Annotated in this window: 53 protein-coding genes and 2 tRNA genes (2 of these 55 cut by a window edge); 18 read left to right on the top strand and 37 right to left on the bottom strand. The window is 59.3% G+C overall.

The features are described from left to right. Positions 1-209, top strand: the end of a protein-coding gene (locus tag QMK54_RS06185; RefSeq protein ID WP_223591611.1) for a proline--tRNA ligase. The gene continues 1,507 nt to the left of window position 1, outside the view; 209 of the gene's 1,716 nt are visible here — the last part of the coding sequence; its start codon lies off the left edge, out of view; it ends in the stop codon at positions 207-209. A gap of 17 nt (positions 210-226) precedes the next feature. Then, positions 227-1,180, top strand: coding sequence for a hypothetical protein (locus tag QMK54_RS06180; protein WP_110663115.1), 954 nt, complete (start codon positions 227-229; stop codon positions 1,178-1,180). A 116-nt stretch (positions 1,181-1,296) separates the two neighbouring features. Here the strand turns inward: QMK54_RS06180 and dinB are convergent, their stop codons facing one another. Next, on the bottom strand, positions 1,297-2,358 hold the full coding sequence (gene dinB / locus QMK54_RS06175; RefSeq protein WP_320402223.1) for a DNA polymerase IV: 1,062 nt from the start codon (positions 2,356-2,358) through the stop codon (positions 1,297-1,299). Positions 2,359-2,658: 300 nt separating this feature from the next. Between dinB and QMK54_RS06170 the strand changes: the two genes are divergently transcribed. The 4 genes from QMK54_RS06170 (at position 2,659) to QMK54_RS06155 (ending at position 7,260) form a co-directional block, all read left to right on the top strand. Further along, a tRNA-Met gene (locus tag QMK54_RS06170) sits at positions 2,659-2,735 on the top strand. Positions 2,736-2,967: 232 nt separating this feature from the next. Then, positions 2,968-3,044 (top strand) — tRNA-Met (locus QMK54_RS06165). 278 nt (positions 3,045-3,322) lie between these two features. Next, positions 3,323-5,965, top strand: a complete 2,643-nt coding sequence (gene mprF / locus QMK54_RS06160) for a bifunctional lysylphosphatidylglycerol flippase/synthetase MprF (RefSeq protein ID WP_223596450.1) — start codon at positions 3,323-3,325, stop codon at positions 5,963-5,965. Continuing rightward, a complete protein-coding gene (locus tag QMK54_RS06155) occupies positions 5,965-7,260 on the top strand; it encodes a virulence factor family protein (protein WP_320402222.1) in 1,296 nt (431 codons plus the stop codon). Before mprF ends, QMK54_RS06155 begins: the two co-directional genes overlap by 1 nt. A gap of 250 nt (positions 7,261-7,510) precedes the next feature. Here the strand turns inward: QMK54_RS06155 and QMK54_RS06150 are convergent, their stop codons facing one another. Further along, positions 7,511-9,412, bottom strand: a complete 1,902-nt coding sequence (locus QMK54_RS06150) for a potassium transporter Kup (protein ID WP_110662176.1) — start codon at positions 9,410-9,412, stop codon at positions 7,511-7,513. Positions 9,413-9,705: 293 nt separating this feature from the next. Here QMK54_RS06150 and rimO point away from each other — a divergent pair, with 293 nt between their 5' ends. From rimO to tsaA, 6 genes are all read left to right on the top strand, one after another. Then, positions 9,706-11,043, top strand: a complete 1,338-nt coding sequence (gene rimO, locus QMK54_RS06145) for a 30S ribosomal protein S12 methylthiotransferase RimO (protein ID WP_008052161.1) — start codon at positions 9,706-9,708, stop codon at positions 11,041-11,043. A 112-nt stretch (positions 11,044-11,155) separates the two neighbouring features. Further along, complete coding sequence (locus tag QMK54_RS06140; RefSeq protein WP_110662178.1) at positions 11,156-11,629, top strand: GNAT family N-acetyltransferase; 474 nt, start codon at positions 11,156-11,158, stop codon at positions 11,627-11,629. 184 nt (positions 11,630-11,813) lie between these two features. Then, on the top strand, positions 11,814-12,524 hold the full coding sequence (locus QMK54_RS06135; protein ID WP_320402221.1) for an rRNA pseudouridine synthase: 711 nt from the start codon (positions 11,814-11,816) through the stop codon (positions 12,522-12,524). 75 nt (positions 12,525-12,599) lie between these two features. Next, a complete protein-coding gene (locus QMK54_RS06130; RefSeq protein WP_046816549.1) occupies positions 12,600-13,070 on the top strand; it encodes a DUF1456 family protein in 471 nt (156 codons plus the stop codon). 174 nt (positions 13,071-13,244) lie between these two features. Continuing rightward, positions 13,245-14,015 carry an SDR family oxidoreductase gene (locus QMK54_RS06125; protein WP_320402220.1) on the top strand — a complete coding sequence of 257 codons (771 nt, stop codon included), beginning with the start codon at positions 13,245-13,247 and terminating at the stop codon, positions 14,013-14,015. A gap of 165 nt (positions 14,016-14,180) precedes the next feature. Continuing rightward, a complete protein-coding gene (gene tsaA / locus QMK54_RS06120) occupies positions 14,181-14,888 on the top strand; it encodes a tRNA (N6-threonylcarbamoyladenosine(37)-N6)-methyltransferase TrmO (RefSeq protein ID WP_320402893.1) in 708 nt (235 codons plus the stop codon). A gap of 122 nt (positions 14,889-15,010) precedes the next feature. On the opposite strand, the gene fpr is transcribed toward tsaA, so the two are convergent. After that, positions 15,011-15,790 carry a ferredoxin-NADP reductase gene (gene fpr, locus QMK54_RS06115; RefSeq protein ID WP_008054100.1) on the bottom strand — a complete coding sequence of 260 codons (780 nt, stop codon included), beginning with the start codon at positions 15,788-15,790 and terminating at the stop codon, positions 15,011-15,013. 146 nt (positions 15,791-15,936) lie between these two features. On the opposite strand from fpr, the gene QMK54_RS06110 reads away from it, so the two are divergent. Then, positions 15,937-16,863, top strand: coding sequence for a LysR family transcriptional regulator (locus QMK54_RS06110; protein WP_033047456.1), 927 nt, complete (start codon positions 15,937-15,939; stop codon positions 16,861-16,863). On the opposite strand, the gene QMK54_RS06105 is transcribed toward QMK54_RS06110, so the two are convergent. The 3 genes from QMK54_RS06105 to QMK54_RS06095 all read right to left on the bottom strand — a co-directional run bounded on the left by QMK54_RS06105 (position 16,860) and on the right by QMK54_RS06095 (position 18,925). Next, positions 16,860-17,222, bottom strand: coding sequence for a diacylglycerol kinase (locus QMK54_RS06105; RefSeq protein ID WP_110658054.1), 363 nt, complete (start codon positions 17,220-17,222; stop codon positions 16,860-16,862). The genes QMK54_RS06110 and QMK54_RS06105 overlap by 4 nt on opposite strands. Positions 17,223-17,297: 75 nt before the next feature. Next, positions 17,298-17,948 carry a response regulator transcription factor ErdR gene (gene erdR / locus QMK54_RS06100; RefSeq protein ID WP_110658052.1) on the bottom strand — a complete coding sequence of 217 codons (651 nt, stop codon included), beginning with the start codon at positions 17,946-17,948 and terminating at the stop codon, positions 17,298-17,300. Between the two features lie 218 nt (positions 17,949-18,166). Continuing rightward, positions 18,167-18,925 carry a tRNA-uridine aminocarboxypropyltransferase gene (locus QMK54_RS06095; RefSeq protein ID WP_223593242.1) on the bottom strand — a complete coding sequence of 253 codons (759 nt, stop codon included), beginning with the start codon at positions 18,923-18,925 and terminating at the stop codon, positions 18,167-18,169. 188 nt (positions 18,926-19,113) lie between these two features. On the opposite strand from QMK54_RS06095, the gene QMK54_RS06090 reads away from it, so the two are divergent. After that, positions 19,114-19,536: a quorum-sensing-regulated virulence factor family protein gene (locus QMK54_RS06090; RefSeq protein ID WP_007971154.1), complete on the top strand. Its 423-nt coding sequence runs from the start codon at positions 19,114-19,116 to the stop codon at positions 19,534-19,536. On the opposite strand, the gene QMK54_RS06085 is transcribed toward QMK54_RS06090, so the two are convergent. Then, a complete protein-coding gene (locus tag QMK54_RS06085; protein ID WP_110658048.1) occupies positions 19,537-19,731 on the bottom strand; it encodes a hypothetical protein in 195 nt (64 codons plus the stop codon). 483 nt (positions 19,732-20,214) lie between these two features. On the opposite strand from QMK54_RS06085, the gene QMK54_RS06080 reads away from it, so the two are divergent. Continuing rightward, the gene (locus QMK54_RS06080; RefSeq protein WP_110658046.1) at positions 20,215-21,333 is read left to right on the top strand and encodes a TIGR00730 family Rossman fold protein; all 1,119 of its coding nucleotides are present in this window, start codon (positions 20,215-20,217) and stop codon (positions 21,331-21,333) included. Between the two features lie 220 nt (positions 21,334-21,553). On the opposite strand, the gene recX is transcribed toward QMK54_RS06080, so the two are convergent. The 5 genes from recX to QMK54_RS06055 form a co-directional block, all read right to left on the bottom strand. Then, on the bottom strand, positions 21,554-22,021 hold the full coding sequence (gene recX, locus QMK54_RS06075) for a recombination regulator RecX (RefSeq protein ID WP_320402219.1): 468 nt from the start codon (positions 22,019-22,021) through the stop codon (positions 21,554-21,556). A gap of 8 nt (positions 22,022-22,029) precedes the next feature. Continuing rightward, complete coding sequence (recA, locus tag QMK54_RS06070) at positions 22,030-23,088, bottom strand: recombinase RecA (protein ID WP_046041172.1); 1,059 nt, start codon at positions 23,086-23,088, stop codon at positions 22,030-22,032. Between the two features lie 83 nt (positions 23,089-23,171). After that, positions 23,172-23,672 (bottom strand): CinA family protein, encoded by a 501-nt coding sequence (locus QMK54_RS06065; RefSeq protein ID WP_110658059.1) that lies wholly within the window; start codon positions 23,670-23,672, stop codon positions 23,172-23,174. A 118-nt stretch (positions 23,673-23,790) separates the two neighbouring features. Continuing rightward, on the bottom strand, positions 23,791-24,132 hold the full coding sequence (locus tag QMK54_RS06060; protein WP_223593238.1) for a phage holin family protein: 342 nt from the start codon (positions 24,130-24,132) through the stop codon (positions 23,791-23,793). Between the two features lie 173 nt (positions 24,133-24,305). Further along, positions 24,306-25,040, bottom strand: a complete 735-nt coding sequence (locus QMK54_RS06055; protein ID WP_223593246.1) for a helix-turn-helix transcriptional regulator — start codon at positions 25,038-25,040, stop codon at positions 24,306-24,308. A 210-nt stretch (positions 25,041-25,250) separates the two neighbouring features. On the opposite strand from QMK54_RS06055, the gene mutS reads away from it, so the two are divergent. Both mutS and fdxA read left to right on the top strand, forming a co-directional pair. Beyond that, positions 25,251-27,830, top strand: coding sequence for a DNA mismatch repair protein MutS (mutS, locus tag QMK54_RS06050; RefSeq protein ID WP_320402218.1), 2,580 nt, complete (start codon positions 25,251-25,253; stop codon positions 27,828-27,830). A gap of 142 nt (positions 27,831-27,972) precedes the next feature. Beyond that, complete coding sequence (fdxA, locus tag QMK54_RS06045) at positions 27,973-28,296, top strand: ferredoxin FdxA (protein WP_223593233.1); 324 nt, start codon at positions 27,973-27,975, stop codon at positions 28,294-28,296. A 611-nt stretch (positions 28,297-28,907) separates the two neighbouring features. Here fdxA and rpoS read toward each other — a convergent pair. From rpoS to QMK54_RS06005, 8 genes are all read right to left on the bottom strand, one after another. Further along, a complete protein-coding gene (gene rpoS, locus QMK54_RS06040; RefSeq protein WP_007990225.1) occupies positions 28,908-29,915 on the bottom strand; it encodes an RNA polymerase sigma factor RpoS in 1,008 nt (335 codons plus the stop codon). 104 nt (positions 29,916-30,019) lie between these two features. Continuing rightward, positions 30,020-30,877 carry a peptidoglycan DD-metalloendopeptidase family protein gene (locus QMK54_RS06035; protein ID WP_223593231.1) on the bottom strand — a complete coding sequence of 286 codons (858 nt, stop codon included), beginning with the start codon at positions 30,875-30,877 and terminating at the stop codon, positions 30,020-30,022. 211 nt (positions 30,878-31,088) lie between these two features. Then, entirely contained in the window at positions 31,089-31,724 is a 636-nt protein-coding gene (locus tag QMK54_RS06030) for a protein-L-isoaspartate(D-aspartate) O-methyltransferase (RefSeq protein ID WP_172435346.1), read from the bottom strand. A gap of 41 nt (positions 31,725-31,765) precedes the next feature. Beyond that, complete coding sequence (surE, locus tag QMK54_RS06025) at positions 31,766-32,515, bottom strand: 5'/3'-nucleotidase SurE (RefSeq protein WP_110658035.1); 750 nt, start codon at positions 32,513-32,515, stop codon at positions 31,766-31,768. Then, entirely contained in the window at positions 32,503-33,561 is a 1,059-nt protein-coding gene (truD, locus tag QMK54_RS06020) for a tRNA pseudouridine(13) synthase TruD (RefSeq protein WP_223593229.1), read from the bottom strand. Before truD ends, surE begins: the two co-directional genes overlap by 13 nt. Beyond that, on the bottom strand, positions 33,558-34,031 hold the full coding sequence (gene ispF, locus QMK54_RS06015; RefSeq protein WP_110658031.1) for a 2-C-methyl-D-erythritol 2,4-cyclodiphosphate synthase: 474 nt from the start codon (positions 34,029-34,031) through the stop codon (positions 33,558-33,560). Before ispF ends, truD begins: the two co-directional genes overlap by 4 nt. A 43-nt stretch (positions 34,032-34,074) precedes the next feature. Beyond that, positions 34,075-34,920 carry an S-formylglutathione hydrolase gene (gene fghA, locus QMK54_RS06010; RefSeq protein ID WP_320402217.1) on the bottom strand — a complete coding sequence of 282 codons (846 nt, stop codon included), beginning with the start codon at positions 34,918-34,920 and terminating at the stop codon, positions 34,075-34,077. Positions 34,921-35,008: 88 nt separating this feature from the next. Next, positions 35,009-36,121, bottom strand: a complete 1,113-nt coding sequence (locus QMK54_RS06005; protein WP_060541048.1) for an S-(hydroxymethyl)glutathione dehydrogenase/class III alcohol dehydrogenase — start codon at positions 36,119-36,121, stop codon at positions 35,009-35,011. A 107-nt stretch (positions 36,122-36,228) separates the two neighbouring features. Between QMK54_RS06005 and QMK54_RS06000 the strand changes: the two genes are divergently transcribed. Then, on the top strand, positions 36,229-37,125 hold the full coding sequence (locus QMK54_RS06000; RefSeq protein WP_320402216.1) for a LysR substrate-binding domain-containing protein: 897 nt from the start codon (positions 36,229-36,231) through the stop codon (positions 37,123-37,125). Positions 37,126-37,289: 164 nt separating this feature from the next. Here the strand turns inward: QMK54_RS06000 and ispD are convergent, their stop codons facing one another. The 17 genes from ispD to ispC form a co-directional block, all read right to left on the bottom strand. Then, the gene (ispD, locus tag QMK54_RS05995; RefSeq protein WP_110662814.1) at positions 37,290-37,997 is read right to left on the bottom strand and encodes a 2-C-methyl-D-erythritol 4-phosphate cytidylyltransferase; all 708 of its coding nucleotides are present in this window, start codon (positions 37,995-37,997) and stop codon (positions 37,290-37,292) included. Then, positions 37,994-38,272: a cell division protein FtsB gene (gene ftsB / locus QMK54_RS05990; protein ID WP_110662812.1), complete on the bottom strand. Its 279-nt coding sequence runs from the start codon at positions 38,270-38,272 to the stop codon at positions 37,994-37,996. The genes ispD and ftsB overlap by 4 nt, the downstream gene beginning before the upstream one ends. A 169-nt stretch (positions 38,273-38,441) precedes the next feature. Further along, positions 38,442-39,731, bottom strand: coding sequence for a phosphopyruvate hydratase (gene eno / locus QMK54_RS05985; protein WP_103394437.1), 1,290 nt, complete (start codon positions 39,729-39,731; stop codon positions 38,442-38,444). A gap of 144 nt (positions 39,732-39,875) precedes the next feature. Next, on the bottom strand, positions 39,876-40,721 hold the full coding sequence (gene kdsA / locus QMK54_RS05980; RefSeq protein WP_320402215.1) for a 3-deoxy-8-phosphooctulonate synthase: 846 nt from the start codon (positions 40,719-40,721) through the stop codon (positions 39,876-39,878). A 6-nt stretch (positions 40,722-40,727) separates the two neighbouring features. Then, positions 40,728-42,359 carry a CTP synthase gene (locus tag QMK54_RS05975; RefSeq protein ID WP_110657475.1) on the bottom strand — a complete coding sequence of 544 codons (1,632 nt, stop codon included), beginning with the start codon at positions 42,357-42,359 and terminating at the stop codon, positions 40,728-40,730. 274 nt (positions 42,360-42,633) lie between these two features. Continuing rightward, positions 42,634-43,962, bottom strand: a complete 1,329-nt coding sequence (gene tilS, locus QMK54_RS05970) for a tRNA lysidine(34) synthetase TilS (RefSeq protein ID WP_320402214.1) — start codon at positions 43,960-43,962, stop codon at positions 42,634-42,636. A 133-nt stretch (positions 43,963-44,095) separates the two neighbouring features. After that, a complete protein-coding gene (locus tag QMK54_RS05965; protein WP_103394434.1) occupies positions 44,096-45,043 on the bottom strand; it encodes an acetyl-CoA carboxylase carboxyltransferase subunit alpha in 948 nt (315 codons plus the stop codon). Between the two features lie 139 nt (positions 45,044-45,182). Next, positions 45,183-48,704, bottom strand: coding sequence for a DNA polymerase III subunit alpha (gene dnaE / locus QMK54_RS05960; protein WP_110657479.1), 3,522 nt, complete (start codon positions 48,702-48,704; stop codon positions 45,183-45,185). Between the two features lie 76 nt (positions 48,705-48,780). Next, positions 48,781-49,407 (bottom strand): ribonuclease HII, encoded by a 627-nt coding sequence (gene rnhB / locus QMK54_RS05955; protein WP_110657482.1) that lies wholly within the window; start codon positions 49,405-49,407, stop codon positions 48,781-48,783. A gap of 11 nt (positions 49,408-49,418) precedes the next feature. Further along, the gene (lpxB, locus tag QMK54_RS05950; RefSeq protein WP_320402213.1) at positions 49,419-50,549 is read right to left on the bottom strand and encodes a lipid-A-disaccharide synthase; all 1,131 of its coding nucleotides are present in this window, start codon (positions 50,547-50,549) and stop codon (positions 49,419-49,421) included. A 2-nt stretch (positions 50,550-50,551) separates the two neighbouring features. After that, positions 50,552-51,328 (bottom strand): acyl-ACP--UDP-N-acetylglucosamine O-acyltransferase, encoded by a 777-nt coding sequence (lpxA, locus tag QMK54_RS05945; RefSeq protein ID WP_110657485.1) that lies wholly within the window; start codon positions 51,326-51,328, stop codon positions 50,552-50,554. Beyond that, the gene (gene fabZ, locus QMK54_RS05940; protein ID WP_007978374.1) at positions 51,325-51,765 is read right to left on the bottom strand and encodes a 3-hydroxyacyl-ACP dehydratase FabZ; all 441 of its coding nucleotides are present in this window, start codon (positions 51,763-51,765) and stop codon (positions 51,325-51,327) included. The genes lpxA and fabZ overlap by 4 nt, the downstream gene beginning before the upstream one ends. A 108-nt stretch (positions 51,766-51,873) precedes the next feature. Beyond that, on the bottom strand, positions 51,874-52,929 hold the full coding sequence (gene lpxD, locus QMK54_RS05935) for a UDP-3-O-(3-hydroxymyristoyl)glucosamine N-acyltransferase (RefSeq protein ID WP_110657487.1): 1,056 nt from the start codon (positions 52,927-52,929) through the stop codon (positions 51,874-51,876). A gap of 3 nt (positions 52,930-52,932) precedes the next feature. Then, a complete protein-coding gene (locus QMK54_RS05930; protein ID WP_007990260.1) occupies positions 52,933-53,436 on the bottom strand; it encodes an OmpH family outer membrane protein in 504 nt (167 codons plus the stop codon). Positions 53,437-53,481: 45 nt separating this feature from the next. Beyond that, entirely contained in the window at positions 53,482-55,857 is a 2,376-nt protein-coding gene (gene bamA, locus QMK54_RS05925; RefSeq protein WP_110657488.1) for an outer membrane protein assembly factor BamA, read from the bottom strand. A gap of 72 nt (positions 55,858-55,929) precedes the next feature. After that, entirely contained in the window at positions 55,930-57,282 is a 1,353-nt protein-coding gene (gene rseP / locus QMK54_RS05920) for a sigma E protease regulator RseP (RefSeq protein ID WP_110657490.1), read from the bottom strand. A gap of 53 nt (positions 57,283-57,335) precedes the next feature. Continuing rightward, positions 57,336-57,671, bottom strand: partial view of a 1-deoxy-D-xylulose-5-phosphate reductoisomerase gene (gene ispC / locus QMK54_RS05915; protein WP_320402212.1) — the 3' end only. The gene runs 855 nt beyond the window's last position; the window shows 336 of its 1,191 coding nt (coding positions 856-1,191); its start codon lies off the right edge, out of view — the gene reads right to left on this strand; it ends in the stop codon at positions 57,336-57,338.

Below are 57,671 nucleotides of genomic sequence, written 5' to 3'. Positions count from 1 at the left end.
AAGTGCTGCTCGACGACCGCGACAAGAAAACCAGCCCGGGCATCAAGTTCGCTGACATGGAACTGATCGGCATTCCACACCGGATCGTGGTCAGCGACCGCGGCCTCGCCGATGGCAACCTGGAATACAAGAGCCGTACCGAGGCCGAGCCGCAAGCGCTGCCGGTCGCTGAAGTACTGTCGTTCCTTCAGGCCCGTATCCGCCGCTGAAACCAGATAGAGACGTCATGTTCAAGCGAAACACCTTAGGCCTCGGTGCTGCCGCCTTGTGCGGCACCCTGCTGGTCAGCGGCTGTGCCAATCAGATGTCACAACGCAGCGAGCACGAGGAACGTGTCGAGCGCAAATTGCTCGATCACAGCCTGCAGATCGATGTCGGTGAGCCCAAGGTGCTTGAGCTGCCGCAACGGCGGGTGAAAATCCACGAGCAGAAGACTTTCGAAGTCACCGAGTACGAAGTCACGCGGCACTACGACCGCTATACGCCGTACCAACCCTGGCGGGAGATTTACGAAATCCCGCTGGGCGCGGTGGCCGTGGTGGCGGGCGTCGGTGCCAACGTGGTCAATGTGTTCGCCCTCGGCAATCTGCCGGACAGCGTGACCAAGGACTGGCTGAGCTACGGTTTCGCCGGGCTCAACCCGTTCATGAACGTGCAGTCACACGGTCGCGCGCAGCAGAACCTGGCTGGCATTGATGAAGTCCAGCGCGACAAGCGTACGGAGTACTCAAGCCTGCCGTGGAGCGAGCGTCCGGTTGAAGTCAAGGCCGGCAAGGAAACCTTCGAACTGACCACCGACAAGAACGGCGTATTGCGCCTGAATCTGCTCGACAACCCGTTCGCCGAACATGACATCAACCATCTGAGCCGATTGCTGATTCGTGTTGAGGATGGCCAGGACAACGTACGCACCGACTCCACCCTGGCCATCAGCAGCACCTTGCGCAGCAAGCTCTACGAGGCCCACGGGCTGATTTATGACGACCTCGAAGGAGATGAAGTCAATCAGTGGGTCCACCGGGTCAAACGCCTGTCGGAGCTGGGTCTTGAAGAAGAAGCCAGCGAGCTGGAGCAGAGCCTGATTGAACTGACACGCAATGATCCCGAGTTGCAGACGGAATTCCTCAAGTCACTGGCCCAGAATGGCGAGCGACTGGTGGCGAATCCGGGGCTGAACTAAAAGTCAAAAGCTTCGCGAGCAAGCCCGCTCCCACAGTTGATCACGCGGTCCATTGTGGGAGCGGCGGTGCGGCGATCCGACTTGCTCGCGAAGGCGCCCTCACATTCACCCCAGAACTACCGCTCAAACAACTCCATCTGCTCAAACCCGCCCCGCAAGTCCTCCAGCCGCACCCCGACCCCCAACAACCGCACCGGTTTGCCGCCGCGATTGAAAGCCTGGGTCAGCATCAACTGATAACTGCCCAAATCCCGCCCTGCCCCGGCCTGCTCCAATGTAGTCTGGGTGAAGTCGTGGAACTTCACTTTGACGAAGGGCTTGCCCGGACGATAGCTGCTGTCGATGCGCGCCATGCGGCCGGCCAGGGTCTCCAGCAACTCGGGTAGTTTATCCAGACAACTCCTCAGATCCGGCAGATCGACGTCGTAGGTATTTTCGACGCTAATCGACTGACGACGACTGTCGTTATGCACCACTCGGTCATCGATCCCGCGAGCCAGACTCCAGAGTCGCTCGCCAAAGCTGCCGAACTCACGCACCAGCGCCAACTTGTCCCACTCGCGCAATTGCAGGCAATCAGTGATACCCAGCTTGCCGAGCTTATCGGCGGTGACCTTGCCGACCCCGTGCAATTTGCTCACCGGCAAGCCACTGACAAAGTCCTCGACCTGGTCCGGCGTGATGACGAACAGGCCGTTGGGCTTTTTCCAGTCACTGGCGATCTTGGCCAGAAACTTGTTTGGTGCCACTCCCGCCGACACGGTGATATGCAACTGGTTGGAGACCCGACGCCGGATGTCCTGGGCAATTCGCGTAGCACTGCCGGCGAAATGCGCGCTGTCGGACACATCGAGGTACGCCTCATCGAGCGAGAGCGGCTCAATGATCTCGGTGTAGTCACGAAAGATCGTATGAATTTCCCTGGAGGCTTCTCTATAGGCATCCATGCGTGGCCTGACGATGGTCAGGTCCGGGCACAGCTTCAAGGCGTGCCCGGAGGACATTGCCGAACGCACCCCGTATGCCCGCGCCTCATAGTTGCAGGTCGCGATCACCCCACGCCGATCCGCCGACCCGCCCACCGCCAATGGCTTGCCGGCCAGACGCGGGTCATCGCGCATCTCTATGGCGGCGTAGAAACAGTCACAATCGACGTGGATGATCTTTCGCTGAGTCATGGCAAAGCAGTGTTCATGGCAAGGAAAAGGCGTCTTGGTACGACGGATATGCAGTATCTCACCGACACCTGTATATAGCACCAGTAGTCTGAATGTTCTTTTCGACGCGTGGGAAATGTCGCTGATGAATTTATTTTTTCAATCGGGAAATCATTCCCAATAGAGCCACAGGCCTTGCCCCGCCTGCCTCACAGACCGCAAACCCTCCCCGTCGACTAGCTAACCGATTGAAGCAGAACAGGTTTTATCAGAATTGAAGGTTGACACCCGAGCGCATCTCTATAGAATGAGCCACACAGACGCGGGATGGAGCAGTCTGGTAGCTCGTCGGGCTCATAACCCGAAGGTCGTCGGTTCAAATCCGGCTCCCGCAACCAAACATCAAAAAAGGCTACTCGAAAGAGTGGCCTTTTTTGTGCGTGCTTGTTTTGTAGCGCCGAGCGCCGAAACAAGGCCTGGGCCCTCAACCCTACCAAAACAGGAAATCGTTCTGATTCCGAAACTTAGGTTGTGCCTGCGACCGTTTGCCGCGATTCAACGTTTATTTGACCTGCTTCAGGATTAACGGTTGACACCCACGCGTATCTCTATAGAATGCCGCCACACAGACGCGGGATGGAGCAGTCTGGTAGCTCGTCGGGCTCATAACCCGAAGGTCGTCGGTTCAAATCCGGCTCCCGCAACCAAACATCAAAAAAGGCTACTCGAAAGAGTGGCCTTTTTTGTATCTGTTGAAAAAGTCCTTTCGCAACAATGATCTGTCACTGTGTAGCAAGCCGTTTGGGATCCCCCATGCGCCAGGTTCAGACTATGCTCTATCACAGGCTGAAGCCCTCACGACTGATGTCGCGCCGTCCCCGCCGCCCGGTGATAGGCGTTAATATTTGTGATTATTTTTTTCTACAGGGATTGGTAACTTGGCTGGATACCCCCATCCTGTCGCGCACAATCCAAGAGGTGATTGATGCGCGCCAACTCGTCTGATTCACAAGACACTGTCACAGCGACACAACCGATCAACGCGGAGCGTCTGCGCCTGCTTGATCGATTGAGCAAGTACCGTCAACCCATCGGCCTGGCGGTCACCCTGCTGTTGTTCGCGATCGCGCTGATTGCCTGTCGCCACCTGTTGAGCGAACTCGACCTTTACGCGCTGCACGACTCGATCCTCGAAGTTCCGAAACCTGCGTTGATGGGCGCCCTGGGCGCAACCGTGGTGGGTTTCATCATTCTGCTCGGCTACGAATGGTCGGCCAGCCGCTATGCCGGGGTGAGCCTGGCACCGCGCGCGCTGGCACTGGGTGGTTTCACCGCCTTTGCCATCGGCAACGCCATCGGTCTTTCAATGTTGTCGGGGGGCTCGGTTCGCTATCGCCTCTATGTCCGTCATGGCCTGGGAGCGGCTGAAGTCGCCCGCATGACGCTGTTCGCCAGCCTCTCGCTGGGCTGCGCCCTGCCGCCGCTGGCCGCCCTGGCGACACTCAGCGACCTGCCAGCCGCGTCTACGGCCCTGGGGCTCTCCGAGACGCTGCTGGGCGTAGTGGCCGCCGTGGTGCTCGTGCTGTTTTCGGTGTTGGCGATCGGTCTCTATCGTCGTCGGCTTCCGGACCAGCCTTTCCCGGACAACCTGCTGGTCAGGATCGGGCGCCGTACCTTACGCCTGCCGGGGCGTCGCCTGACGTTCCTGCAATTGATCATCACGGCCCTGGACGTAGCGGCCGCCGCGACTGTCCTCTATCTACTGCTGCCGGAAACGCCACCCTTCGGCGCGTTCCTTCTGGTTTACCTGCTGGCGCTCGCCGCCGGCGTGCTCAGCCATGTGCCGGGCGGTGTCGGGGTGTTCGAGGCTATATTACTGGCGGCGTTTTCCGACACCCTCGGTGCTGCGCCGCTGGCAGCCGCCCTGCTGCTCTATCGTTTGATCTACGTGGTCCTGCCGTTGCTGGTGGCCTGCCTGCTGTTGCTGATCAACGAAGGCCAGCGCCTGTTCCAGACACGCCAGACCTTGCGCGCGGCCTCAGGCCTGGCGGCTCCGATACTGGCGGTGCTGGTATTCCTGTCCGGCGTTGTCCTGCTGTTCTCCGGCGCCACTCCGGAAATCGATACCCGCCTGGAACACATCGGTTTCCTGATCCCCCATCGACTGGTCGATGCTTCGCACTTTGGCGCCAGCCTGGTCGGCGTCCTTTGCCTGTTGCTGGCCCAGGGCCTGCGTCGGCGGCTGTCGGCCGCATGGATGCTGACCACCATTCTGTTGCTGGTCGGCGCCCTGCTCTCACTGCTCAAAGGTTTTGACTGGGAAGAAGCCAGCCTGATGGTGCTGACGGCGAGCCTGCTCGGGGTATTCCGCCGCTCGTTCTATCGCCCCAGCCGCCTGACCGAACTGCCGTTCTCGCCGCTGTACCTGGTGGCCAGCCTGTGCGTACTCGGTGCTTCGATGTGGCTGCTGCTGTTCGCCTACCAGGACGTTCCGTACAGCCACCAACTCTGGTGGCAGTTCACCCTCGACGCCGACGCCCCTCGCGGCCTGCGTTCGCTGCTCGGCGCCGCAGTGTTGCTGGTGGTGGTGTCGCTGACCTGGCTGCTGCGCACCGCGCGTCCGGTCATTCACCTGCCGACGCCCGACGAACTGGAGCGCGCCAGCAAGATCCTCATGGCATCGGCCCAACCAGATGGCGGCCTGGCCCTGACCGGTGACAAGGCGCTGCTGTTTCACCCCAATGACGAAGCCTTCCTGATGTACGCCCGCCGTGGCCGCAGCCTGGTGGCGCTGTATGACCCGATCGGCCCGGGCCAGCAACGGGCGGAAATGATCTGGCAGTTCCGCGACCTGTGCGACATCCACCACGCCCGTCCCGTGTTCTATCAAGTGCGCGCCGAGAACCTGCCGTACTACATGGACATCGGCCTGACCGCGATCAAGCTCGGCGAAGAAGCGCGGGTCGACCTCAAGCGTTTTGATCTCGAAGCCAAGGGCAAAGAGATGAAGGACCTGCGTTACACCTGGAACCGTGGCACCCGTGACGGCCTGTCCCTGGAAATCCATGAGCCGGGCCACGCGCCGATGGATGAGCTCAAGGTGATTTCCGATGCCTGGCTGACTGGCAAAAATGTCCGCGAGAAAGGTTTTTCGCTGGGCCGCTTCAGCGATGACTACCTCAAGTATTTCCGCATCGCGGTGATTCGTTTCGAAGGGCGCCCGGTGGCGTTCGCCAACCTGCTCGAGACCTATGGTCATGACCTGGCCAGCCTCGACCTGATGCGCGCCCACCCGGACGCCCCGAAGCTGACCATGGAATTCATGATGGTCGGCCTGATTCAACATTATAAAAACCATGGATACGCGCGTTTCAGCCTGGGCATGGTGCCGTTGTCGGGGTTGCAACCCCGTCGCGGCGCACCATTGACCCAGCGCCTGGGCTCGATGGTATTCCGCCGTGGTGAGCAGCTGTATAACTTCCAAGGCTTGCGCCGCTTCAAAGACAAGTTCCAGCCTGATTGGGAACCCCGTTATATGGCCGTGCCCGCCGGACTCGATCCGCTGGTTGCGCTGGCCGACACTGCCGCCCTGATCGCGGGCGGCTTGACCGGATTGGTGAAACGCTGATGATTCAACGCTCCTTGCGGTATGTATTGGGCACACTGGTGATAGTGGCCCTGGTTCTCGGTGGCGGTTACTGGTACCTCAAACGCCCGGCACCGGAACCGACCCTCCAATTGCTGACCCCGGCCGACGGTGCGCCGATGACCCGTGTCATCCCCGGCACCACGCCGCGCGCCCAGGTGCTGGTGGCGGTCAACGAAGACCAGAAACTCAGCGACAAGCAATTGATGACCCTGAGCCGCAGTGGCTCGGCGCAAATTGTCCAGGTGATCCTACCCAAGGACTGCCTGCTGCAAAGCCGCGCCCTGCAATCGGGCCTGCGAGAACTCAAAGGCCCGGCGACCCTGGTCAGCGGCATCGGTCCCGGTGCCGTGCTGGCCTGGCGCTGGCTGTCCGAGCAAAAGGACGACAAGGCCTACGCCGTCTCGGTCGACCTGGCCCTGGAAAAGGGTGGCTGCACGCACCTGTTGCCGAAAAGCGCCGCCCACGGCCGCTGGCTGGCAGCGTGGAACGACAACCCGGACGACACCAGCGCCGGCTTCGTGCGCGATCAACCGAACGCCGAGACCAGCATCAGCGACTACGACATCAACCTGCCGCAAGTGCTGAACAACGAACTGCGCAAGATCCTCGTCGGCGGCGACAAGGCCGCTGGTGGCCTGCAGATCCCGGTGGTCGAAGTGCCTGCCGGTCAGGCCAGGGACACCGTGACCCTGTTCCTGTCCGGCGACGGCGGCTGGCGCGACCTGGACCGCGATGTGGCGGGCGAGATGGCCAAGATCGGCTACCCGGTGGTCGGCATCGACACCCTGCGCTACTACTGGCAGCACAAGAGCCCGGAGCAAAGCGCCCTGGACCTGGCTGAACTGATGCAGCACTACCGGCAGAAATGGGGCACCAAGCGCTTCATCCTGACGGGCTACTCGTTCGGTGCCGATGTCCTGCCGGCGATCTACAACCGCCTGGCCGAGTCGGAGCAGAATCGCGTCGACGCAATCATCCTGCTGGCCTTCGCCCGCACCGGCAGCTTCGAAATCGAAGTCGAAGGCTGGCTCGGCAACGCCGGCAAGGAAGCCGCCACCGGCCCGGAAATGGCCAAGCTGCCAGCCGCGAAAGTGGTGTGCATCTACGGCGAAGAAGAAACCGACGAAAGCGGCTGCACCGACAAGACAGCGGTGGGCGAAGCCATCAAGCTGCCTGGCGGCCACCACTTCGACGAGAACTACCCGGCGCTGGCCAAGCGTCTGGTGGATGTGATCGAGAAGCGCCAGCCGAAGGACGCGGCGGCTGCGGAGTGATCTGAGCCAACCCCAAAAAAGCCCCCGCTACTTCACGGTAGCGGGGGCTTTTTCATTCCAGCAAACACCACATATCCCCTGTGGGAGCGGGCTTGCTCGCGAAAGCGGTGTGTCAAACAACAACTATCTCGACTGACACGCCCCCTTCGCGAGCAAGCCCCACAGTGGATACTCATCGTCTGCAGACGTTGTGTTCGCCCACAAAAAAGCCCCCGCTGCCGCAAGGGCAACGGAGGCTTTTTGATCTAGCTTACATCTCCACCTGCGTACCCAGCTCAATCACCCGGTTCAGCGGCAGATTGAAGAAGCGCAAATTACCATTGGCGTTCTGCAACATGAACGCAAACAGTGCCTCACGCCAGCGCGACATGCCTTCGAGCTTGGAAGCGATGACCGTTTCACGGCTGAGGAAGTACGTGGTGCGCATCGGGCTGAAGTCCAGCTCGTCGAGGTGACACAGCTTCAAGGCTTTCGGTACGTCCGGCTCGTCGGTAAAGCCGAAGTGCAGGATCACCCGGAAGAAACCTTCGCCGTAGGCATCGACCTCGAAACGCCGTGTTGGCGGCACCCGCGGGATGTCTTCGTACACCACCGTCAGCAGCACCACTTGCTCGTGCAGTACCTGGTTATGCAGCAGGTTGTGCAACAGCGCGTGGGGCACGGCATCCGCCCGTGCCGTCAGGAACACCGCGGTGCCCTGAACGCGATGCGGCGGTTGTACCGCGATGCTGCTGATGAAGATCGGCAGTGGCAATCCACCCTCATCGATACGCTCGACCAGCAACTGCTTGCCGCGCTTCCAGGTGGTCATCAGTACAAAAAGCGCGAAACCGGCGATCACCGGGAATGCACCGCCCTGGACGATTTTCGGCACGTTGGCGGCGAAGTACACACCGTCCACCAACAGGAAACCCAGCAGGACCGGCACCACAAGCACCGGCGGCCACTTCCACAGCAGCAGGATCACCGCCGACACCAGAATACTGGTCATCAGCATGGTCCCGGTCACCGCCACGCCGTAGGCCGAGGCCAGGGCACCGGAGGATTCGAAACCCAGCACCAACAGCACCACGCCGACCATCAGCGCCCAGTTCACCGCCCCGATGTAGATCTGGCCCTGTTCGGCGCTGGAAGTGTGTCGGATGTGCATGCGCGGGATGTAACCGAGCTGGATCGCCTGACGGGTCAGGGAGAACGCACCGGAAATCACCGCTTGCGAGGCAATCACCGTGGCCATGGTCGACAGGCCGACCAGCGGGATCAACGCCCAGCTTGGAGCCAACAGGTAGAAAGGGTTACGGGCAGCTTCCGGGTCGCCCAGCAGCAAGGCACCCTGACCGAAGTAATTCAGTACCAGCGCTGGCAGCACGAGGATGAACCAGGCACGAGCGATCGGCTTGCGACCGAAGTGGCCCATGTCCGCGTACAGCGCTTCGGCACCGGTCAGTGCGAGCACCACGGCGCCGAGAATCGCCACGCCCATCCCCGGGTGCACGATAAAGAAGCGTACGCCCCACACCGGGTTCATCGCTTGCAGGACTTCCGGATGCTGGCTGATGCCATAGACGCCCAGTGCACCCAGGACGAGGAACCAGGTCACCATGATCGGCCCGAACAGAATACCGATCCGCGCCGTACCATGGCTCTGGATCAGGAACAGCGCCACCAGCACCACCAGGGAAATAGGCACCACCCAATGGTCGATCCCGTCGAACGCCAGCCCCAGGCCCTCAATCGCCGACAGCACGGAAATCGCCGGGGTGATCATGCTATCGCCATAGAACAGCGCCGCGCCGATCAACCCGCAGACCACCAGAAAGCCGCGCAGCTTCGCATGCCCCGCCGCCGCCCGTCGGGCCAGTGCGGTCAGGGCCATGATCCCGCCTTCGCCCTGGTTGTCGGCGCGTAGTACAAACATCATGTACTTGATCGACACGACCCAGATCAGCGACCAGAAAATGAGCGCCAGAATCCCCAGCACCCCGTCATGGTTGACCGGCACGCCATAGCCGCCGGAAAACACTTCCTTGAGGGTGTACAACGGACTGGTGCCGATATCGCCATAAACCACCCCGACTGCCGCGACCAGCATGCCGATCGGCTTCACCGCCGAATGTTCGGCACCCGCAGCCTGACTACTTGCCTGACCCATCCACCACTCCTACTACCCAGACTCGGGCTTCTTTGAAAGAAGCACTATGCTTTGACGTGCAGCATGCGCTGTTTTACTTCTCGTTACAGACGTTTTGTTGACTGTAAAAAACCAGTAAAGCGTAACGGCGCGAAGCATAGCGCAGCACTCGTCGTATTTCCCTGCATAAAGCTGGTCAAGTGAGCGACTCATCGCTAGAATTGCGCACTTTTTGATCAGAGGCGCAGTTCAAGCGCCCGTCCGTCGGTTTTGCCCTGCCCGGCAAGCGGCGTCACAAAATACCGAGGTTAGACATGTCCACCACTCCTGCGCCGGCCAATCCAAAGGTTGGCTTCGTATCCCTGGGTTGCCCCAAAGCACTGGTCGACTCCGAGCGCATCCTTACCCAGCTGCGCATGGAAGGCTATGACGTCGTGTCCACCTACCAGGACGCCGACGTTGTAGTGGTCAATACCTGCGGCTTCATCGATTCGGCCAAGGCCGAGTCCCTGGAAGTGATCGGCGAAGCCATCAAGGAAAACGGCAAGGTCATCGTGACCGGCTGCATGGGCGTCGAAGAAGGCAACATTCGCAACGTACACCCGAGCGTGCTGGCCGTGACCGGTCCGCAGCAGTACGAGCAAGTGGTCAACGCCGTGCACGAAGTCGTGCCGCCGCGCCAGGATCACAACCCGTTGATCGACCTGGTGCCGCCGCAAGGCATCAAGCTGACCCCGCGCCACTACGCCTACCTGAAGATTTCCGAAGGCTGCAACCACAGCTGCAGCTTCTGCATCATCCCGTCGATGCGCGGCAAACTGGTCAGCCGTCCGGTGGGTGACGTGCTCGACGAGGCCCAGCGCCTGGTCAAGTCCGGCGTCAAAGAGCTTCTGGTGATCTCCCAGGACACCAGCGCCTATGGCGTCGACGTGAAATACCGCACCGGTTTCTGGAACGGCGCGCCGGTGAAAACCCGCATGACCGAACTCTGCGAAGCCCTGAGCACCCTCGGTGTCTGGGTTCGCCTGCACTACGTCTACCCGTACCCGCACGTCGACGAGCTGATCCCGTTGATGGCCGCCGGCAAGATCCTGCCGTACCTGGACATCCCGTTCCAGCACGCCAGCCCGAAAGTGCTGAAGTCGATGAAACGCCCGGCCTTCGAAGACAAGACCCTGGCCCGCATCAAGAACTGGCGCGAAATCTGCCCGGACCTGATCATCCGTTCGACCTTCATCGTTGGCTTCCCGGGTGAAACCGAAGAAGACTTCCAGTACCTGCTGAACTGGCTGACCGAAGCCCAGCTCGACCGCGTCGGCTGCTTCCAGTACTCGCCGGTAGAAGGCGCACCGGCCAATGACCTGGACCTGGAAGTCGTCCCGGACGACGTCAAGCAGGACCGCTGGGAGCGCTTCATGGCGCACCAGCAGGCCATCAGCTCGGCGCGCCTGCAAATGCGCATCGGCCGCGAGATCGAAGTGCTGGTCGATGAAGTCGACGAGCAAGGCGCGGTGGGCCGCTGCTTCTTCGATGCCCCGGAAATCGACGGCAACGTATTCATCGACAACGGCAGCAACCTCAAGCCAGGCGACAAGGTCTGGTGCAAAGTGACCGACGCCGACGAATACGATCTGTGGGCTGAACAGATCTAGACGCAAAAAATACGCAAAGCCCCGCTCTCTTGACGAGATGCGGGGCTTTTTTACGGCTATCGTTTGAAGTTGGAAGGATTCCTATCAACCACCGCATAAGAGGCAGACGGGCATGCGTCAGCATTCGGTCATCCACACGCCGAAACTCGGCGACTACGAAGAATTGACCCGGGTCTGGGAGGCCTCGGTACGCGCGACCCACGATTTTCTGCCGGAAAGCTACATCGAACTGCTGAAAAACCTGGTGCTGACCCGCTACCTCGACTCGGTGATGCTGATCTGCACCAAGGATTCGAGCCAACGCATCACCGGGTTCGCCGGCGTCGCGGCCGGCAAGATCGAAATGCTGTTCATCGACCCCGACCATCGCGGCCAGGGCCTGGGCAAGAAATTGCTGCACTATGCCCTGGAACACCTGAACGCCGATGAACTGGACGTCAACGAACAGAACCCGCAAGCCCTCGGCTTTTACTTCAAGCAGGGTTTCGAAGTCATCGGTCGCTCGGACGTCGATGGCATGGGCCAGCCGTATCCGCTGTTGCACATGCGTTTGCGCCAACCCCAAAAGCTGACGCGCAACGGCTGATACATGCAAGACCTGTAGGAGCTGGCTTGCCGGCGATAGCATCACCTCGGTGCAACTGACAGACCGTGTTGCCTGCATCGCTGGCAAGCCAGCTCCTACAAAATGCCTCGCGGCGCAAATGGAGCCGGGATTAACCGGCGCCAGGCAGGTACAATGCCCACCCCTTTTTGTTACGGCCCCTGACATGACTGACCCGATTCGTCTCTCCAAACGCCTCATCGAACTCGTCGGCTGTTCCCGTCGGGAGGCTGAGCTGTTCATCGAGGGCGGCTGGGTCACCGTCGACGGCGAAGTCATCGACGAGCCGCAATTCAAGGTCGACACCCAGAAAGTCGAGCTTGATCCAGAAGCCAAGGCCACCGCGCCGGAACCGGTGACCCTGCTGCTGAACGTCCCCGCCGGCATGGACACAGACACCGCCATGGCCACCCTCGGCGCCGAAACCCTGAGCGAAGAGCACCGCTACGGCAAGCGCCCGTTGCGTGGGCACTTCCTGCGCCTGACCGCCAGCACCGACCTGCAGGCCAACGCCAGCGGCCTGCTGGTGTTCACCCAGGACTGGAAAATCCTGCGCAAACTCACTGCCGACTCCAGCAAGATCGAGCAAGAGTATGTAGTCGAGGTTGAGGGCGAGATGGTGGCTCACGGCCTGAACCGCCTGAACCACGGCCTGACCTACAAGGGCAAGGAATTGCCGGCGGTCAAGGCCAGCTGGCAGAACGAAAACCGTCTGCGCTTTGCCATGAAGAACCCGCAGCCGGGCATCATCGCCCTGCTTTGCCAGGCGGTCGGCCTGAAGGTCGTCGCCATCCGTCGCATCCGCATCGGCGGCGTGTCCATCGGCAAAGTGCCAGTGGGGCAATGGCGCTACCTGTCCGGCAAAGAGAAGTTCTAAGGCTTTTCTCGCCGCCACACATTTCGGCGCCGCGCCTGGCCGCGACGCCCACAGCTGATTATCAGGACTGCACACATGATTCATAACGACGTACTGCGCAGCGTGCGCTACATGCTCGACATCAGCGACAAGAAAGTCATCGAGATCATCAAGCTCGGCGGCATGGACGTGACCCTGCCGGACCTGCTGACCTACCTCGACAAAAAAGAGGAAGACGAGGAAGGTTTCGTACGCTGCCCGGACGAAGTCATGGCGCACTTCCTCGACGGCCTAGTGATCTTCAAGCGCGGCAAGGACGAAAGCCGTCCGCCGCAGCCGATCGAAGTGCCGGTGACCAACAACATCATCCTGAAAAAGCTGCGGGTGGCGTTCGAGCTGAAAGAAGACGACATGCACGCGATCCTCAAGGCTGCCGAGTTCCCGGTGTCCAAGCCTGAGCTGAGCGCGCTGTTCCGCAAGTTCGGTCACACCAACTATCGCCCGTGCGGCGACCAGTTGCTGCGCAACTTCCTCAAGGGCCTGACCCTGCGCGTTCGCCCGCAGTAAACGCCCCCCTTTGTAGGAGCCGGCTTGCTGGCGATGGCGATCCTCAAAACCCATCGCCAGCAAGCCGGCTCCTACAAAGGTGTCTGTATGAATCCCCATTCCGCGCAAAAATAGTGGCTCCGCTGACCGCGCCTGACGACTAGGGTGTAAAGACCTCAGCTTTCAGGATTCGCCATGCATCCCTACTTTTCCCTGCAAGGCCGCACCGCACTGGTGACCGGCGGCACCCGTGGTATCGGCAAAATGATCGCCAAGGCCTATGTCGAGGCGGGCGCCACCGTGTACGTCTGTGCCCGCGATGCCGAGGCCTGCCAGCAAACGGCTGATGAACTCCGCGCCCTTGGACGCTGCCATGCCCTGGCGGCCAACCTGGCCACCGAAGAAGGCGTGCAACAATTGGCCACGCGGCTGGGCGAGCAGATCACCCATCTCGACATCCTGGTGAACAACGCCGGTACCACCTGGGGCGCACCGCTGGAGAGCTACCCGATCAAGGGCTGGGAAAAGGTCATGCAGCTCAACGTGACGTCAGTGTTCAACTGCATCCAGCAATTCCTGCCCCTGCTGCGCAAGGCGGGCTCGGCAGCCAACCCGGCGCGGATCATCAACATCGGCTCGGTGGCAGGGATTTCATCCTTCGGCGAACAGGCGTATGCCTACGGGCCGAGCAAGGCGGCATTGCATCAACTGTCGAGGATCCTGGCGCGCGAACTGGTGAGCCAGCACATCAACGTCAATGTGATCGCCCCGGGACGCTTTCCAAGCAAGATGACCCAGCACATTGGTAATGATGAACAGGCACTGGCCGAGGATACGGCGTTGATCCCGATGAAGCGTTGGGGCCGCGAGGAAGAGATGGCGGCGCTGGCGATCAGTCTGGCGAGCACTGCTGGAGCGTATATGACCGGGAACATCATTCCGCTGGATGGCGGATTCAGTCTCTGAAATCGGCGGTGAGGCCATCGCGGGCAAGCCACGCTCCCACTGGGTTCTCGAGCGCACACAAAACCTGTGGGAGCGGCTTGCTCGCGAAGAGGCCAGTACAGGCACAACTGAATCCAGACCGATCGGGGTATCATGCCCGCCTCTATCCCGCCTCGACCGCAAACCATGACCTACAGCGTTTCCCCCATCGGCTTCGTGCGCTCCTGCTTCAAGGAGAAATTCGCCATTCCGCGCCAGCCGCAACTGGCCCCGGCCGCCCGTGGCGTACTGGAACTGGTGGCACCGTTCGATCAAGGGGACGCGGTGCAGGGCCTGGAGCAGGTCAGCCACGTGTGGCTGCTGTTCCTGTTCCACCAGGCCCTGGAAGAAAAACCTCGCTTGAAGGTCCGCCCGCCGCGCCTGGGCGGCAATAAATCCATGGGCGTGTTTGCCACCCGCGCAACCCACCGCCCCAATGGCATCGGGCAGTCAGTGGTGAAGCTGGACAAGGTCGAAGCCAATCGCTTGTGGATCTCTGGTATCGATCTGCTGGATGGCACACCGATTCTCGATATCAAACCCTACGTGCCCTATGCCGATATCATCGACACAGCCTCCAACAGCATCGCCAGCGCCGCGCCGCAGCTGATTCCCGTGCAGTGGACGGATGCAGCGCTGCAACAGGCTCACGGACATGCCCAGCGCCTTGCAGAGCCTTTGGTTGAGCTGATCGAGCAATGCCTGGCGCAGGATCCACGCCCGGCCTATCAAACGCCCGCACCGGAGCGCGAATACGGCGCGCAGTTCTGGGATCTGGATGTGCGTTGGCATTACCCGACACCGGAGCTGATCCGCGTGCTGGAAGTCATTCCCGCAAACATCTCAACACCATAAACGACTGTGGGAGCGGGCTTGCTCGCGAAAGCGGTGTGTCAGTCGACATTAAAGCTGACTGATACACCGCCTTCGCGAGCAAGCCCGCTCCCACAGGGAAAGCAGAGCCGTTGAGCGTTTGCTTATTTCTCGACGAACGCTCGCTCGATCAGGTAATCACCCGGCTCGCGCATACGTGGCGAAACCTTCAGGCCGAAGCTGTTCAACACTTCGCTGGTTTCGTCGAGCATGCTCGGGCTGCCGCACAGCATGGCGCGGTCGTCCTGCGGGTTGATCGGTGGCAGACCGATGTCGCTGAACAGCTTGCCGCTGCGCATCAGGTCGGTCAGGCGACCTTCGTTCTCGAACGGCTCGCGGGTCACGGTCGGGTAGTAGATCAACTTGTCACGCAGCGCATCGCCGAAGAATTCGTTCTGCGGCAAGTGCTCGGTGATGAACTCGCGGTAAGCGACTTCGTTGACGTAACGCACGCCGTGGCACAGGATCACTTTTTCGAAACGCTCGTAGGTTTCCGGGTCCTGGATGACGCTCATGAACGGCGCCAGACCGGTACCGGTGCTGAGCAGGTACAAATGTTTGCCAGGCTTCAAGTCATCCAGTACCAGCGTGCCGGTAGGCTTCTTGCTGATGATGATCTCGTCGCCTTCCTTCAGATGCTGCAACTGTGAAGTCAGCGGACCATCAGGCACCTTGATGCTGAAGAACTCGAGATGCTCTTCCCAGTTCGGGCTGGCAATCGAGTAAGCGCGCATAAGCGGGCGGCCGTTGGGCTGTTGCAGGCCGATCATCACGAACTGACCGTTCTCGAAGCGCAGGCCCGGATCACGGGTGCACTTGAAGCTGAACAGAGTGTCGTTCCAGTGGTGAACACTGAGGACACGCTCGTGGTTCATGTTGCTCATGTACGTGGGACTCCTGGAGATTGGTCTGCGCGTGTTCGGCGTGCTCTGTAAAGAAAGCCAGCTCTGCGCAATTGCATCGCATTCTAAAGGCAGAGACAATATCTGTTAAATGGATTATTAAGATAAGGGTTATCGGTTATATCGATATGCGATTTACTCTCCGTCAACTTCAAGTATTCGTCGCCGTCGCCCAGCAGGAAAGCGTATCCCGTGCCGCGGGCCTGCTCAACCTCTCGCAATCGGCGGCGAGCACCTCGATCACCGAACTGGAGCGCCAGTGCAGCTGCCAGCTGTTCGACCGTGCCGGCAAACGCCTGAGCCTCAACGCGCTCGGTAAACAGCTGCTGCCCCAGGCGGTGGCCTTGCTGGACCAGGCCAAGGAGATCGAAGACCTGCTCAATGGCAAGTCAGGGTTCGGCTCGCTGGCCGTGGGCGCGACCCTGACCATCGGCAATTACCTGGCCACCCTGCTGATCGGCAGCTTCATGCAGCGCCATCCGGAAAGCCAGGTAAAACTGCACGTACAGAACACTGCCAATATCGTGCAACAAGTCGCTCACTATGAAATTGATCTGGGTCTAATCGAAGGCGACTGCAGCCACCCGGACATCGAAGTGCAAAGCTGGGTCGAGGACGAACTGGTGGTGTTTTGCGCCCCTCAGCATCCGCTGGCCAAGCGCGGCACGGCGACCATGGACGAGCTGAGTCACGAAGCCTGGATCTTGCGCGAACAGGGTTCCGGCACGCGGTTGACCTTCGATCAAGCCATGCGCCATCACCGTTCTTCTTTAAATATCCGCCTGGAGCTTGAGCACACCGAAGCGATCAAGCGCGCGGTGGAATCAGGTTTGGGGATTGGCTGCATTTCCCGACTGGCGTTACGCGACGCATTCCGCCGCGGCAGCCTGGTGCCTGTCGAGACACCGGACCTGGATCTGGCGCGACAGTTTTACTTTATCTGGCATAAACAGAAATATCAGACCTCGGCGATGCGCGAGTTCCTCGATCTGTGCCGCGCGTTCACCGCCGGGGTTCAGCGCAGCGACGAGATCGTGCTGCCGACGATCGCCTAGAGCAGAATCACCGCCCATACCAGGGCAATCATGCTCAATGCCACGAACTGGGCGGCACTGCCCATGTCCTTGGCATTCTTGGACAGCGGGTGCCGCTCAAGGGAAATGCGATCGATGGCCGCTTCCACTGCCGAGTTGAGCAACTCGACGATCAACGCCAGCATGCATACCGCGATCAACAGCGCCTGTTCGACCCGGCTGACATCCAGGAAGAACGACAAGGGAATCAGGATGACGTTGAGCAATACCAGTTGCCGAAAGGCAGCTTCACCGGTGAAGGCTGCGCGCAGGCCGTCCAGCGAATAACCGGAGGCATTGAGAATACGTTTCAGGCCGGTCTGGCCTTTGAAAGGTGACATAGAGTGGGCAACTGACAAAAAAGAAGTGGGAAAGCTAGTTCAACCAAAGTCAAAAAAGCGTGAAGTTGCCAGCCTTTAATGGCTGGAAATTGACTCAAGTTGTTGCAAGAGCAGCGCAGCCTGGGTCCGGGTCCGCACATTCAGTTTACGGAAAATCGCGGTCACGTGCGCCTTGATCGTCGCCTCGGAAACACTCAGCTCGTAGGCGATCTGCTTGTTCAGCAGACCTTCGCAAACCATGGTCAGCACCCGGAACTGCTGCGGAGTCAGGCTGGCAAGGCCTTCGCTGGCCGCCTTGGCCTCTTGCGAAACGCTGACCGCTTCGAACGCCTGCGGTGGCCAGAACACGTCGCCATCAAGGACCGCACGCACGGCTTTCTGGATCACACTCAAATCGCTGGATTTGGGAATGAAGCCACTGGCGCCGAACTCACGAGACTTGACCATGATGGTCGCCTCTTCCTGGGCCGAGACCATGACCACCGGGATCTGCGGATACTGACCGCGCAGCAGGACCAGCCCGGAAAACCCGTAGGCCCCTGGCATGTTCAGATCCAGCAGGACCAGATCCCAATCGGATTTTTCCGTCAGGCGAACTTCCAGTTCGGCGATGCTCGCCACTTCCACCAGGCGGACATCCGGGCCGAGGCCCAGGGTCAGCGCTTGATGCAAGGCACTGCGAAAAAGTGGGTGGTCATCGGCAATCAGGATTTCGTATGTGGCCATCGTTCAAATGATCCTGTTTTTCATGGGACGCCCGATGCATTCGGACCTCGCCAAAGCGACTCAAGGCACAGCCACCGAGCTGCGCTGAAAAGGTACGCTCAACGCAAAAAACGGCGTTGTAAATTCTGGCCGCACCCTAATCGGCGCCAAGCATGCCCAGCCAAACCGGGGTGGTCAAGCAGCATGGCTGGGACACTTTATTGCAGTATGCGCGACAATCAGTCCACCAATGGGGTGACCGACTGGACATAGGGCATCAACTCGGCGTGCGCCGGGGTCGAAACGTTCATGTCCAACTGATGCTTGGCATCGAGGTAATGCTGGCTGAACACATCGAAGTAGGCATCCAGCGCCGAGGCTGCGGCCTCATCGCCTGCAAGATCGAGACATAGCGCCGCCACTTCCGCCGTGCACAAATGCTCGCTGCGGGTCGAGCGGCGCAAGCGGTAACGAGAGAGTTTCTCCGGCAACAGGCTGAGGATCGGCAATCGGTCGAAATAGGGGCTCTTGCGAAAGATCTTCCGCGCTTCGGTCCAGGTCGCGTCCAATAGAATGAACAACGGGCGCTTCGTGCCGTCGACATGCACGCTGTTGGTCACACGCTCAGGCTCGACGTACTCACCCGGAAACACCAGGTAGGGCTGCCATTGCGGGTCGGACAACAGCGCCAGCAACTTCGGATCGACCTCGGTACGGGACCAGATGAAGGCATGGTTGTCTGGCACCACATCGGCGATCAGCCAACCGGTGTTGCTCGGCTTGAACACCTCCTTGTTGGTCATGATCAGGCACACGCCGGAGCGAGTCGCGACCTGCGGACGCCATGCGCACAGGCAATGGCTCTCGATCACCCGGCAGTCACGGCAACGCGGCGCACGCCAGCCGCGGGCCTGAATCGGCTTGATGCCCTCCTCCTCGCGCTGGTCGCGCAAGCGGGCTACGGCATTCAAGGCAAAGCGCGCGGGGGTAGGGCTCATAGCGGGCAACGCCCACAGAGAAGGGAACTCGACACGAAAAACACTCGACAGGGTAAAAAGTGCCAGCAGTTTAACAGACCACCCGGTGCAAGCCTGTACCGTCCAGCCCGCCTCCCCTATAATTCGCCGCCACTGAACGCACAGTCACGTGACGGGTCAAACCCCCATCACTGAACCAGGAGAGTTTCATGCTGCGCCTTATCGTTCCTACCGCGGCCATTTTGCTGGCGTCGTCCCTCAACGCTCAGGCTGCGTCCTTGAAAGACACGGAACTGAACAAAATGCTGCAAAACGTCGCCACCCAGAGCAGCGTCGGCACTCCACGAGCGATCAACGAAGACATACTCGATCAAGGCTACACCGTTGAAGGCAAACAGCTGATCAACCATCTGAGCGTGCAGAGCAGCCATGCCGACAAGATGCGTGCAGACCCGAAAGCCGTGTACTTCCAGCTGGGAGCTTCCGTCTGCAGGAACGAAGGGTTTCGCAAGCTGATGGCCAAGGGCGCAATCATGCGTTACGACTTCACCGAGGTGAAGACCAACCGCCCGGTCGGCTCCGCAAGCTTCCAGGAATCGGATTGCCTGCAACCGGCGAAGAAGAAAAAGTAATCACCTGGAATTGGCGCGCCGCTGTTCATCTTCGGCGCGCAATTCCGCCAGCAGCGCCTGCAAGTAATGTGAACGGCGTTCGCCGCCACGCAATCGCCGGCAGCACTCCTCTTCGAGACTCAAATGATGGGTCTCGGCTGATGACTTCAGCAATCGATACAGTTGCGTATCGATCTCCAGAATGACTCTGGCCATGGTTTCCCGCCTCCCTGCACTTCACTCATGTTTGAGCGATAAATCCTTAAAACGCATGTACCGTGCGCGCCCTGCCGTAGACGCAAAGTTGTCGTGTGACACCTGTAACTTAGTAAATCAGAGTGCAGCACGGGCGACGGACGTTCGGACGAGTGGTGAAAGCACCTTGCAAATCGTCAATAAGCGGTTGCCAGGAAAGACTTTGTGGCGCAATGATCAAGGCAGCGAAAATCACTGTGAAGGTCTAGATTTCAAGGTAACCACGTACACTTTTTCAGGGCTGGAAAGGGGCTGGCCGTCGCTTGTCGTGTTACGCGAACGTTTCTTTCATTCAAGGAAAAACAGAGCCTGTTTGGATGATCCGATGCCTTTCGGGTCAAGTAGATCGCCCAGGCATGGGCCTGGGCAGACAGCGACACATGGAGTGTCGCGGCATCGACGTACGTTGTCGGGCCAAGGGTTCTGTGCAGAAGGAGAAGTTGAATGCCTTACCAACCGAATGACCTCTTGAGCCGTCATTTTGAAGAAAGCGGCCACGACCTCATCAGCAAGGTCGAAGAACAACTCAAGCTGATTTCACCCAACAGCCCGAACATCCCGATCTACCGCGACATGATCCTGACCGTGCTGCGCATGGCCCAGGAAGACCACAACCGCTGGAATGCCAAAATCACCCTGCAAGCCCTGCGCGAACTGGAACAGGCTTTCCGCGTGCTCGAACAATTCAAGGGGCGACGCAAGGTCACTGTTTTTGGCTCGGCCCGCACCCCCATGGAACATCCGCTCTACAGCATGGCCCGGGAGCTCGGTGCTGCGCTGGCGCGCTCGGACATGATGGTCATTACCGGCGCCGGCGGCGGCATCATGGCCGCCGCACACGAAGGAGCAGGCCTGACACACAGCCTGGGGTTCAACATCACCCTGCCTTTCGAGCAGCATGCCAACCCCACTGTCGATGGCACGACCAACCTGCTGCCCTTCCACTTCTTCTTCACCCGCAAGCTGTTCTTCGTCAAGGAAGCCGACGCCCTGGTGCTGTGCCCGGGTGGCTTCGGCACCCTGGATGAAGCGCTGGAAGTGCTGACATTGATCCAGACTGGCAAGAGCCCATTGGTGCCAGTGGTGCTATTGGACGCGCCGGGTGGCAAATTCTGGCAAGGCGCACTGGACTTCATTCATCAGCAACTGGAGGAAAACCACTACATCCTGCCCACTGACATGAAGCTGGTGAAACTGGTCTACAACGTCGAGGAAGCGGTAGAGCACATCAACCAGTTCTACAGCAACTTCCACTCCAGTCGCTGGCTCAAGCACCAGTTCCTGATTCGCATGAATCACACACTCAGCGATCACGCACTGGAACATATGCAGGAAGCTTTCGCCGACCTGCGCCTGAGCGATCACTTCCATCAGCACACCTACAACGGTGAAGAACACGATGAAGCCGAGTTCAGCCATCTGGCGCGACTGGTCTTCAACTTCAATGCCCGCAATCACGGCCGCCTGCGCGAGCTTGTGGACTACATCAACCTGCCGGAAAACTGGGCACAATCAAAACCCCAGGTGCAACAGCGCACGCGGGAGCCGTCAAAGGTTACGTGAGGGATAAAAAAGGTTCTTCACGCAATCCCGGGAAGCACCCCGGTAACGCGGTACCTGTAGGAGCCGGCTTGCCGGCGATGGACCCAAGCGCGCCACGTTTATCCAGTTCAGACGCGCTTTTGTTAACGACCATCGCCAGCAAGCCGGCTCCTACAGGTGATCTCCAATTCAGTGAAAGCAAAAAAAACGGCCCGCTATCGAAATAGCGGGCCGTTTCAGTTCAATCGTCCATCCCTCGCCCGCTGAACAGGCGGTTGATCATTTCCATGGAGTATCCCCGATACGCCAGGAACCTGCCCTGCTTGGCTCGCTCCCGGACATCCGCCGGCAATTGCCCGGAGAACTTGCGTCGCCAGGTATCGGACAGTTGCTCCTGCCAGTCGATACCGCTCTCACGCAGGGCGAGTTCAATATCGCTACGCTGCAAGCCACGCTGGCCCAGCTCTTCACGAATGCGTAAAGGGCCGTAACCGGAACGGGCACGGTAGGAAACGAAACTTTCGAGATAACGGGCTTCGGACAACAACCCCTCTTCCGTCAACCGGTCGAGTGCTGTTTCGATCATTTCAGGGAGGGCGCCGCGCTGACGCAGTTTACGCGTCAGCTCGACACGACCGTGCTCGCGTCGAGCGAGCAGGTCCATTGCGGTTCGCCGCACCGCGACGAGTGTATCAAGTACGGCGGTCATCGCTTCGATCAGATATCAGCGTCGGCTAGGTCGTCTTCGGTCTCTTTGACCGCAGAAGCTTTGGCGTCTGCCACCGACGAAGGCGACAGCAGCTTGTCACGCAGTTGTTTCTCCAGCTTTGCCGCGACTTCCGGGTTGTCTGCCAGGAACTTGGCCGAGTTGGCCTTGCCTTGACCGATCTTGGTGCCTTCATAGGCATACCAGGCGCCGGACTTCTCTACGAAACCGTGCAGAACACCCAGGTCGATCATCTCACCGTTGAGGTAGATGCCCTTGCCGTAAAGAATCTGGAACTCGGCCTGACGGAACGGCGAAGCCACCTTGTTCTTCACAACCTTGACGCGGGTTTCGCTACCGACGACTTCATCACCTTCTTTCACCGCGCCAGTACGACGGATGTCCAAGCGAACCGATGCGTAGAACTTCAGTGCGTTACCACCGGTGGTGGTTTCCGGGCTGCCGAACATCACGCCGATTTTCATGCGGATCTGGTTGATGAAGATCACCAGGCAGTTGGCGTTCTTGATGTTACCGGTGATTTTACGCAGCGCCTGGGACATCAGACGGGCTTGCAGGCCCACGTGCATGTCACCCATTTCGCCTTCGATTTCAGCCTTTGGCACCAGGGCGGCCACGGAGTCGACGATGATCACGTCAACCGCGTTGGAACGCACCAGCATGTCGGTGATTTCCAGGGCCTGCTCGCCGGTGTCCGGCTGGGAAACCAGCAGGTCGTCGACGTTGACGCCCAGCTTGCCGGCGTATTCAGGGTCGAGGGCGTGTTCGGCGTCGACGAATGCGCAGGTCGCGCCGGCTTTTTGAGCCTGGGCGATCACGGACAAGGTCAGCGTGGTTTTACCGGAAGATTCAGGACCGTAGATTTCAACAATACGGCCTTTTGGCAGACCGCCGATGCCGAGAGCGATGTCCAGACCCAGAGAGCCAGTGGAAATAGCCGGGATCGCCTGACGGTCCTGATCGCCCATACGCATTACGGCACCCTTGCCGAATTGACGTTCGATCTGACCCAGGGCCGCAGCCAAGGCTTTCTTCTTGTTGTCGTCCATTAAAGTCCTCACGTAATCAATAAGGCCTGACGGCCAACACCTGTATAAGTAGCCAGTATTATTCCACAGCGATTCCGGATCGCCTACCCCTGATTTGAGATTTCTGCCGCGGCATACCGCAGCAGCCCCTCTAGCGCGGCCTTCACCGTTTGTCGGCGGACGTCATCGCGATTACCCGGGAACTGCTGCCGCTCACAGAACACCTGGTCTCCGACGCCCCAGGCCAGCCATACCGTGCCCACCGGTTTGTTCGCCGTTCCACCATCCGGACCGGCGATGCCACTGACAGCCACGGAGAAATACGCGCTGTTTTTCTTCTGCGCCCCCCGGACCATGGCCTCGACCACCTCGCGGCTGACCGCGCCCACGGTAGTGAACAACTCAACCGGGACATCCAGTTGCAGGGTTTTCTGCCGGTTGGAGTAAGTGACATAACCGGCCTCGAACCAGGCCGAACTCCCGGGGATACGGGTGATTGCCTCGGCGATGCCTCCGCCGGTGCAGGACTCCGCCGTGGTGACGTGGGCATTGAGAACCTGCAGGCGTCTGCCGAGTTCGGCGGCGAGTTGGGTGATTTCGTTCACGGTCATCTCCTGATCGGGCGGGATGAGGTTAACCGTACACGAGCAGACCGCACTTGCAAGCGACTGGATCGATCAAAATGTAAAGAACCAGAGGCTCTGGAAAAGGCCTGTCGGGGAATCAATCCTCGACGTCACCGGACGGGACATGACCGATCCCCAGGCGCTTGGCTGCCCAACGCTCATACAACCCTAAAACTACGTCTGTCCCGACCATCGCCGTTAAACAGCCACCCGCACAAGCAGCCCAAATGGAAACATTGGCGGCATGCAGCAGCATGATGACCGAAGCGCCGCAGATCATGCTGGAGCCAGACCGCAGGCTCAGGCGCCGGACAAGGGGCCAGCCATGAACGCCCTCTTTGTCGGCACGCCACATTTCACCGGCAACACCACCGAGAATTGGCAAGATAATGAGTAGCCAAAGAGGCATGTCCAGCAACGCATATTGCTCAGCGGTCATTTCATGCCTCCTTGAGTGAACGGCCACACCGCATTCTTGAGTGGGCAGGCAGCAAGACTATGCATCAATGCATATTTAGTCAATGCACAAACGCATCAAAAAAGACAGTCCAATGCTTTCAGCACACGAAAAAAACCCGCTCGATAAGCGGGTTTTATCTGAACGCAAGGGAATTAACGGGCGTACATACCCCACCAGAAGACATGCCCGAGGATAACAATCGGCTCCTCCTGGATTTGCTGAAAGGTGTAATCTTCATCCGGATGCTCGTCGCGATTGAAACTGCGCAGACGAATCCCGGTCGGCAGCCGATACAGCTGCTTCACCCGCAATTGACCATTGTGATTGATTGCATAAAGGTCGCCGTCAACGATATCGCCAATGCCGCACTTGCCGGCATTGACCCCGACCGTGGCGCCATCGCGCAGTACCGGCAACATGCTGTTGCCTCGCACTGTCACGCACTTGGCCTGGTCGAACTGCACGCCGTTATGGCGCAGGCTTCGCTTGCCAAAGCGCAGGCTAGAGCGCTCGCTTTCTTCGATGACGAATCTTCCGGATCCAGCAGCCAATTCAACCTCACGAAGAAAGGGGACCGATACCTCGTCGTCATCGACAGGGGTATCGTCGTCCCACAGACTTATATCCTTGAGTTCCGAATGCACGGGAGCGCGCCCGGCATTAGCAGCAGAAGCTACGTCCGCGCGGCCACGCAACTGGTCGGTGCTCACGGAGAAATACTCGGCGATCTTCGAAATATGTTTATCCGAAGGGTCGACGATCTTCTCGCTGAGAATGCGCGAGAGCGTGGATTGAGGCACGCCGGTACGACGGTGAAGCTCCGTGGGGGAGATCCCGTGCTGATCGAGCAATGCTCTTAAGACAGTTGAAACGTTGCGTTTTTGCATAACACGCATAGTGCTTGTTCTTATCGAAGAAAACAAATGCAGAATTGCATAGTCGACGCATAACATGTTTTTTGCATCGTAAAGGATGCCATCCGACCGTGGTGCCTGCGTCGAGAAGAGCGCCCATGGTAACCTTGCGCCCATCGCGGAAAAGCCCGGCCGTTGCCCCGCTTTTGCCCCACCTCTTTCAACGAGCTTCCTGACAATCCGATGAATAAAGCCGTCTCCGACCTGTCCTCCCACACCCCCATGATGCAGCAGTACTGGCGCCTGAAAAACCAGCATCCGGACCAGCTGATGTTCTACCGCATGGGCGACTTCTACGAGATCTTCTATGAAGACGCGAAGAAGGCCGCCAAGTTGCTGGACATCACCCTGACCGCTCGCGGGCAGTCGGCCGGGCAGGCGATACCGATGTGCGGGATTCCTTACCATGCCGCCGAGGGTTACCTGGCAAAACTGGTGAAGCTTGGCGAATCGGTGGTGATCTGCGAGCAGGTCGGCGACCCGGCCACCAGCAAAGGGCCGGTGGAACGGCAGGTTGTGCGGATCATCACGCCAGGGACGGTGAGTGACGAGGCGCTGCTGGATGAACGTCGCGACAACCTGATTGCTGCCGTGCTGGGAGATGAGCGTCTTTTCGGCCTGGCGGTGCTGGACATCACCAGCGGCAACTTCAGCGTGCTGGAAATCAAGGGCTGGGAAAACCTGCTGGCGGAACTGGAGCGGGTCAACCCGGTGGAGCTGCTGATCCCGGATGACTGGCCCAAGGATCTGCCGGCGGAAAAACGCCGTGGTGTGCGTCGCCGTGCGCCGTGGGATTTCGAGCGCGATTCGGCGCTCAAAAGCCTGTGCCAGCAATTCTCGACCCAGGACCTCAAGGGCTTTGGTTGCGAAAACCTGACCCTGGCGATCGGCGCCGCCGGTTGCCTGCTGGCCTACGCCAAGGAAACCCAACGGACCGCCCTGCCCCATTTGCGCAGCCTGCGTCATGAGCGCCTGGACGACACCGTGGTGCTCGATGGCGCCAGCCGTCGCAACCTGGAACTCGACACCAACCTGGCCGGTGGCCGCGACAACACCCTGCAATCGGTGGTGGACCGCTGCCAGACCGCCATGGGCAGTCGCCTGCTGACCCGCTGGCTGAATCGCCCGCTACGGGATTTGACCGTGCTGTTGGCGCGTCAGACTTCGATCACGTGCCTGCTCGACGGTTACCGCTTTGAAAGGCTGCAACCGCAGCTCAAGGAAATCGGCGACATCGAGCGGATCCTTGCGCGGATCGGTTTGCGCAACGCCCGCCCGCGCGACCTCGCACGCTTGCGTGACGCCCTCGGTGCACTGCCCGAGCTGCAAGTGGCAATGACGGAACTCGAAGCCCCGCATCTCCAGCAACTCGCCAACATCACCAGTACCTACCCGGAACTGGCGGCACTCCTGGAAAAGGCCATCATCGACAACCCGCCGGCAGTCATTCGTGACGGCGGCGTGCTGAAAACCGGCTACGACAGCGAACTCGACGAACTGCAGTCGCTGAGCGAAAACGCCGGGCAATTCCTGATCGACCTCGAAGCACGGGAAAAGGCTCGCACCGGCCTGTCGCACCTGAAGGTCGGTTACAACCGCATCCACGGTTACTTTATCGAGCTGCCAAGCAAGCAGGCGGAATCGGCACCGACCGACTATGTTCGCCGCCAGACGCTCAAAGGCGCCGAGCGCTTCATTACGCCAGAACTCAAGGCGTTCGAAGACAAGGCATTGTCAGCCAAGAGCCGCGCTCTGGCCCGCGAGAAGATGCTTTACGAAGCGCTGCTCGAAGACCTGATCAGCCAGTTGCCACCCCTGCAGGACACCGCCGGTGCCCTGGCCGAACTGGACGTCTTGAGCAACCTGGCCGAGCGTGCGCTGAACCTCGACCTGAACTGCCCGCGCTTCGTCAGCGAGCCTTGCATGCGCATCAGCCAGGGTCGTCACCCGGTGGTCGAGCAAGTGCTGACCACGCCATTCGTGGCTAACGACCTGAGCCTGGACGACAATACACGCATGCTGGTGATTACCGGTCCGAACATGGGCGGTAAATCCACTTACATGCGTCAGACCGCATTGATCGTGCTCCTGGCGCACATCGGCAGCTTCGTGCCGGCAGCCAGTTGCGAGCTGTCGCTGGTCGACCGCATCTTCACCCGGATCGGTTCCAGCGATGACCTGGCCGGCGGGCGCTCGACCTTCATGGTGGAAATGAGCGAAACCGCGAACATTCTGCACAACGCCACCGAGCGCAGCCTGGTACTGATGGACGAAGTCGGACGCGGCACCAGCACCTTCGATGGTCTGTCGCTGGCTTGGGCGGCGGCCGAACGCCTGGCGCATCTGCGTGCCTACACGCTGTTCGCTACCCACTACTTTGAACTGACCGTCCTGCCGGAGGCCCAGCCGCTGGTAGCCAACGTGCACCTCAACGCCACCGAGCACAACGAGCGCATCGTGTTCCTGCACCACGTGCTGCCCGGCCCGGCCAGCCAGAGTTACGGCCTGGCCGTTGCGCAACTGGCAGGCGTACCGACCGAGGTGATCACCCGTGCCCGTGAGCATTTGAGCCGCCTGGAAGACACCGCCCTGCCCCATGAGTCGCCAGCACCTGCCAAAGGCAAACCGGCTGCTCCACAGCAAAGCGACATGTTTGCCAGCCTGCCGCACCCGGTGCTGGATGACCTGGCCAAGCTCGATCTGGACGACATGACGCCACGTCGTGCTCTCGAAATGCTCTATACACTAAAGACACGGATCTAACGCATAGGCTTGCAAGCTGTTAGAATCTCGCGCGGTTTGGGATGCTGCTGGCTAATAGCCTGGCCAGCAGACTATCGCTCCCGAACCTGGCGACCCCTACGAGAAGGGGCGCAGCAAGCCGCGCCTGAGGAGAAAATTAGAAATGACCTTCGTCGTCACCGACAACTGCATCAAGTGCAAGTACACCGACTGCGTAGAAGTCTGTCCGGTGGACTGCTTTTACGAAGGCCCGAATTTCCTGGTGATTCACCCGGATGAGTGCATCGATTGCGCGCTGTGCGAACCTGAATGCCCTGCCGTGGCTATCTTCTCCGAAGATGAGGTTCCGGCCGGCATGGAAAACTTCATCGAGCTGAACGCTGAGTTGGCCGATATCTGGCCGAACATCACCGAGAAGAAAGATTCGATGCCCAACGCTGAAGAGTGGGATGGCAAGCCAGGAAAGATCGCTGACCTCGAACGCTGATTACCCCCGCGTTCACGAAAAAGGCCCCACAAGGGCCTTTTTGCTTTTCTGCGGGCAAAAAAAGGGGCGGTTTGACCCGCCCACATTTTTTCCCTATTCCCTGTGTTCCTTTTCATCGTCCTGATGAATCGCGTCCTGCGATGTCCATTCCCCTCATCCTTGAAGGGCGCGTCTATCCGTCGACACCAGCTGAATACTAGAGCTTTTCCCCTGGCGATCAATCGCCCTTTGGTGCGAAATCCAACTGTCACACATCATAAATAATAGAAAATAGTCATATAAATCAAAAAGATAGACCTGATAGACGTTCTGAATAGACGAATAGCAGGGTGTAAAAATAACGAACACTTACGCAAGAGTAAGCCTGGGCTTACAACACAAAACCAAAATCCCGAGATAACGCGAAATGGACCTGCCAGACAAATCACCACCCCGTGGGAGCGGGCTTGCTCGCGAAGGCGGTGTATCAGGCAACTGTATTGTTGAAGCTGCTGGCCTCTTCGCGAGCAAGCCCGCTCCCACATTTGGATCTGTGCCTGGTTGCACACCAATGCCAGGCAATAAAAAACCCCGAACCAGTCGGGGTTTTTCTTGCCATCGCCGTGAGCGCTTTACTGGAACAGCGACTCACTCGACAGACCATTTTTTTCGAGGATCTCGCGCAGCCGCTTCAAGCCTTCCACCTGAATCTGTCTGACCCGCTCACGGGTCAGGCCGATTTCCAGGCCTACGTCTTCAAGGGTGCTGCTTTCATGACCGCGCAGGCCGAAGCGGCGTACAACCACCTCGCGTTGCTTGTCGGTCAGTTCCGAGAGCCACTGATCGATGCTCTGGGACAGGTCGTCGTCCTGCAACAGTTCGCATGGATCGGTTGGGCGATCGTCAGTCAGGGTATCAAGCAGGGTTTTATCCGAATCCGGACCCAGCGAGACGTCGACCGAAGAGACCCGTTCGTTAAGGCCGAGCATGCGCTTGACCTCTCCCACCGGTTTTTCCAGCAGGTTGGCGATTTCTTCGGGTGAGGGTTCATGGTCGAGTTTTTGCGTCAGCTCCCGTGCGGCCCGCAGGTACACGTTCAGCTCTTTGACCACATGGATCGGCAACCGGATAGTCCGGGTCTGATTCATGATTGCGCGTTCGATGGTCTGGCGAATCCACCAGGTCGCGTAGGTCGAGAAGCGGAAACCGCGTTCCGGGTCGAACTTCTCCACCGCCCGGATCAAGCCGAGGTTGCCCTCTTCGATCAGGTCCAGCAGCGATAGCCCACGATTGACGTAGCGTCGGGCGATTTTCACCACCAGCCGCAGGTTGCTTTCAATCATGCGTTTGCGCCCGGCCGGATCGCCACTTTGCGACAGGCGCGCAAAATGAACTTCTTCTTCGGGTGACAACAGGGGAGAGAAACCAATTTCATTGAGATACAGCTGCGTGGCATCGAGTGCCCGCGTGTAGTCAATGTACTTGTGTTGTTTCAAGGATGCGGAGTGTTTGGATTTGGCACGAACGGAAGGTGGAGCCGCCCCTTCATCATTCGACATCGAATCCGTATCGATGCTGCTCTCCATCAGGAGAACCTCATCGTCGATGTCAAACTCCGGCACTTCTTTACTGAGAGCCATTGTTATAGTCCTTTGGTGAGTTCGACCTCAAGCTCAAGCGGCGCCTTTCTCCCTGGCAACGCTGGAGCCTGTCCCCTCTACGCGAGGAACAGGCTGGTAAGCAATCAACGACGTGGCAGGAATTGCAGCGGATCTACAGGTTTACCTTGGCGGCGAATCTCAAAATGCAGTTTCACCCGGTCTGTACCCGTTGACCCCATTTCGGCAATTGTCTGTCCGACTTTGACCTGCTGCCCCTCCCGAACCAACAGCCTGCGGTTATGTCCGTAGGCACTGACGTAGGTTTCACTGTGTTTGATGATCACTAATTCGCCGTAGCCCCTTAAGCCACTCCCGGCGTATACCACCGTCCCATCAGACGCAGCTAAAACAGGCTGTCCCAAATCCCCGGCGATATCAATTCCTTTATTCAAACTACCGTTTGAAGAGAATTTTCCAATCAGAATGCCATTAGATGGCCATCCCCAGCCGGTTGGGGCTGGCCCGGGAGGGGGCAATGGAGCGGGTGCAGGCTTGTTCGCGACGGACGGTACAACCGTCGTTGTACTGGTGGTCGTACCGTTTGCCGAACGACGGATGACCGTGGTTTTACTCGACGACGAAGGTGTTGAACTGGAAGAACTGACCACTGCCGTCGACGTTGAATCGGTGCGACCATCAAAGCGAATCGTCTGTCCCGGGTGAATGGTGTAAGGCGCTGGAATGTTGTTGCGTGCCGCCAGGGCCTTGTAGTCCCAGCCATAACGGAAAGCGATGGAGAACAGGGTGTCCTTGGGACGGACGACGTATTGTCCCGTGGTCACGGCCGGGCGCTGAGGCGCGGCATTGTTGCGATCCACGACACGAACATCGCTGGATTTGTTGCTGGAACAACCGACCAGCAACGTGCTCAAGACAAGGCCAGTCACCAGGCGCTGAAAGCTCGTTTTACTCATACGCTGCGCAATGACTGTGAGACTCACCCGCCGCTCCCTCTGTGGTGGCTGAAAATGTGAAATGCCGGAGTCCGGCATGATCTGTCGCAAGTATAACGGGCCGTGCACGCTTTACCTTTAATGTGGCGAATTGGCGTCGCGCACACGTTTGCTGCCTGACGATGAATCCCGTTTAACACAACGATGCCGCTGTAAGACAAAGGCAATCGAAGAGAATTCAGCGTGCCGAAACAAATGCTCAGGCCAGTGGCCCATTGAGCAATGGCACGAAGCGCACAGCCCCCAGAACATGCCTGGAAAAACCCTGTTCCTCGCGGATGATCAGCATCAATTGCTGGACTTCGCCGGCCCCGACGGGGATCACCATTCGACCTCCCGGTGCCAACTGGTCCAGTAGTGCCTGGGGCACATCGGTTGCAACTGCGGTGACGATAATCCCGTTGTACGGCGCCAGTGCCGGCCAACCTTCCCAACCATCGCCCCAACGGAACACCACGTTGCGCAGGTTCAATTCGACCAGGCGTTCCTTTGCCCGATCCTGCAGGACCTTGATGCGTTCGACCGAGAACACACGCTCGACCAGTTGCGACAGCACCGCCGTCTGATAGCCCGACCCGGTGCCGATTTCCAGCACCTTGTCGAGGGGACCGGCTTCCAGCAGCAGCTCGCTCATGCGCGCCACCATATAAGGCTGGGAGATGGTCTGGTTATTGCCGATCGGCAGCGCCGTGTCTTCATAGGCACGGTGCGCCAGCGCTTCGTCGACGAACAGGTGACGCGGGGTCCGGCGAATGACCTCCAGCACCCTGGCGTTGGAGATGCCTTCCTCGTACAGGCGCTGGATCAGCCGCTCCCGGGTTCGCTGGGAGGTCATGCCAATGCCGCGACGCAGCATATCGTCTTGTTCGCGACCCATCAGCGCAGTCCCTCCAGCCAGCCGTCCAGATTTCTGAAGGCGTCATTGAACGTGCGATCCAGTTGCAGCGGCGTGATCGAAACATAACCCTGCATCACTGCGTGGAAATCGGTACCCGGGCCACCGTCTTCGGCATCCCCGGCCGCCGCGATCCAGTAACCGGACTTGCCGCGCGGATCCACCACTTTCATCGGTGCCGCGGCTCGGGCGCGATGGCCCAGGCGAGTCAGCTGGATGCCGCGGATACGGTCCAGCGGCAAATTGGGAATGTTCACGTTCAGTACCGTACGCGGTGGCAGATCCAGGTCAGCATGGGCTTCGACCAGTTTGCGCGCGAAATAGGCAGCTGTGGGAAGGTTATCTACCTGGCGTGAGACCAGCGAAAAGGCAAACGAAGGGTGTTTCAGGAAACGCCCCTCGAGGGCCGCCGCCACCGTACCGGAATACAGCACATCGTCCCCCAGGTTCGCGCCCAGGTTGATACCGGAAACCACCATGTCCGCTTCGCGCTCCAGCAGGCCGTTGAGGCCCAGGTGCACACAATCGGTTGGCGTGCCGTTGAGGCTGATAAAGCCGTTGGCCAGGGTTTGCGGGTGCAACGGACGGTCGAGCGTCAGCGAGCTGCTGGCGCCGCTTTTGTCCTGGTCCGGGGCGATAACCACGCATTCGGTGTAATCCGCCAGCGCAGCATAAAGCGCGGCGAGACCGGGTGCGGTTACCCCATCGTCGTTAGAAATCAGAATACGCATGGGCTGTCCGTCTGCCCCACCGGCACCAGATCAACAAGCTCGCGCACCAATACGGTGGCGAAGCATCCGGCCGGCAGGACGAATTCCAGTTGCAGAATGTCCAGCGAAGGATAATGCCACGTCAACCCACCAATGGGCAGCCGCAGGATGCGACGTTCGTGGCTCATTCCGGCGCTGATCAACCAATCGCGAAGGTCCGCTTCGCGTGCAGCAATCGCCTGCTCCAGTTCATGGACAACGCCCGTGGCCGGCGAGTCACCTTCGCCCCACTGCGGACCGGTCGGGTGCAGATCGAGAATCGCCAGGCGCGGGTCGCTGCACTCGGCTTCGCCTGCCGGGAAAAAGCTGCGGCTGTCGGTAAACGCCAGCAGATCGCCCACCTGGGCACGCTGCCAGGTGCCATCGGCGACACGTGCGGCCAGCACTTGATTGAACAGAAAACTGCGCGCTGTGGAAAGCAGGCGCGAGCGCACGTTGCGCTGCTCCGGCAAGGCCTTGCGCGCGGCCCAGGCGCGAGCATCGACGACGTTGCCGCCGTCATGGCCGAACCGCTGGGCGCCGAAATAATTGGGGATGCCGTGTTTGGCGATCAGTTGCAGACGCTCTTCAAGTGCAGCCTTGTCGCCAGCGAACTGCGTCAGGCGCAAGGTAAAGCCGTTGGCCGAGTGCGCACCGCGTTGCAGCTTGCGCTTGTGGCGGGCGGTCTTGAGGATCTTCAGCGTATCGTTTTCCGCGGCCGACAGATCTGGGTCGGCCTTGCCCGGCAACTGCACGCTGAACCACTGGCGAGTCAACGCCTGACGATCCTTGAGCCCGGCATAACTGACGGTGCGCAATGGCACACCCGCGGCCTTGGCAATCCGCCGCGCCGCTTCCTCTGTGTTCAGACCGCGCTTTTCCACCCAGATCCACAGGTGTTCGCCTTCGCCACTCAGGGGAATGTCGAGAACTTCGTCGACCTGGAAATCTTCCGCGATGGCTTTGAGTACCGCAGTACCCAGGGCTTCACCATAAGCCCGCGGGCCGAGCAATTGCAGTTCGTTCATGCGCGCAGCAACAAGGCAACGGAGTGCACGGCAATGCCTTCTTCGCGACCGACAAAGCCGAGCTTTTCGGTGGTGGTAGCTTTCACGTTCACTTGATCCAACTCTACTTGAAGATCCGCGGCAATCAGCGCGCGCATCGATTCGATATGCGGGGCCATTTTCGGCGCCTGGGCGACGATGGTGTTATCGACGTTGCCGACTTTCCAGCCTTTGGCCTGGACCAGCGCGACGACGTGACGCAACAGCACACGGCTGTCGGCGCCCTTGAATTGTGGGTCGGTATCCGGGAAGTGCTTGCCGATGTCACCCAGCGCAGCGGCGCCGAGCAAGGCATCGCTCAAGGCGTGCAAGAGGACGTCACCGTCAGAGTGAGCGAGCAGCCCGAAGCTGTGTGCAATGCGCACGCCGCCCAGAGTGATGAAATCGCCTTCAGCGAAACGGTGCACATCATAGCCGTGGCCAATACGCATAAAAAAACGCCCCGATTTTTGTCAGGGCGTGATTCTACCTGCATTAGCCAACCAGAGCATGCGCGTGATGCCGCAAGTGGTCGTCAATGAAACTGGCGATGAAGAAATAGCTGTGGTCATAGCCCGGTTGCAGGCGCAACGTCAGCGGGTGACCGGCCAGTTTGGCCGCCTGCTGCAAGGCGTCCGGTTTGAGTTGGTTGGCAAGGAAATCGTCGCGATCACCCTGGTCGACCAACAACGGCAGCTTTTCTTCGGCCTCGGCAATCAATACACAGGCATCCCATTCGCGCCACTTCGAACGGTCCTCGCCCAGATAGCGGGAGAAGGCTTTGTGTCCCCACGGGCAATCCATCGGATTGTTGATGGGCGAGAACGCCGACACCGACAGATAGCGCCCCGGATTGCGCAAGGCGCAGACCAGCGCACCGTGGCCGCCCATGGAGTGACCGCTGATGCCGCGTTTGTCCGACGCAGGGAAATGGGCTTCGACCAATGTCGGCAATTCCTGCACGACATAGTCGTGCATCCGATAGTGACGCGACCAAGGTTCCTGGGTGGCATTCAGATAAAACCCGGCACCGAGGCCGAAGTCCCAGGCGCCGTCCGGATCGCTCGGCACATCAGGACCGCGAGGGCTGGTGTCCGGTGCGACGATGATCAACCCCAACTCGGCGGCCATGCGCATGGCTCCAGCCTTTTGCATGAAGTTCTCGTCGGTGCAGGTCAGGCCGGACAACCAGTACAACACCGGCAGCTTGCCGCCCTGCTCCGCCTGCGGCGGCAGGTAGACGGCGAACACCATGTCGCAACCAAGCACTTCCGAGCGATGGCGATAGCGCTTGTGCCAGCCGCCAAAACTTTTCTGGCAGGAGATGTTTTCCAAACTCATTGCAAACTCCTCACTGAAAACCAAACCCTCAAGCGCCAGGCCGATACGATCTGCTTGCCGCTTGAAGCTTGTAGCTTGCAGCTGCTTCTCAGAAATGGATGACGGAACGGATGCTTTTTCCTTCATGCATCAGGTCAAACGCCTTGTTGATATCTTCCAGACCCATGGTGTGGGTGATGAAGGTATCCAGCGGAATTTCACCGGTCTCGGCCATTTCCACATAGCTCGGCAACTCGGTACGGCCACGTACGCCACCGAACGCCGAACCGCGCCAGACGCGGCCGGTGACCAGTTGGAACGGACGGGTAGCAATTTCCTGGCCGGCACCGGCAACACCGATGATGACCGACTCGCCCCAGCCCTTGTGGCAGCATTCCAGCGCCGCGCGCATCAGTTGCACGTTGCCGATGCACTCAAAGGAAAAATCGACGCCACCATCCGTCATGTCGACGATGACTTCCTGGATCGGACGATCGAAGTCTTTCGGGTTCACGCAATCGGTTGCACCCAACTGTTTGGCGATTTCGAATTTCGCCGGGTTGATGTCGATGGCAATGATGCGCGCAGCCTTGGCTTTCACCGCGCCAATCACCGCCGACAGACCGATGCCGCCGAGGCCGAAAATGGCCACGGTATCACCCGGTTTCACCTTGGCGGTGTTGAGCACCGCACCAATGCCGGTGGTGACGCCACAGCCCAGCAGGCAGACTTTTTCCAGTGGCGCTTCTTTAGCGATCTTCGCTACGGAGATTTCCGGCAGGACCGTGTACTCGGAAAACGTGGACGTCCCCATGTAGTGGAAAATCGTTTCGCCCTTGTAGGAAAAACGCGATGTGCCGTCCGGCATCAAGCCCTTGCCCTGGGTCGCGCGAATCGCCTGGCAGAGGTTGGTTTTGCCCGACAGACAGAATTTGCACTGGCGGCATTCCGGGGTGTACAGCGGGATCACATGGTCGCCGACCGCGACGGACGTTACGCCCTCGCCAATCGCTTCCACGATCGCGCCACCTTCATGGCCGAGGATCGACGGGAAGATGCCCTCCGGATCAGCGCCGGACAGTGTATAGGCATCGGTATGGCAAACACCGGAGGCCACCACGCGCAGCAACACTTCACCCGCCTTGGGCATGGCAACATCGACTTCAACGATCTCCAGAGGTTTCTTGGCCTCGAAGGCAACGGCGGCGCGCGACTTGATCATGGTGGTTCTCCAGTGAATAAAAACGAGACTGGGAGTGTAATACACGGCCCAACGATGAATAATCGAGTCAAATGCAAAATATTATTGCCGTACAGGGATAATCATTCATGTCCGAATATCGCTGGGAAGGGATCGACGAGTTTGTCGCCGTTGCCGAGTGCAGCCAGTTCACCGCGGCTGCGGAACGCCTGGGGGTTTCTTCCTCCCATATCAGTCGACAAATCGTACGCCTCGAAGAGCGCCTGCAAACCCGCTTGCTCTACCGCAGTACCCGCCGTGTCACGCTGACCGAGGCTGGGCAAACCTTCCTGCAACATTGCCAACGCTTGCAGGACGGTCGCGAAGAAGCGCTGCGAGCAGTGGGTGACTTGACCAGCGAACCCAAAGGCATGCTGCGCATGACGTGTGCCGTGGCTTACGGTGAACGCTTCATCGTGCCGCTGGTGACGCGTTTCATGGGGCTGTATCCGCAACTGCGAGTCGACATTGAATTGACCAACCGCCAACTCGACCTGGTCCATGACGGCCTTGATCTGGCGATCCGCCTCGGACGCCTGCAGGATTCACGGCTGGTCGCCGCCCGCCTCGCGCCACGGCGCATGTTTCTCTGCGCATCCCCTTCTTACCTTGAACACTATGGCCGGCCGCACAGCCTGTCGGAGCTCAGCCGCCACAACTGCCTCATTGGCAGCTCGGACTTATGGCAACTGGAGCAGAACGGGCGGGAATTTTCGCAACGGGTGCAGGGAAACTGGCGTTGCAACAGTGGGCAAGCGGTACTGGATGCCGCGCTACAGGGCGTGGGGTTGTGTCAGTTGCCGGATTATTACGTGCTGGAGCACTTGAAAAGCGGTGCGTTGATTTCGTTGCTGGAGGCGCATCAGCCGCCGAACACCGCGGTTTGGGCGTTGTATCCACAGCAACGGCATTTGTCGCCGAAGGTGAGAAAGCTGGTGGATTATTTGAAGGAGGGGTTGGCGGAAAGGCCAGAGTATCGGGGTTAGAACCCGAGTGTGATTCAGTGCAGGATTGGTTGAATTAGACACCGCTTTCGCGAGCAAGCCCGCTCCCACAGGGGGTACAGTGTTGCCCACAAACATTGCGCCAACACCGATCAAATGTGGGAGCGGGCTTGCTCGCGAAAGCTATACGACAGACGCCACAGCAATCAGCGACGATTGGCCCAACGCTGACGCAACCACTCCAAATCCTCAGGACGCGTCACCTTGAGGTTGTCGGATCGCCCTTCGATCAGCCGCGGTGCGGAACCGGCCCACTCCATGGCCGAGGCTTCATCGGTGACCACCGCATCCGCCACCAGACTGTCCGCCAAAGCCCGATGCAACGCCCCGAGGCGAAACATCTGCGGCGTATAAGCCTGCCAGATCACGCTGCGATCCACGGTTTCGACCACACGACCGTGCTTGTCGACCCGCTTGAGCGTATCCCGCGCCGGAACCGCCAACAAACCACCGACCGGATCATCCGCCAGTTCGCCCAACAATTTATCGAGATCATCACGGGCCAGATTCGGCCGTGCGGCATCGTGAACCAGTACCCAATCCTCATCATCGGCGCCCTGCGCATGCAAATGCAGCAAGGCGTTGAGCACCGACCCGGAACGCTCGGAACCGCCCTCGACCCGGGCAATACGCGGGTCACTGGCACACGCCAGGTTCGGCCAATAAGGATCGTCAACAGCAACACTGACTACCAAACCTTTCAGGCCTGGATGATCGAGGAAACAGCCGAGGCTGTGTTCGAGAATAGTGCGCCCGCCCAGTTGCAAGTATTGCTTGGGACGGTCCGCAGCCATACGGGCACCGACGCCCGCGGCAGGAATCACGGCCCAGAAGGCCGGTAACGAATTAATCATTGGGCCAACTGGTAAAGGGTTTCACCGTCCTTGACCATGCCCAACTCATGGCGAGCCCGCTCTTCAACGGTCTCCATGCCTTTTTTCAACTCACTGACTTCGGCGTCCATCACCCGATTGCGCTCAAGCAACACCTGGTTCTCAGCTTGCTGGTCCGCAATCTGCTGATTCAACTCGGCCACTTGCGCCAGGCTGCCATTTCCCACCCACAGGCGGTACTGCAGGCCAGCCAGCAACAAAAGCAGGATGAGGAACAACCAATTGGGACTGCGCATCGAATATCAGGTATCCAGTGAAAAAAGACAGCCATGCCAAACGTGAAGCTTCTGATAGCACGAAGCCTGGAAGAACCAGGCTTGTGCTTATAAGGCATCAGATTAGTGGCAAAAACGTCGCTGTAGCGATTTTTCCGACACAATCCGCTGACTTTTTACCAGCAATCGCTCAACCGCGGAACTCGCCGCGACCGTTGTACTTGGCTTTGCCGTTCAACTGCTCTTCGATACGCAGCAGTTGGTTGTACTTGGAAACGCGGTCGGAACGGCACAGGGAGCCGGTCTTGATCTGGCCAGCCGAAGTGCCCACGGCCAGGTCGGCAATGGTCGAATCTTCGGTTTCGCCGGAGCGGTGCGAGATCACGGCGGTGTAACCGGCAGCCTTGGCCATCTGGATGGCTTCCAGGGTTTCGGTCAGGGTGCCGATCTGGTTGAACTTGATCAGGATCGAGTTGGCGATCTTTTTGTCGATGCCTTCTTTCAGGATCTTGGTGTTGGTCACGAACAGGTCGTCGCCTACCAGTTGGACTTTCTCGCCGATCTTGTCGGTGAGGATTTTCCAGCCAGCCCAGTCGGACTCGTCCAGGCCATCTTCGATGGAGATGATCGGGTAACGCTCGGTCAGGCCTTTGAGGTAGTCAGCAAAACCTTCGGCGGTGAACACCTGGCCTTCGCCGGACAGGTTGTACTTGCCGTCTTCGTAGAATTCGCTGGCCGCGCAGTCCAGGGCCAGGGTCACGTCGGTGCCCAGCTTGTAACCGGCGTTGGCCACGGCTTCGGAGATCACTTTCAAAGCGTCTTCGTTGGAAGCCAGGTTCGGCGCGAAACCACCTTCGTCACCGACGGCAGTGCTCAGGCCACGGGCCTTCAGCACGGCTTTGAGGTGGTGGAAAATCTCGGTGCCCATGCGCAGACCTTCCGAGAAAGACTTGGCGCCAACCGGCTGAACCATGAATTCCTGGATGTCGACGTTGTTATCGGCGTGCTCGCCGCCGTTGATGATGTTCATCATCGGAACCGGCATCGAGTAGACACCCGGGGTGCCGTTCAGGTTGGCGATGTGAGCGTACAGCGGCAGGTCCTGGTCCTGTGCTGCTGCCTTGGCCGCGGCCAGGGAAACGGCGAGGATCGCGTTGGCGCCCAGGGAGCCTTTGTTTTCAGTACCGTCGAGCTTGATCATTGCCAGATCGAGTGCTTTCTGGTCGCTTGGGTCCATGCCTTTCAACAGGTCGCGGATCGGACCGTTGATGTTGGCTACGGCCTTCAGAACACCCTTGCCCAAGTAACGGCTCTTGTCGCCATCACGCAGCTCGAGCGCTTCACGCGAGCCAGTGGAAGCACCGGACGGCGCGCAGGCACTGCCGATGATGCCGTTGTCGAGAAGCACGTCCGCTTCCACGGTGGGATTGCCACGGGAGTCGAGAACTTCACGACCTTTGATGTCGACGATTTTAGCCATTGTTGTAAACACTCCAAAGTTGACGAAAACGCTACTGCTCGATTTATAACTCGTAGGTCACATCTGTACGAGCCGGCTTGCTGGCGATGGCGCCCGTGAGGACGCTATCGCCAGCAAGCCGGCTCCTACAACCGGATTCTGATGTTACGCGGTTTCTACCGTCGGAAAACTCTTCACCAGTTCGTCCAAAGCCTTGAGCTGGGCCAGGAATGGCTCCAGTTTGTCCAGGCGCAAGGCGCAAGGACCGTCGCATTTGGCGTTGTCCGGATCCGGGTGGGCTTCCAGGAACAGGCCTGCCAGCGACTGGCTCATGCCGGCCTTCGCCAGGTCGAGGACCTGGGCACGACGACCGCCAGCGGAATCGGCGCGACCACCCGGCATTTGCAGGGCGTGGGTCACGTCGAAGAACACCGGGTATTCGAACTGCTTCATGATGCCGAAGCCGAGCATGTCGACGACCAGGTTGTTGTAGCCAAAGCTTGAACCGCGCTCGCAGAGGATCAACTGATCGTTACCCGCTTCCACGCACTTGTTCAGGATGTGCTTCATTTCCTGTGGCGCGAGGAACTGGGCTTTCTTGATGTTGATCACTGCGCCCGTCTTGGCCATCGCGACCACGAGGTCGGTCTGGCGCGACAGGAAGGCCGGCAACTGGATGATGTCGCAGATTTCAGCGACGACCGCGGCCTGCTCAGGCTCGTGGACGTCGGTGATGACCGGCACGCCGAAGGCTTGCTTGATGTCCTGGAAGATGCGCATGCCTTCTTCCAGGCCAGGACCACGATAGGAGGTCACAGAAGACCGGTTGGCCTTGTCGAAACTGGCCTTGAACACGTAAGGGATACCGAGCTTTTCGGTGACCTTCACATACTCTTCGCAAACCTGCATGGCCATGTCACGGCTTTCCAGCACGTTCATGCCGCCGAACAGCACCATGGGTTTGTCGTTGGCAATCTCGATGTCGCCGACGCGGATGATCTTCTGTGCCATCGGGGGTTACGCCTTCTTCTGGTGTTGAGTCAACGCTGCCTTGACGAAACCGCTGAACAGCGGGTGACCGTCACGCGGTGTCGAGGTGAACTCAGGGTGGAACTGGCAAGCGACGAACCATGGATGATCCGGTGCTTCAACCACTTCAACCAGCGCGCCGTCACCGGAACGACCGGAGATTTTCAAACCGGCTTCCATGATTTGCGGCAGCAGGTTGTTGTTCACTTCGTAGCGGTGACGGTGACGCTCGACGATCACGTCCTTGCCGTAGCAACCGTGGACCAGGGAACCCGGCTCCAGCAGGCAATCCTGTGCGCCGAGGCGCATGGTGCCGCCCAGGTCGGAGGTTTCGGTACGGGTTTCGACAGCACCGGTGGCATCTTCCCACTCGGTGATCAGGCCCACGACCGGGTGGCCACTGGCACGATCGAACTCGGTGGAGTTGGCGTCTTTCCAGCCCATCACGTTACGTGCGAACTCGATAACGGCCACTTGCATGCCCAGGCAGATGCCCAGGTACGGAACCTTGTTTTCGCGAGCGTATTGAACGGCAGTGATCTTGCCTTCAACGCCACGCAGACCGAAGCCGCCAGGCACCAGGATGGCGTCGACGCCTTCGAGCAGCGCGGTGCCCTGGTTCTCGATGTCTTCGGAATCGATGTAGCGCAGGTTGACCTTTGTACGGTTGCTGATGCCGGCATGGCTCATCGCTTCGATCAGCGACTTGTACGCGTCCAGCAGCTCCATGTATTTGCCGACCATGGCGATGGTGACTTCGTGCTCAGGGTTGAGCTTGGCGTCGACCACGGCTTCCCACTCGGACAGGTCGGCACCGCCGCATTGCAGGCCGAAGCGCTCGACGACGAAATCGTCCAGGCCCTGGGAGTGCAGGATGCCCGGGATCTTGTAGATGGTGTCGGCGTCTTCCAGCGCGATCACCGCACGTTCTTCAACGTTGGTGAATTGCGCGATCTTGCGACGCGACGAGACATCGATCGGGTGATCGGAGCGGCACACCAGCACGTCTGGTTGCAGGCCGATGGAACGCAGTTCCTTGACCGAGTGCTGGGTTGGCTTGGTCTTGGTTTCGCCGGCAGTGGCGATGTACGGAACCAGGGTCAGGTGCATCAGCATCGCGCGCTTGGCGCCGACTTCGAAACGCAACTGGCGGATGGCTTCGAGGAACGGTTGCGACTCGATGTCACCCACGGTGCCACCGATCTCGACCATTGCCACGTCAGCGTCGCCGGCACCCTTGATGATGCGGCGCTTGATTTCGTCGGTGATGTGCGGGATCACCTGGATGGTTGCACCCAGGTAGTCACCACGGCGCTCCTTGCGCAGGACGTGTTCGTAGACACGGCCGGTGGTGAAGTTGTTGTTCTGGGTCATGGTCGTGCGGATGAACCGCTCGTAGTGGCCCAGGTCCAGGTCGGTCTCGGCGCCGTCGTGGGTGACGAACACTTCACCGTGCTGGAACGGGCTCATGGTGCCCGGGTCGACGTTGATGTACGGGTCCAGCTTCAGCATGGTGACCTTAAGTCCCCGCGCCTCCAGGATGGCCGCCAATGATGCCGATGCAATGCCTTTCCCCAATGAAGAAACAACACCGCCCGTGACGAATATGTAGCGCGTCATGAAAAACCCTAGAAGTCTGCGTTAAAGCGGTCCGAGCCGCCGGGGAAAGCGAAGGAAGGCCGAAGCCCCCGATCACCTGCATTAATCACAGTGCACCTTTCAAAAAAACCGCCGCGTTGGGACAGACCGGGAAATGAATCACCGGTTCGTTGCTCGCTACACATTTTTTGGAATCGCCCAGCAAAGACTGCTTGGTAATCGGCAACTCCTGCAATTCAGGCGAATCCACAGAAGTTGTATCAAGAAGGGAGCGTAGTCTACCGGAAAGCCCCTTTCAGCTCAAACCTTGATCTTCGTTCAGTGGCTGCCAATGCAAATGCCAGTCGCCGAGCGCACCACCATCGAGCCCCTTGAGGTTCGCTACCGCCAGCAATTGGCCGTCTTTGTAGAGCAGCGGCAATCTGCCGCGCACGAAGGACGGCACACCGCTTTCATTGAGCAAACGTTTCAGGTCCCGATGCCCGCGGTTCGGCAAATCCATTACCTCACCGCCTTCACGATAGCGGATCTGCACAGGGCCATCGGGGATTTTGCCTCTGAGCGTGAGAGCGCCGTTGCCTGGCAACACCAGCGGCAGAGCGGGGTCCAGCCATGTTCCTGCAACGGGCAACGAATTCAGCCAGGCACCGGACAACCACCAGACACGCCCGCCGGCCCGATGCAACTCGCCCTGCGCCAAGCGCCAGATCGGTCGGGCATCACCGGTGGCATCACGCAAATCCTCCCAACCCGACCAGTGGTCACTGTCCGGCAGTCGCGTGCGTGGTTCCAACCAGCGACTGAGTGCATTTCGCTGGCGTGCGACCGAGAGTTTTTCCAGTGCTGCCAGCTCCAGAGACGGCAAGCCCAGCCACTCGAAATCACTGACCGTACTCGCCAGGCTCAAATCGATGTCCGCCAGATCATCGAGCAATGCCTGCGCCTCACTCAAGTGCGCAGCGCTGCGAGCCATGGTCGCCACCGCTTGCGGCCAGCGCGAGGTCAACCCAGGAAACACCTGATGCCGCAGGTAGTTGCGCGAGTACTGCCGATCCTCGTTCGAAGGATCTTCGATCCAGCTCAAGCCTTGCTCAATGGCATAGGCCTCCAGCTCAGCCCGCGTGACGTCGAGCAATGGCCGCAGCAAATGCCCCACACCCAATGGGCGTTGACGCGGCATACCCGATAGTCCGCGCACACCGGCCCCACGCAGCAATCGGAACAGCAGGGTTTCCGCCTGATCGTCGCGGTGCTGGGCCGTCAGCAGCACTTCACCGGGCTGAACGGTTTCAGTGAAGGCGTGATATCGCGCATCCCGAGCTGCACGTTCAAGGCTCGCACCCGGTTGCACCTGCACGTGAACCACTTGCAGCGGCACGCCCAGCGCAGCGCATACAGAACGACAATGTTCCGGCCACGCATCAGCCACGGCTTGCAGGCCGTGATGCACGTGGATGGCGCTCAGCGCCGGCAGGGATTGGGTTTTTGCGAGGTGTGCAAGCAGGTGCAGCAGGACAGTGGAGTCGAGGCCGCCGGAGAAGGCAATGCGCCAGGCCGGAGCGTTGCGCCACGGTTTCAGATTCAGCAAAAGCCTGGAAGGCAGATCAATCGCGGGCCGATCCATATCTTTCCCTTTGCACAAATCAAATGTGGGAGCGGGCTTGCTCACGAAGGCGGCCGAACATTCAACACATCAGTTGACTGTCATACCGCTTTCGCGAGCAAGCCCGCTCCCACATGGGCACTGCGTGTTCGACTTAGAGACCGTAGCTCATCAGTCGATCATAACGGCGCTTCAACAACGCATCGTTATCGAACTTCTTCAGCATCGCCAGTTGCGAGCTCAGCTCGGCGCGGATCGATGCAGCGGCGGCGGCCGGGTCACGGTGCGCGCCACCCAATGGCTCGCCAATCACCTTGTCGACGATGCCCAAGCCTTTGAGGCGCTCGGCGGTGATGCCCATCGCTTCAGCGGCATCCGGCGCTTTTTCGGCGGTTTTCCACAGAATCGACGCGCAACCTTCCGGCGAAATCACCGCGTAGGTCGAGTATTGCAGCATGTTCAACTGGTCGCAGACACCAATCGCCAGTGCACCACCGGAACCACCCTCACCGATCACGGTGGCGATGATTGGGGTTTTCAGGCGGGCCATGACACGCAGGTTCCAGGCAATCGCCTCGCTCTGGTTACGCTCTTCAGCGTCGATGCCAGGATAAGCGCCCGGGGTGTCGATGAAGGTCAGGATCGGCATCTTGAAACGCTCGGCCATTTCCATCAGGCGGCAAGCCTTGCGGTAGCCTTCCGGACGCGGCATGCCGAAGTTGCGGCGAACCTTCTCGCGCACTTCACGGCCTTTCTGGTGACCGATGATCATCACCGGCTGGTCGTCCAGGCGGGCAATACCGCCCACGATAGCCGCGTCGTCGGAGAAGTGACGATCACCGTGCAATTCGTCGAACTCGGTGAAGATGTGTTCGATGTAGTCCAGGGTATAAGGACGTTTCGGGTGACGCGCCAGACGTGCGATCTGCCAGCTGGTCAGCTTGCCGAAGATGTCTTCGGTCAGCGTTTTGCTCTTGTCCTGCAGGCGGGAGATCTCATCGCCGATATTCAGCGAATTGTCATTACCGACCAAGCGCAACTCTTCGATCTTGGCTTGCAGGTCGGCGATCGGCTGTTCGAAATCTAGAAAATTCGGGTTCATAGGCGTCCGTCTTGGGTCGAGTCCCAAGGGTTCTTGGGCCGGCCGGTTGTCTATTCGCGCCCTACCTTAAGGGACAGGCGCGTTGAGGTCGAGATTAAAAATTCAGGTTGCGGGCAGGCGTTCTGATATCACCTGCCGCTCAACGGTATTGGAGGAAGACGTTGTCTCGCCCGAACTGGTCACGCAGGGCTTGAATCAACGCATCCGCCGGATCGATTCGCCAGCCTTCGCCGAACTGCAACATGGCCTTCGCATCGGGGCTGGTGTAGTCCATGGTGACCGGGCACGCACCGCGGTGACGCTTCAACAGCTCACCCAGCCAGCGTAGCTGATCGCCCTTGAGGTCCTTGGCATGCAACTTCAGGCGCAGGCTTTCGGCCAGGTTGGTGCGCGCATCCTCCATGCTCATCACCCGCTTGACCCGCAACTTCAGGCCACCGGAGAAGTCGTCATTGCTGACCTCGCCTTCGACCACCACCATGGCGTCGGTCTGCAACAGCGACTGCGCAGCATGGAACGACTCGGAAAACAGCGAGGCCTCGATCCGTCCAGAGCGGTCGTCAAGGGTGATGAACCCCATCTTGTCGCCCTTTTTGTTCTTCATCACCCGCAAGGCGATGATCATCCCGGCGACAGTCTGGGTATCGCGCGCCGGTTTCAGATCGATGATGCGCTGACGGGCAAAACGACGGATTTCACCTTCGTATTCGTCGATCGGGTGACCGGTCAGGTACAGGCCGAGGGTATCTTTCTCCCCTTTCAGGCGTTCCTTGAGGGTCAGTTCCTTGGCCTTGCGGTGGTTGGCGTAGACGTCGGCGTCTGCTTCGACGAACAGACCGCCAAACAGGTCGGAGTGACCGCTGTCCTGGGTGCGCGCAGTCTGTTCGGCCGCCTTGATCGCTTCTTCCATGGCCGTCAGCAGCACCGCGCGATTGCGGTCGATGTTGGCCTGGTAGGCCTTCTGCTCATCGTGGAAATACGGCCCGAGGCGATCCAGCGCACCGCTGCGGATCAAACCGTCGAGGGTGCGCTTGTTGATGCGCTTGAGATCGACTCGTGCGCAGAAATCGAACAGATCCTTGAACGGACCGGCCAGACGCGCCTCGGTGATGGCCTCGACCGGCCCCTCGCCCACGCCCTTGATCGCGCCCAGGCCGTAGATGATCCGGCCTTCGTCGTTCACCGTGAACTTGAATTCGGACGTGTTCACGTCGGGCGCGTCGAGACGCAGCTTCATGGTCCGCACTTCTTCGATCAAGGTCACGACCTTGTCGGTGTTGTGCATATCCGCCGAAAGTACCGCGGCCATGAACGGCGCCGGGTAGTGCGTCTTCAGCCACGCGGTCTGGTACGACACCAGGCCATAGGCGGCAGAGTGGGATTTGTTGAAGCCGTAACCGGCGAATTTTTCCACCAGGTCGAAAATGTTACCGGCGAGGTCGGCGTCGATATTGTTGGTCGCGCAACCTTCAATGAAGCCACCGCGCTGCTTGGCCATTTCCTCGGGTTTTTTCTTACCCATGGCTCGACGCAGCATGTCCGCACCACCGAGGGTGTAACCGGCCATGACCTGGGCAATCTGCATCACCTGTTCCTGATACAGGATGATGCCGTAAGTCGGTGCCAGTACTGGCTTGAGGCCTTCGTACTGGTAGTCCGAGTGCGGGTACGCGAGCTCGGCGCGACCGTGCTTACGGTTGATGAAGTCGTCCACCATGCCCGATTGCAGCGGGCCCGGACGGAACAGTGCTACCAGTGCGATCAAGTCTTCCAGGCAGTCGGGCTTGAGCTTTTTGATCAGCTCCTTCATGCCCCGGGATTCAAGCTGGAACACCGCCGTGGTTTCGGCTTTCTGCAACAGTGTATAGGTCGGCTTGTCGTCCAGCGGGATGAACGCGATATCCAGCGGCGGTTCGTTGACCTTGGCGCGGTCGCGGTTGATGGTTTTCAGCGCCCAGTCGATGATCGTCAGGGTTCGCAGGCCGAGGAAGTCGAACTTCACCAGGCCGGCAGCCTCAACGTCATCCTTGTCGAACTGGGTTACCAGGCCGTCGCCGGCCTCGTCGCAATAGATCGGCGAGAAGTCGGTCAGCTTGGTCGGCGCGATCACCACACCACCGGCGTGCTTGCCGACGTTACGCACAACGCCTTCGAGCTTGCGCGCCATTTCCCAGATTTCCGCGGCTTCTTCATCGACCTTGATGAAGTCGCGCAGGATCTCTTCCTGTTCGTAGGCCTTTTCCAGGGTCATGCCGACTTCGAACGGAATCATCTTCGACAGACGGTCCGCCAGGCCATAGGACTTGCCCTGCACCCGCGCCACGTCGCGGACCACAGCCTTCGCCGCCATGGAACCGAAGGTGATGATCTGGCTTACCGCGTTACGGCCATACTTCTCGGCCACGTAGTCGATCACCCGGTCACGACCGTCCATGCAGAAGTCGACGTCGAAGTCGGGCATCGATACCCGTTCCGGGTTGAGGAAACGTTCGAACAGCAGGTCATATTCCAGCGGGTCGAGGTCGGTGATCTTCTGCACATAGGCCACCAGCGACCCGGCACCCGATCCACGGCCAGGACCTACCGGCACGCCGTTGTTCTTGGCCCACTGGATAAAGTCCATCACGATCAGGAAGTAACCGGGGAAGCCCATCTGGATGATGATATCCAGCTCGAAATTCAGCCGGTCGACATAGACCTGACGCTTGGCCTCGTAGTCTTCGGTGGTGTCTTTGGGCCACAGTACTGCCAGCCGTTCCTCCAGACCGTCGAACGAGACCTTGCGGAAGTACTCGTCGATGGTCATGCCATCGGGGATCGGGAAGTTGGGCAGGAAGTGCGTGCCCAGCTTCACTTCGATGTTGCAGCGCTTGGCGATCTCGACGGTGTTTTCCAGCGCTTCGGGAATGTCGCTGAACAGCTCGGCCATTTCATCGGCGCTTTTGAGGTACTGCTGGTCGCTGTAGTTCTTCGAACGCCGCGGATCGTCGAGGGCACGGCCTTCGCCGATGCAGACGCGGGTTTCGTGGGCGGCGAAGTCTTCCTGCTTGATGAAGCGCACGTCGTTGGTCGCCACCAGCGGTGCACCGAGCTTCTCGGCCAGCGCCACGGCGCCGTGCAGTTGTTCTTCATCGTTGGGGCGGCTGGTGCGCTGGATTTCCAGGTAGAAACGATCCGGAAACACGTCCATCCATTCGCGGGCCAGGGTTTCGGCCTCGGCGGGGTTGCCGCTGAGCATGGCCTGGCCGATCTCGCCCTCTTTTGCCGCCGACAGCATGATCAAGCCAGCATTGGCTTCAGCCACCCATTCGCGCTCGATGATGACCGCGCCATTGCGCTGACCATCGATAAAGCCGCGGGAAATCAGCTCGGTAAGGTTGCGATAGCCTTCAGCATTCATCACCAGCAGGCTGATCCGGCTCAGCGGGTTGTCCGGATCCTTGTTCGACAGCCACAGGTCGGCGCCGCAGATCGGCTTGATTCCGGCACCCATGGCGTTTTTATAGAATTTGACCAGAGAACACATGTTGTTCTGGTCGGTGACCGCTACGGCAGGCATGTTCATGCCGACCAGGGTCTTGACCAGCGGCTTGATCCGCACCAGACCGTCGACCAGGGAGTATTCAGTGTGCAGGCGTAGGTGAACGAATGAAGCCGGCATAGTGATCCTGTCTGTGAACGTGAAAACAACAAGGCCCGGATTGTACCGGGCCTTGAGTAAAACATCAGCCTTGCGACTAACTCTCGATCAATCCTTCGCGAGCCTCATATGCCAGCCGCACAGGGGCAAACGAACGCCGATGAATCGGGGTCGGCCCAAGCCGTGCCAGTGCTTCCAGATGAACGGGCGTCGGGTAACCTTTATGGCCGCCGATGCCGTAACCCGGGTAGATCAATTCGAACGCGGCCATTTCACGATCACGGCTGACCTTGGCCAGAATCGATGCGGCGGCGATGGCGGGGACCTTGCTATCGCCCTTGACCACGGCCTCGGAGCGCATCGGCAGCTTCGGGCAGCGGTTGCCGTCGATCATCGCCAGCTTCGGCTGGACATGCAGCCCCGCGACCGCACGCTGCATGGCCAACATGGTGGCGTGGAGGATATTCAGTTCATCGATTTCTTCGACTTCGGCGCGAGCGATGCACCAGCTCAGGGCTTTTTCGCAGATTTCGTCGTAGAGCTTCTCGCGACGGGCCTCGGTGAGTTTCTTCGAGTCGTTCAGCCCGAGGATCGGGCGGTTCGGGTCAAGAATCACCGCCGCCGTCACCACCGCGCCACAGAGCGGGCCGCGACCGACTTCATCGACGCCGGCAACCAACTCCTCGACTTCAGCCACCAAAGTGAAATCCAGCCCCATCTGCATGCTTGTTTTACTCATTTAACTTGGCCGATCAGGTTCAGCACTGCGTCCGCAGCCTGGTTGGAGGCATCCAGACGCAGGGTTCGGTGAATTTCGTCAAAACCACGAGTCTGCTCTTCCCCACCCTCGATCAGCGGCGACAAAGTCTGGGCCAGCGCTTCGACCGTGGCATCGTCCTGCAACAACTCGGGCACCAACAGACGCTGGGCCAACAAGTTCGGCAGCGAAACGTACGGACTCTTGACCATGCGCTTGAGTATCCAGAACGTCAGTGGCGCCAGGCGGTAGGCGACCACCATCGGCCGCTTGTACAGCAACGCTTCAAGCGTCGCGGTGCCGGAGGCGATCAGCACAGCATCGCAAGCCGCCAAGGCCAGATGGGACTGGCCGTCGAGCAGGGTCAGCGGCAGATCGCGACCGGCCAACAGCTCTTCAAGCTGCGCGCGACGTTGCGGGTTGGCACACGGAACAACAAACCGCACACCCGGGCGCAACGCCCGCAAGCGTTGCGCGGTATCGAGAAACAACGCACCGAGCCGGCCAACTTCACCGCCACGGCTGCCAGGCATCAACGCCACCAGCGGCCCGTCGGGTAAACCGAGTTCGGCTCGTGCAGCAGCGCGATCGGCTTGCAGTGGAATGGCATCGGCCAGCGTATGGCCGACGAACCGCACCGGCACGCCTTTCTCTTCATAGAACTTGGCTTCGAACGGGAACAGCGTGAGCATCAGGTCGCAGCCTTCGCGAATCTTCAGCACGCGTTTCTGCCGCCAGGCCCAGACCGACGGGCTGACGTAATGCACGGTCTTGATCCCGGCCTGGCGCAGTTTGAGTTCGATATTGAGGTTGAAGTCCGGCGCATCGATACCGATGAACACATCGGGCTTCGCGGCGATCAGGTCGGCGACCAGTTTCTTGCGCCGTGCCAGCAACTCACGCAGGCGGCCCAGGACTTCCACCAGCCCCATCACCGACAGACGCTCCATCGGGAAGTACGGGATCATGCCCTCGGCCTGCATCAGCGGACCGCCAACACCAATGAACTCGACGGCCGGATGACGTGCCTTGAGCGCGCGCATGAGACCCGCACCCAGAATGTCACCGGAAGCCTCACCCGCTACCAGCGCAATACGCAGATTGGCCATGGTTAGCGAGTGATGCCGCGAGTCGAAGACTGGATGGAGTCACGGAACACCGCCACTTCCGGATACTGGGCCGACGACTCGGCCAGCTCGGCGAGTGCCTGCTCCACGGTCAGGCCCTGGCGGTAAACCACCTTGTAGGCACGACGCAGCGCGTGGATCGCCTCTTCGCTGAAACCGCGACGGCGCATGCCCTCGAAGTTCATGCTCCGGGCTTCAGCCGGGTTGCCGAACACCGTGACATACGCAGGAACATCCTTGCCGATTGCCGTACCCATGCCTGAAAAGCTGTGGGCACCGATGTGGCAATACTGGTGAACCAGGGTAAAGCCGGAGAGGATTGCCCAGTCTTCCACGTGCACATGGCCCGCCAAGGCGGTGTTGTTCACCAGGATGCAGTGGTTGCCGATAACGCTGTCATGGCCAATATGGGCATACGCCATGATCAGGTTGTGATCGCCCAGGGTCGTTTCCGAACGGTCCTGGATGGTGCCACGGTGAATCGTCACGCCTTCACGGATGACGTTGTGATCACCGATCACAAGGCGGGTTTCCTCGCCCTTGTACTTCAGGTCAGGCGTGTCTTCACCCACCGAGGAAAACTGGTAGATGCGATTGTGCTTACCAATTCGGGTCGGGCCCTTGAGGATCACGTGCGGCCCGATGACTGTCCCCTCGCCGATTTCCACACCTGCGCCGACGATCGACCACGGGCCGACCTCGACGCCGTCAGCCAGAACGGCTGTCGGATCGATGATTGCACGAGGGTCAATCAAACTCATAGCTTGCGTTCCGCACAGATGATTTCAGCGGAGCAGACCGGTTTGCCATCGACCGAAGCCTGGCATTCGAATTTCCAGATCTGACGCTTGCAGCTGATGAACTTGGCTTCAAGGATCAACTGATCGCCTGGCAGAACGGGCTGGCGGAAGCGCAGCTTGTCGGAACCGACGAAGTAATAAAGCGTGCCGTCGGCCGGTTTCACGTCGAGCATTTTGAAACCAAGGATCCCGGCAGCCTGAGCCATTGCTTCGATGATCAATACGCCCGGCATGATTGGATGCGCAGGGAAGTGACCATTGAAGAACGGCTCGTTGATGCTGACATTCTTGTAGGCGCGAATGCGCTTGCCTTCAACATCCAGCTCCACTACCCGGTCCACCAGCAGGAACGGGTAACGGTGAGGCAGGTATTCGCGAATCTCGTTGATGTCCATCATTTCGGGGGGAAGCCTATGTAAAGATTGGGAGCGCGCGACTGACGCACGTTCCGCTAGCAAATCAAGGAGGCAGTCTAGCGGCTGTGCACACTTGATATGGAAATGGTATCAGCCATCTGATGAAGCATTACCGTCAGGGGTCACTTCCCCTACTTGCTTTTCCAGCTGGCGCAGACGCCGCGCGATGTCATCGAGCTGACGAATGCGTGCCGCGCTTTTGCGCCACTCGGCTGCCGGCTGCATAGCCGTACCGGAAGAATAGGCACCTGGCTCGGTAATCGAGTGGGTCACCATGGTCATCCCGGTGAGGAAAACGTTGTCGCAAATTTCGATATGCCCCACCAGGCCTACGCCACCGGCGAGCATGCAATGCTTGCCGATCTTGGTGCTGCCGGAGATCCCGACACAGGCCGCCATGGCGGTGTGATCACCCACCTGAACGTTATGGGCAATCTGGATCTGGTTATCGAGCTTCACACCGTTGCCGATGATGGTATCGGCCAAAGCACCGCGGTCAATAGCGGTATTCACGCCAATTTCCACATCATCGCCGATCAGCACACCACCGACCTGGGCGATTTTCTGCCAGATACCCTTTTCATTGGCAAAGCCAAAACCTTCGCCGCCGAGCACCGCGCCGGACTGAATGACAACCCGTTTGCCGACGCGGACATCGTGATACAAGGTCACGCGCGGCGCGAGCCAGCCACCCTCACCCACCACGCTGCGAGCGCCGATGAAGCAATGCGCGCCGACAGTCGTACCGGCGCCAACCTGCGCTGCGCTTTCGATCACCACAAAAGCACCGATACTTGCCGTTGGATCGACTACCGCATCCGCCGCGATGACCGCCGTCGGATGTATGCCGGCCGCGGCCTTGGGCTTGGGATCGAACAGGTGAGAAACGCGCGCGTAGGCCGCGTACGGATCCGGCACCACCAGCACATCCCCGTTATGACCTTCGGCATCAGCGGCCTTGAGCAACAGGGCTGCAGCCTGACTGCCTGCCAGGTACTTGCGGTATTGGGGATTTGCGAGAAAGCTCAACTGAGCTGGGCCAGCCTCCTGCAAGGTGGCTAGCCCAGTAATTGCTTTCTCGGGGTCGCCACGTAGCGTGGCGCCGAGGAACTCGGCCAGCTGGCCGAGCTTAATGGTCACTGTCATGGATTACTTCAGCTGATTCATGCGCTCGATAACCTGGCGAGTGATGTCGTACTGAGGCTTGACATCAATCACTGCGCCACGCTCGAAGACCAGGTCAAAAGCACCTTTCTTGATGACTTCTTCCACAGCGCTGTCCAGTTTCGGCTTGAGCTGCTTCAGCATTTCACGGTCGGCAACGGCTTTGGCTTCATTCAGCTCCTTGGACTGGAACTGGAAGTCACGGGCCTTTTGCTTGAATTCAAGCTCCAGACGCTCGCGCTCGCCTTGCTGCATTTTGTCGCCACCAGCCATCAGACGGTCCTGAATACCCTTGGCGCTGCTTTCCAGCGTCTTGAGCTTGGTCAGCTGAGGACCGAATTTCTTCTCGGCATCCACGGCGTATTTCTTGGCCGCGTCGGACTCCAGCAAAGCCATCTGATAGTTCAGAACTGCAATTTTCATGTCGGCAAATGCCGGACCAGCGACCAGTACGCTGGCCAGGAGAACCAATTGAGTCAACTTACGCACGATGCACTCCTACAAAATTCATTGTCGTTATCTTGGGTCAGACGCTTAGAACGTCTGGCCGAGGGAAAATTGGAACACTTGAGTCTCGGCGTTATCCGGTTTCTTGACCGGCATGGCCAATGCGAAACTCAAAGGACCCAGTGCGGTGACCCAGGTCACACCCACACCAACAGAACTGGCCATGTTGCTCAGGCTAATGTCGTTGCACTTGGTGTTGGACTTCGTGCCATCAGCGTTTGTGGTATCCGAGCACGAGGAATCGAACACGTTACCCACATCCCAGAATACCGAGGTACGCAGGGAGCGTTGATCCTTGACGAACGGCAGAGGGAAGAGAACCTCCACACCGCCCTGGATCAGGACGTTACCACCGAACGGCAGCGGGTCCTGGTCCGGGTCTGTCGCTGTACCAGGGTTCTTGCCGGTACTTGGCGTACTGCGAGGACCCAGGGTGCTGTCCTTGAAACCACGGACCGAGTTGAAACCACCAGCATAGTAGTTTTCATAGAAAGGCAAACCGTCGGTCGAACCGTAACCATCGCCATAACCCAGCTCGGTGTGCAGGCGCATGGTGTAGTTCTCGGACAACGGCTGGAACAACTGGCCACGGTAATCGAGCTTGAAGAACGACAGGTCGCTGCCTGGAATCGTGGATTCCAGCACCAGGCTCTGGGAATGACCACGGGTGGCGAGCACGCCCTTGTTCAGGGTGGACTCGGACCAGCCGGCCGAAGCCTTGAAGTTCAGGTACTGGTCGCCTTCCTTGTTAACGAAGTCGAAAATCTCGTCAACGGTGTAAACGCCGGTCTTGATCTTGTCCTGCTGTGCAGTCAGGCCGAAGGTCAGTCGCGAAGTCTCGCTGATCGGGTAGCCGACGCTCACGCCTGCACCCAGGCTGTCCACGGCATAGCTCGCTACATCGACGTCGAGGTCTTTGTAGTCGGTAGTGCGATAGAAGGCGTTATAACCCAGGCTCACGCCATCAGCAGTCCAGTAGGGGTCGACATAACCGAAGTTGTAACGACTCTGGTATTCACTTTTGGTCAAACCGACGCTGACCTTGTTACCGGTACCCAGGAAGTTGTTCTGGGTGATCGAACCACCGAGGATCAGACCGGCACTCTGGGCGAAACCGACGCTGGCGGTAATCGAACCGGAGGCTTGCTCTTCAACGCTGTAGTTGACGTCCACCTGGTCATCGACACCCGGCACGGCCGGAGTCTCGACGTTGACTTCCTTGAAGAAGCCCAGGCGTTCCAGACGGGTCTTGGATTGGTCGATCAGGTAGGTCGAAGCCCAGCCGCCTTCCATCTGACGCATTTCACGACGCAGCACTTCGTCTTCGGACTTGGTGTTGCCACGGAAGTTGATGCGGTTCACGTAGGCACGTTTGCCCGGATCGACCGCAAACAGGATGTCTACGGTGTGATCTTCATCGTGCGGTTGAGGCACGCCGTTGACGTTGGCGAAGGTATAACCTTCGTTACCCAGGCGACGGGTGATCAGTTCGGAGGTGGTGGTCATCAGCTTGCGCGAGAACACCTGGCCTTTTTGCACCAGCAGCAGGGACTTGACCTGGTCTTCAGGGACTTTCAGGTCGCCGCTGAGCTTGACGTCACGAACGGTGTATTTCTCGCCTTCGTTGACGTTGACGGTGATGTAGACGTGCTTCTTGTCCGGGGTAATGGAAACCTGGGTCGAAGCGATATCCATGTTGATATAGCCACGATCCAGGTAGTAGGAACGCAGGCGCTCCAGGTCACCGGACAGTTTTTCACGGGCGTACTTGTCATCGTTCTTGAAGAACGACAACCAGTTGGTGGTCTTGAGTTCGAAAAGGTCGATCAGGTCTTCATCGGGGAAGACCGTGTTGCCCACCACGTTGATGTGCTGGATAGCGGCAACGGTACCTTCGTTGATGTTGACCTTCAGGCCAACGCGGTTACGCGGCTGCGGCACCACTTCGGTGTCGACGGTAGCCGAGTAGCGACCCTGGGCGACGTACTGGCGCTGCAGTTCGTTACGCACACCTTCAAGGGTGGCACGCTGGAAGATCTCGCCTTCGGCCAGACCGGATTGCTTGAGGCCTTTCATCAGGTCTTCGGTAGAGATCGCCTTGTTACCTTCGATCTCGATACTGGCAACAGACGGGCGCTCGACTACCGTGATGACCAGGACGTTGCCATCGCGGCCCAGCTGGATATCTTGAAAGAAACCGGTTTTGAACAACGCACGAGTGGATTCCACCAGGCGACGATCATCCGCCTGTTCACCGACGTTCAACGGCAAAGCACCAAAGACGCTACCCGCGGAGACCCGCTGGAGGCCATTGACGCGAATATCAGAGATAGTGAAGGACTCGGCGTGAACTTCGGCGATCATCAATACGGTGAGAACCGCAGTTAGCAGCAGACGTTTCATGAAGTCCTTTCTTATTCCAACTGGCAATAAACAAACTGCCGCAAAATGCGGCAGATTCGCAATTCAGCGACGTTACAGACGACCCAGATCATTGACCAGAGCAAGCAACATCACTCCGATCACCAAACTGATACCAATCTGTATCCCCCAACCTTGCACCCGATCCGACAAGGGGCGACCACGCGCCCACTCAATCAGATAAAACAACAAATGCCCCCCATCCAGCACAGGAATGGGCAGCAAATTCAGAACCCCCAGGCTAATACTCAGATAAGCAAGGAAATTCAGGAAATCAGCAACACCCGACTGGGCCGAAGCGCCCGCCACTTTAGCAATGGTTATCGGTCCACTCAAGTTTTTTACCGAGAGCTCGCCGAACAACATTTTCTTCAGTGAATCGAGGGTCAGCACGCTCATGGTCCAGGTGCGTCGAGCCCCCTCGCCAATCGCTGCCAATGGCCCGTAACTGACCTCGCGGATCATCTCCGGTGGCCAATCGACAGCCTTCACCCCTGCCCCCAAATAGCCGCTGGGTGACTTGCTCTCGCCGCGAGCGGCAAGCGTAACCGGAACATCGATCTGAGCACCGTCACGCTCAACCCGCAGCATGATTTTGGTATCGGGATGCATACGCACGGTATCGACAACCTGCTGCCAGTCATCCAGCGCACGCCCATCGAGCGCCAGCAACCGGTCACCGGTCTTCAGGCCAGCAGCCTGGGCCGGCCCCTTTGGATCGAGTTCAGCCAGGACCGGCGGCAATGCCGGACGCCACGGACGAATCCCCAACGAATGAATCGGGTCGGGCTCATCAGCCCCTTTGAGCCATTTGTCCAGCGCAAGTTCACGGGGAGAATCAGCGGTGGAGCCTTGCTCGCGAACCATTATCTGCAACGCACCGCTTTCGCCCAGGCGACGAACCAGTTGCAAATTCACTGCCGCCCAGCCGGAAGTCGCCTCGCCATCGATGGCCACGATTTCCTGGCCTGGGCTCAAACCCGCCTTGGCCGCCAGACTGCCGGACTCGACAGCGCCGATGACCGGGCGCACCTGCTCGCTGCCGAGCATCGCCAATGCCCAGAAGAACACCATTGCCAGCAGGAAATTGGCGATCGGCCCCGCTGCCACGATGGCAATGCGCTGACGAACGGATTTGCGATTGAAGGATTGATCAACCTGATCGAGCGGTACTTCACCTTCGCGCTCGTCGAGCATTTTCACGTAGCCGCCCAACGGGATGGCGGCAACGACAAATTCGGTACCTTGTTTGTCGTGCCAGCGCAGCAAAGGCATGCCGAAGCCTACGGAGAAGCGCAGCACTTTGACCCCACAGCGACGCGCGACCCAAAAATGGCCGAACTCGTGGAAGGTAACCAGCACACCCAGAGCGACCAGGGTGCCGACAATCATATAGAGCGCGCTCATCTACTTTCTCCGCATTCCTATCTGCTGCTGCCTGGGTCAACTATCCGCAGCATTTACCGCCCGTGGCGGCTCAACCATTGTTCGGCCAGCAATCGCGCCTTCGCGTCTGCCGTGAACACTGCCTCGAGATCATCCACGGCCACAACGGGCTCCAGACTCAGTACTTCCTCGATGATACTCGCGATTTCCAGGTAACGAACCCGTTCGTCGAGAAATGCCGCCACCGCCACTTCGTTCGCCGCATTGAGCATCGCCGGCGCGCTGTTACCCGCCTCGGCCGCCTGACGAGCCAGACGCAGACAAGGGAAACGCTCTTCATCGGGCGCCTGGAAATCCAGGCGGGCAATGGCAAACAGATCCAGCGGCGCCACACCCGAGTCAATCCGCTC

This window comes from Pseudomonas sp. P5_109, from assembly GCF_034009455.1.
GTDB lineage: Bacteria > Pseudomonadota > Gammaproteobacteria > Pseudomonadales > Pseudomonadaceae > Aquipseudomonas.
The sequence above is the reverse complement of the archived record's forward strand: the minus strand, read 5'-3'. Positions and strand labels throughout refer to the sequence as shown.

Coding starts and splice junctions, on each gene's coding strand:
- ispF (WP_110658031.1), bottom strand. CDS start 34,031: ATGCGTATTGGCCACGGCTATGATGTGCACCGTTTCGCTGAAGGCGAT.
- QMK54_RS05975 (WP_110657475.1), bottom strand. CDS start 42,359: ATGACGCGCTACATATTCGTCACGGGCGGTGTTGTTTCTTCATTGGGG.
- QMK54_RS06055 (WP_223593246.1), bottom strand. CDS start 25,040: ATGCAAAAACGCAACGTTTCAACTGTCTTAAGAGCATTGCTCGATCAG.
- QMK54_RS06090 (WP_007971154.1), top strand. CDS start 19,114: ATGCTGCGCCTTATCGTTCCTACCGCGGCCATTTTGCTGGCGTCGTCC.
- QMK54_RS06140 (WP_110662178.1), top strand. CDS start 11,156: ATGCGTCAGCATTCGGTCATCCACACGCCGAAACTCGGCGACTACGAA.
- rimO (WP_008052161.1), top strand. CDS start 9,706: ATGTCCACCACTCCTGCGCCGGCCAATCCAAAGGTTGGCTTCGTATCC.
- QMK54_RS06080 (WP_110658046.1), top strand. CDS start 20,215: ATGCCTTACCAACCGAATGACCTCTTGAGCCGTCATTTTGAAGAAAGC.
- mprF (WP_223596450.1), top strand. CDS start 3,323: ATGCGCGCCAACTCGTCTGATTCACAAGACACTGTCACAGCGACACAA.
- mutS (WP_320402218.1), top strand. CDS start 25,251: ATGAATAAAGCCGTCTCCGACCTGTCCTCCCACACCCCCATGATGCAG.
- surE (WP_110658035.1), bottom strand. CDS start 32,515: ATGCGTATTCTGATTTCTAACGACGATGGGGTAACCGCACCCGGTCTC.
- eno (WP_103394437.1), bottom strand. CDS start 39,731: ATGGCTAAAATCGTCGACATCAAAGGTCGTGAAGTTCTCGACTCCCGT.
- lpxA (WP_110657485.1), bottom strand. CDS start 51,328: ATGAGTTTGATTGACCCTCGTGCAATCATCGATCCGACAGCCGTTCTG.
- QMK54_RS06180 (WP_110663115.1), top strand. CDS start 227: ATGTTCAAGCGAAACACCTTAGGCCTCGGTGCTGCCGCCTTGTGCGGC.
- dinB (WP_320402223.1), bottom strand. CDS start 2,358: ATGACTCAGCGAAAGATCATCCACGTCGATTGTGACTGTTTCTACGCC.
- QMK54_RS06085 (WP_110658048.1), bottom strand. CDS start 19,731: ATGGCCAGAGTCATTCTGGAGATCGATACGCAACTGTATCGATTGCTG.
- QMK54_RS06060 (WP_223593238.1), bottom strand. CDS start 24,132: ATGACCGCTGAGCAATATGCGTTGCTGGACATGCCTCTTTGGCTACTC.
- rseP (WP_110657490.1), bottom strand. CDS start 57,282: ATGAGCGCGCTCTATATGATTGTCGGCACCCTGGTCGCTCTGGGTGTG.
- QMK54_RS06005 (WP_060541048.1), bottom strand. CDS start 36,121: ATGATCAAGTCGCGCGCCGCCGTTGCCTTCGAGGCCAAGAAACCTCTG.
- QMK54_RS06000 (WP_320402216.1), top strand. CDS start 36,229: ATGTCCGAATATCGCTGGGAAGGGATCGACGAGTTTGTCGCCGTTGCC.
- QMK54_RS06135 (WP_320402221.1), top strand. CDS start 11,814: ATGACTGACCCGATTCGTCTCTCCAAACGCCTCATCGAACTCGTCGGC.
- tilS (WP_320402214.1), bottom strand. CDS start 43,962: ATGGATCGGCCCGCGATTGATCTGCCTTCCAGGCTTTTGCTGAATCTG.
- bamA (WP_110657488.1), bottom strand. CDS start 55,857: ATGAAACGTCTGCTGCTAACTGCGGTTCTCACCGTATTGATGATCGCC.
- QMK54_RS06130 (WP_046816549.1), top strand. CDS start 12,600: ATGATTCATAACGACGTACTGCGCAGCGTGCGCTACATGCTCGACATC.
- fghA (WP_320402217.1), bottom strand. CDS start 34,920: ATGAGTTTGGAAAACATCTCCTGCCAGAAAAGTTTTGGCGGCTGGCAC.
- truD (WP_223593229.1), bottom strand. CDS start 33,561: ATGAACGAACTGCAATTGCTCGGCCCGCGGGCTTATGGTGAAGCCCTG.
- fdxA (WP_223593233.1), top strand. CDS start 27,973: ATGACCTTCGTCGTCACCGACAACTGCATCAAGTGCAAGTACACCGAC.
- QMK54_RS06105 (WP_110658054.1), bottom strand. CDS start 17,222: ATGTCACCTTTCAAAGGCCAGACCGGCCTGAAACGTATTCTCAATGCC.
- fabZ (WP_007978374.1), bottom strand. CDS start 51,765: ATGATGGACATCAACGAGATTCGCGAATACCTGCCTCACCGTTACCCG.
- fpr (WP_008054100.1), bottom strand. CDS start 15,790: ATGAGCAACATGAACCACGAGCGTGTCCTCAGTGTTCACCACTGGAAC.
- recX (WP_320402219.1), bottom strand. CDS start 22,021: ATGACCGCCGTACTTGATACACTCGTCGCGGTGCGGCGAACCGCAATG.
- QMK54_RS06030 (WP_172435346.1), bottom strand. CDS start 31,724: ATGACCTCCCAGCGAACCCGGGAGCGGCTGATCCAGCGCCTGTACGAG.
- erdR (WP_110658052.1), bottom strand. CDS start 17,948: ATGGCCACATACGAAATCCTGATTGCCGATGACCACCCACTTTTTCGC.
- QMK54_RS05965 (WP_103394434.1), bottom strand. CDS start 45,043: ATGAACCCGAATTTTCTAGATTTCGAACAGCCGATCGCCGACCTGCAA.
- ftsB (WP_110662812.1), bottom strand. CDS start 38,272: ATGCGCAGTCCCAATTGGTTGTTCCTCATCCTGCTTTTGTTGCTGGCT.
- rnhB (WP_110657482.1), bottom strand. CDS start 49,407: ATGCAGATGGGGCTGGATTTCACTTTGGTGGCTGAAGTCGAGGAGTTG.
- lpxB (WP_320402213.1), bottom strand. CDS start 50,549: ATGGCCAATCTGCGTATTGCGCTGGTAGCGGGTGAGGCTTCCGGTGAC.
- tsaA (WP_320402893.1), top strand. CDS start 14,181: ATGACCTACAGCGTTTCCCCCATCGGCTTCGTGCGCTCCTGCTTCAAG.
- ispD (WP_110662814.1), bottom strand. CDS start 37,997: ATGATTAATTCGTTACCGGCCTTCTGGGCCGTGATTCCTGCCGCGGGC.
- QMK54_RS06125 (WP_320402220.1), top strand. CDS start 13,245: ATGCATCCCTACTTTTCCCTGCAAGGCCGCACCGCACTGGTGACCGGC.
- QMK54_RS06110 (WP_033047456.1), top strand. CDS start 15,937: ATGCGATTTACTCTCCGTCAACTTCAAGTATTCGTCGCCGTCGCCCAG.
- dnaE (WP_110657479.1), bottom strand. CDS start 48,704: ATGCCGGCTTCATTCGTTCACCTACGCCTGCACACTGAATACTCCCTG.
- rpoS (WP_007990225.1), bottom strand. CDS start 29,915: ATGGCTCTCAGTAAAGAAGTGCCGGAGTTTGACATCGACGATGAGGTT.
- QMK54_RS06155 (WP_320402222.1), top strand. CDS start 5,965: ATGATTCAACGCTCCTTGCGGTATGTATTGGGCACACTGGTGATAGTG.
- kdsA (WP_320402215.1), bottom strand. CDS start 40,721: ATGGCACAGAAGATCATCCGCGTCGGCGACATCGAGATTGCCAACGAC.
- lpxD (WP_110657487.1), bottom strand. CDS start 52,929: ATGACAGTGACCATTAAGCTCGGCCAGCTGGCCGAGTTCCTCGGCGCC.
- QMK54_RS06095 (WP_223593242.1), bottom strand. CDS start 18,925: ATGAGCCCTACCCCCGCGCGCTTTGCCTTGAATGCCGTAGCCCGCTTG.
- QMK54_RS06150 (WP_110662176.1), bottom strand. CDS start 9,412: ATGGGTCAGGCAAGTAGTCAGGCTGCGGGTGCCGAACATTCGGCGGTG.
- recA (WP_046041172.1), bottom strand. CDS start 23,088: ATGGACGACAACAAGAAGAAAGCCTTGGCTGCGGCCCTGGGTCAGATC.